Below are 57,671 nucleotides of genomic sequence, written 5' to 3'. Positions count from 1 at the left end.
ATGGTGCCCATCGGTTCCGTCTCGACCTTCAAGGACAAGACCGGCCCCTATCGCGTGGTGCGCTACAACCTGTTGCCGGCGGTGGAGATCGACGGCGATACGGCCCCCGGATACAGTTCGGGCCAGTCGCTGACGACGATGGAGAAGCTGGCCGATTCCACGCTTCCCGACGGTTATGGCCGGGAGTGGACGGGCGTCGCCTATCAGCAGGTGATCGCGGGGAACACGGCGGGCATCGTCTTCGCCATGGCGGTGTTCTTCGTCTTCCTGGTGCTGGCGGCGCAATATGAAAGCCTGACGCTGCCGCTGTCGATCATCCTGATCGTGCCGATGTGCCTGTTCGCGGCCATGCTGGGCGTGAATTTGCGGGGCATGGACAATAATATCCTGACGCAGATCGGGCTGGTCGTGCTGATCGCGCTGGCGGCGAAGAATGCGATCCTGGTGGTCGAATTCGCCAAGCAGGCGGAGGAGGAACAGGGGCTGTCGCCGGTGGAGGCCGCCGTGCAGGCGGCGCAGACCCGGCTGCGGCCGATCCTGATGACCAGCTTCGCCTTCATCCTGGGCGCGGTGCCGCTGGTGATCGCGAGCGGGGCTGGCGCGGAACTGCGGCAGGCTTTGGGCACGGCCGTCTTCTTCGGGATGACCGGCGTGACCGCCTTCGGCCTGCTTTTCACCCCCACTTTCTATGTCGTGTGCCGCGCATTGGGCGACCGCTTTTCCCGCAAGGGCAAGGGTCAGGCGCCCGCCGCGCTGCAACCCGCCGAATAAGGAACGGCATGATGATCAAGACATTGCTTCCCCTATTGCTCGGCGCATCGGCCCTGACCGCTTGCGCCGCAGGGCCGGACTATAAGGCTCCGGCTACCCCGACCGCTGCCGCAGGGGCCTTTATCGGCGCGGCCAGTCCGGCGGTCAGCGTCGCGCAGGCCGACGACCATTGGTGGCGGCTCTACAGCGATCCGGTGCTGGACGGGCTGGTGCAGGACGCGCTGAAGGCGAATACCGACATCCGCGTGGCGGTCGCCCGGCTGGAAAAGGCCCGCGCCCAGTTGCGCGGCGCCCGTTCCGACAGGCTGCCGCAAACGACCTTGAGCGGTTCGCCCAGCTATGGCCGGGCATCGGCCGCGCAGAGCTTGCCGGGCGCCGACAGGGAGAACTGGACCATCGATGCGGGGTTGAACGTCGCCTATGAGGTCGACCTGTTCGGGCGCGTGAAGCGCAGCATCGAGGCGGCGAAGGGCGACGTCAACGCCGCATCGGCCGATGCCGACGCGGTGCGCGTGGCGGTGGTCGCAGACACGGTGCGCGCCTATGTCGACGCCACCAGTTCGGCCGAACGCCTCGCGGTGGCGCGGCAGACGGTGGCGCTGCTCGACAACAGCATCCGCATCACCAACGCCCGGTTTGAGGTCGGCCGGTCCGACCGGCTGGACGTGATCCGGGTGACGGCGCTGCGCGACAGCCAGGCGGCGGTCATCCCCAGCCTGGTGGCGGATCGGGACGGGGCGCTGTTCCGGCTGGCGACGCTGACCGGGCGGACGCCGCGGGATTTGCCGGGCACAGTCCGGGAGCGGACGGTGACGCCCGGCCTCAGCCAGCCCATTCCCGTCGGGGACGGGCGGGCACTGCTGGCCCGGCGTCCGGACGTGCGCGCCGCCGAGCAGCGGCTGGCGGCCGACACGGCGCGGATCGGCGTGGCGACGGCGGACCTTTATCCGCGCATCACCCTTGGAGGTTCCATCGGCACGACGGCGATCGGCGGCGGCGACATCTTCGGCGGCGGGCCGTTCCGTTGGCTGCTGGGGCCGCTGATCAACTGGGCCTTTCCCAATCAGGAGGCCAATCGGGCGCGGATCGCGGCGGCGCGGGCGGATGCGGACGGGTCGCTCGCCAGCTTCGACGGGACGGTGCTGCGGGCGCTGGAGGAGACGGAGACGGCGCTGTCCGTCTATGCCCATGCGCTGGAGCGGCGCGACACGCTGAAGGCGGCGCGGGAAGCGGCGGACCGGGCGGCGCGCATCAGCCTGGCCCGGCAGCGGGAGGGGCAGATCGATTTCCTGACCGTGCTGGACGCGCAGCGGACGCTGGCGGCGGCGGAGAGCGACCTGGCGACGGCGAACCGGGCGGTGGCCTTCGCGCAGGTCGACCTGTTCAGGGCGCTGGGCGGGGGGTGGACGACGGGCTGAAGCCCCCGTCCGGCATGAGGGGCGGGGCATATTTGCGGTCCCGCCTTCCGGTCGAGCGCCGCTCAACGGTTTTGCAGAATCGATAAATGACCGAGCATTACGCGTTGGTCGGCTCGCCAGCGGACTTCTAGATCGGTCCGGTCCCTCATTGAGCGAGAACCGATCATGTCCCAGAATCGTCACATCAAGCTCGGCTTCATCCTGCACGGCGTCGGCCGCACCTGGAACGACTGGCGGCATCCCGACCGCGACGTCAATGCCAGCACCAGCCTGGCCTTCTACCAGAAACAGGCGGCCACCGCGGAGCGGGGCAAGTTCGACCTGCTGTTCATCGCCGACAGCCTGTCCATCACGGAAAAGTCCAGCCCGCATTATCTCAATCGGTTCGAGCCGATCACCATCCTGTCCGCGCTGGCGGTGACCACGTCGCGCATCGGCCTGGTGGGGACGCTGACCGTCAGCTATTCCGAGCCGTTCAACGTCGCGCGCCAGTTCGCCTCGCTCGACCATCTGAGCGGCGGCAGGGCGGGATGGAACATCGTGACGTCCTGGCTGGGCGACACAGCTGCCAATTTCAGCAAGACCGAACATCCGCCGCATTCCGTGCGCTATCGCATCGCCGGGGAATATCTGGACGTGGTCCAGGGCCTGTGGGATAGCTGGGAGGACGGCGCCCATGTCGCGGACAAGGAAAGCGGCCGGTTCGTCGATCCCGAACGGCTCCACAGGCTGGATCACAAGGGCGAGTTCTTCCAGGTGCGCGGGCCGCTCAACATCAAGCGGACGCCCCAGGGCCAGCCGGTCATCTTCCAGGCGGGCGCTTCGGACGACGGGCGCAATTTCGCGGCGAAACGGGCGGAGGTCATCTTCGCCCATGCGCCGGACCTGGAATCGGGCCAGGCCTATTATGCGGACGTCAAGGCGCGGGCCAGCGGCTTCGGCCGCGATCCCGGCCAGTTGTTCGTCATGCCCGGCATCGCCCCGATCGTCGGGGATACGGACGAGGATGCGGAGGCGCGTTATCGCGAACTGGCGGCGCTGGAATCGATCGAAACCGGCCTGGGCTTCCTGTCGCGGACCTTCAACGACCATGATTTCCACCAATATGACCTGGACGCCCCCTTCCCCGACGTCGAGCATATCGGCATCAACAGCCAGCAGAGCGGGACGCTGGGCATCCTTGCCCAGGTGCGCGCCGGAAACCTGACCTTGCGGCAGGTCGTGGAGCGGCTGGCGACGCCGCGCGGCGCCTTCGTCGGATCGCCGGAAACCGTGGCGGATCGCCTGCAGCAATGGTTCGAGGCCGGCGCCGCCGACGGCTTCATGCTGTTCGAGCCGCTTCCCGGCCAGCTCGACCTGTTCGTGGACAGGGTGATCCCGATCCTTCAGGCGCGGGGGCTGTTCCGCACCGAATATGAAGGCGCCACCCTTCGCGAGCATCTGGGCCTTGCGCAGCCGGACAATCGCTTCGCCCGCAAGGCCGCCGAGAAGAACGCCGCCTGATCCTTGCGGGAGAAGTCCGATGGCAGAGAATGAAAGCCTGACAGAACAGTTCCAGGCCCTGCACAGGGAAAGGGTGCGAAGCTGGAAGCCGGAAAACCTGGCGGAGAATGTGGCGCGGCGGGCACGGCTGGTCGCCGATTTCGACCCGTCGCGGACGGTGCGGCCCGGCGATGTCGTCGAGCCCTTCCAACTGGCGGAGGCCGACGGCACGACGCTGACGCTGGAGCGCTTGACGGCCGAGGGGCCTGCGGTGCTCGTCTTCTTCCGCTATGCGGGCTGTCCGGCATGCAACCTTGCCCTGCCCTATTATGAGCGGCAGCTCTGGCCCAGGCTTCGCAAGGCCGGAATCCCGCTCGTCGCGATCAGCCCGCACCTGCCGGAGACGGGATTGGGCGCGATCCGCGAGCGGCATGGCTTGACCTACGGCATCGCCAACGATCGCGGCAACGCCTTGGCGCGCCGCTTCGGCATCACCTTCGATCGCGACCTGGTGCCGGACGGGCAGCCATCGCCCGGCTGGATCGGGGAATTGACCGGCACGGGCACGGCGGAATTGCCGCAGCCCGCCGTCATCGCCATCGACCGCGACCGGGTGGCGCGCTTTGTCGACGTCAGCCCGGACTGGCTCGCGCGCACGGAGGCACCCGCGATACTGGAGGCGGTGGGACGGATCGAAAGCGCGGCCGTCGGCTGACGATCCGTCGCCGCCGGGCGGTCAGGCGGCGATCATGGCATGACGGAAAAGATGGGATTTCTCCTTCTCCATCCAGTCCGGCGCCGGGGATGCGGCCTGCGTCCGGCGATCGAAGGTGAAATCGGGCACATGGATGTCGACGGCGAAGCGCAGCCGGCAGGTCCGGCCGCCCACCGGCCGCGAGAGCAGGATGCTTCCGTCCGGCTGGAGCGCGAACTCTCCCGACGCGATCTGCTGTCCGATCCTGCCGGTCCGGGTGCTGTGGTCGATGGTCCGGCCATTGAGCGCCACCGACACTTCGTAGCTTTCGATCTCTTCGGCGGTGAGGAGCCGGTCCGCCAGCGCCCGGTCCAGATCGGCGGCATTCCGCAGGGCCGCGTCCAGTCGCGGCAATCGCGATTGCGCATAGGCGACATGGCCTCCCGCGACGATCAGCCCGCCGTCCATCGGCAAGTCCCGCCCCGTCTCCTCGTCATGGAGGCTGAGGAGCCGCAAGCCCAGCAGAGGGCCGCGAAAGCATTGTTGCCGCCAATCCTCGACATAGGCGCCCGACGGGGCGAATTCAAGCACGCTGTTGCCGATGAAGCGCAGGATCGCCGGTTCCGGCCACTGGTTCCGCGGCTGGTAGCTTGTGGCGACAGACCAGGACATTTGCTGACTTTCCGCATCCCAGAGCGTGTCGCCGACCCAGCCCTGCCGATCCGTCACGGATGTCGCCGCGCCGTCCGGCAGCCGCAGGTCTATCGTGAAGCTGCGCGACTGGAACCAGTAGACGACCGTCCTTTCATCCGTGACGCCGGTGCAGAAGGTGATGCTCTTGCGCCGGAAGGCGCCCAGCAGGCGGCGCGGAAAGGCCGGCTGCTCCGGAACGACCGGCGGCAGCGCGCCCAGCAGGTCGGCCAGCGTCATGCGCCCGACGGCCCCTGGCGCCGCCCGAAGGAGTCGAGCGGCATGGCGTTGGCCAGCACCAGTTCCCCCTTCGCGATCCGGCGCTTGAGATAGGCGAAGGTCTGCGCCGTCTGGTTGAACAGATGTTCGCCACCCTTGAGCGGCGCATAGCGGGGCGCTTCGTCCCCCACCAGCGGCGCCACGACATAGTCGTAGTCGCAGGCGTGGAAGAAGGGAAAGGCGTAGCGCTGCTGCGCGACCTTCTTCACGCGATGGGTCGTCGCGACATAGCGGCCGTTGGACAGGATTTCCATCATGTCGCCAATGTTCATGATCATCGCGCCGTCCATCAGCGGCACATCCACCCAGTCGCCCTTCCTGTCGAGGATCTGGAGCCCGGCCGCCGTGGCGAAGAGGAGGGTGAAGCATTCATAATCGGTATGGGCGCCGATGCCCGGCCTGTCCTGCGCGCTGGAATCGAAGGGATAGTGGATGAGCCGCAACTGGCTTGGCGGATTGCGGCGATGCGCGTCGAAATGATCCTCCTCCAGCCCCAGCGCGAGCGCGAAGGCGCGGAAAATCTGCCCCCCGATGTCCGTCAGATGCCGGTAATAGGCCGACACATCCTCCCGAAAGCCCGGCATTTGCGGCCAGTTATTGGGGCCGAGCAACGGCCGGCGACCCTCCGGCCACGGATAGTCGCGGTTGACGTCATAGGCTTCCTTGAGGTCGCTGGTGCCCGCGCCGAACTGTTCCTCGCCCACGGGGACATAGCCGCTGTGGTTTTGCGAATGGCCGATATAGTTCGCCATCTTGACCTCCCGGTCGAGCGCGAAATAGGCCTCCGCCCGCGCGACGAGGCGGCGGAACAGCGCCCAGTCCAGTTGCGCCCCGCCGATGTAGAGAAAGCCCGCATCGGTGCAGGCGCGGTCCAGCGCGCGGGCGACGCCCAGCCGGTCTTCGCGGGAATCGCTGGCCAGCATGGATATGTCGACGAAGGGAAGAACAGCCATGTCGCGACGCTAGGCGAAACGGGGCATAGGCATAGATGGGACGATTCGATGATTTCCATTGATTTGATCTATGACCGCGTCATTGTGGGGCCGCGTCATTCTGGCCCGGACGGGAAAGGCGGAACATGAGCGATCGATCGTTCCTTATCGACAAGAGGTTCGCGAGCCGGGTCGACTGGAACCTGATGCGCACCTTCGTCGACATCGTCCGCGCCGGCGGGATCGGCGCGGCGGCGCGGCAGCTCAACAGGCAGCAGCCCAGCATCAGCGCCGCGCTCAAGCGGCTGGAGGATCATGTCGGCGTGACGCTTCTCCACCGCACGGCGACCGGCGTGGAAATGACGGCGGCCGGCAAGGCGATGATGGCGCTTTGCGAGGATATGCTGGAATCCGCGCAGATGATGCCGCACCAGATCGCCCAGGCCACCAGGCGCGTCGAAGGGATCGTCCGCATCCAGATCATATCCGGCCTGGTGTCGCCGGAATTCGACGAGGCGATCGCCAGCCTGCACCGGCGCAACCCGGCCATCCACATCGAAATCCGCGTGTCGCCCTGGCGCCAGGTTCTCGACGCGCTGGAGCAGGGGGAAGTCGAGATCGGCGTGGGTTACGACAGCAGCGTTCGCGGCAGCCTGATGTACGAGCCGCTGCTGGTGGAGCGCCAGCAGCTCTATTGTTCCCGCTACAGCCCCTATTTCGGATACAGGCTGAACCGCCTACACGACCTCAAGGACGAGGGATTCGTCCTGACCGGGGATGATGAGATCGAACTGATCACCCATTTGCGCCGCCGGTATCGGCTGGGGACCAAGGTGAACGGCCTGGCCGAGGACATCAACGAGGCGAAACGGCTGATCGTCCAGGGCGTGGGCATCGGGTTCCTGCCGGTGCTGGCGGCGGAGGACGAGGTGGCGCGGGAAAGGCTGTGGCCGATCCTGGACGCGGATGCCGAGCCGTCCTACGACATCTTCCTGCTGTCCCGGTCCGAACGCGCGCGCGACACGGCCACGCAGCTTTTCTGGGACGAAGTGATCCGCCGGTTGCGGGCCAAGGCGCGGACATAGATTCCATCTATGGCTTTCATCAGAACTTTACCTCTCCCGGATTGACGCAGCGCAGCACAGCCTTCCCGTCCATGGCGCCGCGCCTGACCGATGGAATCGCCCGTCGGCGCAGGCATGGCCGGGGAAGCGGGAAGCGCGATGAAGGACAAGGTCTTCAACTACACGCCGCCGGCGATGATAGCGATGGTCCTCATGTTCTGGGCCTTCGGACCCAAGGCCCTGCTGGATCGTCCGTGGACGTTCGTTGCGACGTCCTCGCTCATCACGATCGTCGTCCTGCTTCTGGAACAGGTCCATGAACGCCATTCCGGCTGGCGGATGAACAGGCAGGAATTCTTCACCGACCTGTTCTACAACGTGCTGAGCGCGACCGTCATATCCTGGGTTTCGACGAAGCTCGCCGAGGAGCCGCTGAAGGCGGCCAAGGCCTCGCTGGGCATCACCACCCAATGGGCCATGCACATGCCATGGCTGCTCCAGGTGGCGCTGGTGGTGTTCCTGATCGAATTCGGCCAATATTGGATGCATCGGTTGATGCACAACAGCACGCCCTTCTGGCTGACCCATGCCCCGCATCACCACCTGACCCAGTTGAACGCGGCGAAGGGCGCGGTGGGCAACCCCATAGAGCTGGTGCTGATCAGCCTGAGCGTGGTGGCGCTGTTCGACCTCGACAACAGCGCCGTGTTCGCGGGCATCAACGTGCTGGGCGTGATCTCCACCTTCGCCCACGCCAATGTCCGCGCCGATCCGCCGATCTGGTACGCCTTCTTCTTCACGACGATCCGCCACCACAGCCTGCACCATTCGACGGATTATGAGAGCACGCGCTGCAATTACGGCAATTCCCTGATCCTGCTCGACCGCATATTCGGCACCTATCGGGAGGGCGAGGCCGCGCTGGTCGGCCAGGATGACCGCCGCCGCCTGTCGATCTGGGAACAGACCATATTTCCCTTCCGGCCGCTGATCGACAGGGTGCGGAACGGCAGCGCGCGGAACGGCAGGGGCGCGGCGCAGGCTGCGGGCGAGGGCGCGGTCGACGGCCGGGCCGAAGCCGATGCCTCCGTCCAGAATGCCGTGGAAGGCGCGGCGCCGGCATGACGGTGACGGGCGCCCCGCAGGCCAGCGCGGCGCGAAACGCGCTGATGCGGGGCGACATGCAGGCGACGCGCCAGCTTGCCGCCACCATGGTGGCGAAAGATCCGCAGGATGCCGAGGGCCATTTCCTGCTGGGCGTCGCGGAGTCCGATGCCGGGCGCATCCAGGCGGGAATCCGGCATCTGGATCATGCGGTGACGATCGATCCCAGGGGCGAATATCGCGCGCAACTCGCCCGGCTGCTCATCATGACCCGCCGCGACGGCGACGCCGCGGCGACCCTGCGGGAGGCCGAGCAGGCCCCGCCCGCCGACGCGTTCAGCCGCGACACCATCGGCTGCGTCTATGCCCGGTTGGGGAACCATGCCGCCGCGCTGGCGCATTTCGACGAAGCCGTCCGGATGGAGCCGCGGAACCGCAATTATCGCTACAACCTGGCCGTGACGCTCAATTTCCTGGGCAGGGTCGAGGAAGCGGACGCCGCGCTGGAGGCGTTGCTTTCCCTCGCGCCCGACGATGCCCGCGCCCACCACCTGCTGGCCGGCATCCGCAGGCAGACGCCGACATGCAATCATGTCGAACGGCTGGAACGGACCCTGGGCGGCATGACGGACGGTCGCGGGCGGCTGCTGATCAGCTATGCGCTGGCGAAGGAACTGGAGGACATCGGCCGGCCGGACGACGCGCTGGCCCGGCTTTGCGTCGCGAACGCCGAACATCGCCGGACATTGCCCTACGCCTTCGCGCGCGACGCGGCGCTGTTCGACGCGATGGAAGCGGCATGGCCGCTGCCGCAGGCGAGCGCGCCGTCCGCGGCGGACCCGATCTTCATCATCGGGATGCCGCGCACCGGCACGACGCTGGTCGACCGCATCCTCTCCTCCCATCCGCAGGTCGAAAGCGCGGGCGAGTTGCAGGCCATGCCCCTTGCCGTCAAGAAGGCGGCGGGCACGCGCACCCCCACGGTGATGGACGCCGAAACGATCGCATCCGCCGCGCGCGCCGACATGGCGGCGATCGGGCGCGATTATCTGGAACGGGCGAGCCACCATCGGCGCGACGCGAACCTTCGGTTCATCGACAAGTTTCCGGGCAATTTCTTCTATGCGGGCTTCATTGCGCGGGCTTTGCCGTCGGCACGGATCATCTGCCTGCGCCGCGATCCGATGGACACGGTGCTCAGCAACTTCCGAAACCTGTTCGCCGTCGGCTCCCCCTATTACGACTATAGCTACGACCTGCTCGACACCGCCGCTTATCATGTCCGCTTCGACCGGCTGATGGCGTTGTGGCGGGAGGCTCTGCCCGGCCGCCTGATCGAGCTGCGCTACGAGGATCTCGTCGCCGACCTGGAGGGCGAGACGCGCCGACTGCTCGCCCATTGCGGGCTGGACTGGTCGGAGGACTGCCTTTCCTTCCACAGCAACAGCGCCCCGGTTTCCACCCCCAGCGCCGCGCAGGTCCGGCAGCCGATCTACACCGGATCGGTCGGGCGCTGGAAACGGCATGCGGCCGTGCTGGAGCCGGTGCGCCGCTATTTCGAACAGGCCGGGATCGACATCCCATGAACCAAGGGAAAGCGAGCGCCATGTCCCCTATCCGCCAACTGATGCTGGGCCGATTGATATTGGGCGGGGCGCTTGCCGCCGCCGCGACGCCTGCCCTCGCGGCCGGCGAGCCGGTCACGCGGCTGGTCGATTGCCGATCCGGCAGTTGCCTGCTGGTGTCGGGCCGTCGCGAGGACGCCGCCGTCCCGGTCGCGATCAACGGCCATGCGGTGCCGGTGGACGGCGCGCGCAAATGGCGGGTGCGCCTGCCCGTCGATACCGTCCGCTCATGGTCCCTGCCCCATGAGCGGACGATCACGGTCGCGGTCGGCGGCAAGGCGAGCGAGGCGAGGCTGCCGTTGGGCCTGCTGGGCCGCAGCGAAAGGCTGACGATGCTGGTGGTGCGCGCCAAGTAATAAGATAACCCGTCACTAGTAATAAAATAACGATTTGCAGTCCTGTATTGAAAGTTTCATCTCCCGGAACTATGTGATCCGAAGTCGCCGGAGAGCGGCATCGGTTCAAGATACAGGAGATGATGATGAAGATTGGCCTCGCCGCCCTTGCCGCTGCCGCATTCGCCGTCCCGGCGGTCGCCGGCGCCGCCGACAATCCCTTTGCGCGGGATCAGGCGATCCTGAACCTCAAGGGCCTGGACCTGTCCACCGCGCAAGGGCAACAGCGCCTCGCCATCCGCATGGAGCAGGCGGCGAGCGCGGTCTGCGGCAACCGCCTGTCGGGCGTCCACCTGGCCCTGGAGGCCAAGGCCCGCGCCTGCCGCGAAGCCGTCGTCGCCGACATCCATGCGCAGGTCGAGGCGCAACTGGCAATGGCTCCGGCGCCGGTGCGCTTGGCGGCGCTCCGCTGAAACGGCGCGTCCCGCGCCCGGCCGGTCCGGGGCGCGGGACGCGATCAGCGCCGCGCCCCGGTCATTTCGCCAGCCTGGCCGGATGGGGCCACCAGGTCAGCGTGTGCACGTCATGCGCCGACGTCCACAGGCCCTTTGCCGTGAAGCGCAGCGCGCCGCTGCCTTCGACCTTGCCGACGCGGGCCTTGATCTTCAGCGTTTTGGGATCGATCGCCACGAAGGTCTGCCCTTCGGTCGTGCGCAGCCATATCATGCCGCCGCCCGTGTCGATGTCGCCATATTGCAGCACATCGCCCACCTTGACGCGGCCGGTCACTTCGCCGCTGACCGGATCGACGCGGGCCACCGTTCCGTCGCCCTGTTCCTGAACCCAGACGGCGCCTTCGCCGGCGGCCAGAAAGCCCGGTTGCCTGCCCAGCGCCGTGGTGCTGGCCACGCTGTTGGTCGCCGGGTCGATGCGCTGGATCGTCGCGCTTTCGCTGCTCACCGCCCAGACGGAGCCGAAGCCGGAGGCGAGATAATAGGTTCCCGCGCTGACCGGGACGGTCGCTATCACCCGGTTGCTGGCGGGATCGACGCGGGAGACGACGCCCTTCTGGTCGCTGGCGACCCAGATCGATCCCGCTTCGGCGACGACGTTGAGTTCGCCCTTCGGATTGGCGATGCCGGTGGCTATGGTCGCCGTCTTTTCCGCCGTGGCGGCGTCGATCCGGACCAGCGCGTTTTTCTCGCAATCGGCCACCCACAGCGATCCGGCCGATAGGGCCATGGCGCCGCAGGGCCGGCCCATCGCGACTTCGGCCCTCTTGCCCTTTCGCGTCCAGCGTTCCACCCGGCCGGCGTTGGTCACCCAGACGCCGTCGCCATCGACCGCCAGGAAATCGGCGAAGCCCGGCACCTGGATCACCTGTTCGGCGGCGGGCGCGGCGGAAGCGATTGCGGCGCAGCTTGCCGCCAGCGCAGCGGCCAGGATGCGGAGCTTCGGCACGGCTAGGCCCGTCCGGCCATATAGGCGCGCCAGCCGCCCAGGGCCGTGATGTCCTCCGCGCCGGTCACCGCGCGCGGTTCCGCGACGAAGCCCTTGACGCTGCTGCCGTCGGCCAGCGTCACCGTGCCGATCGCGAGCGGCGCGGGCACTTCGGCCACGAAACTTCCGAATTCGGCCACGCCCAGCTCATAGACCTCCAGCGCGATCGGCCCGCCATCCTCGCTGTGCACCAGCGCAGGCTTGGGCGGCACGCTGTTCGCCATGGCGTAGAGGCGGTAGGTCGGCGCCGTTTCAAAGGCGCCGATAAACTTCGCCTCGCGCGATGTCAGTTGCCAGTGAAGCGGCATGTCCTTGAGATGGGCGCCCACGACGGCGAGTTTCACGGTCTGCATTTTGCCCTCCAGATCAAGCGGGGGTTGGGAAAGAAGATCGGCTTCGGCAAGATAGGCGTCCGCCGCGTCGAGCAGGGCGCGGTCGCTGTCGGCCGGGCCGATCAGGGTGATGCCGAACCCGGTGCCGTTGGCCCTGGCGCCGGCTGGAACGGCCACGGCGGCCATGTCGAGCAGGTTCACGAAATTGGTGTAATAGCCAAGGGCGCTGTTGAGCGCGACCGGCGCGGCAAGCAGTTCGGCGACGCGGAAGATGGTGCCCGCGGTCGGAAAGGCCATCAGGTCGATGCCGGCCCATTGCAGGTCGGCGTGCCGTTTGAGTTCGGCCAGGCGATAGATGCCGTTGAACAGTTCGACAGCGCTGATCGCCAGTCCGGGTTCCACGACCTCCCGCACGGTCGGGTCGATCGCATCGGGATCGTCGGCGAGGAGCGTCGCCAGGGCGGCGGCCCGCTCCGCAACCCAGGGGCCGCCATAGAGAAGCTGCGCCGCTTCGAGAAGCGGGGCGATGTCGATCTCCACCACGTCGGCCAGCCCCGCCAGCCGCTGCAATGCGCGATCGTACAGATATTCCGATTCCGCGTCGCCGAACCAGGCGCGCTGGTCCCGGCGGGGCACGCCGATGGTCCCGCACCGGCGCGGAAGGTCCGCCAGCGGCTTCGAATAGGGGTCCGCCGGATCGAAGCCGGCGATTACCCCGTCGAGCAGGCGGGCGTCGGCGGTGTCGCCGGTGAAGACGGTGATGCAGTCGAGCGTGCGGCAGGCGGGCACCAGCCCGTTATTGCTCCATCGCCCCTTGCTCGGCTTGAACCCGACCAGATGCTGGAAGGCGGCGGGCACGCGGCCCGAACCGGCGGTGTCCGTGCCCAGCGCGAAGGGGACCAGCCCGGCGGCCACCGCCACCGAGGAACCGGAGCTGGACCCGCCGCTGACATAGGCGAGGTGATAGGCGTTGCGCGGACTGCCATAGGGGCTGCGCGTGCCGTTGAGGCCGGTCGCGAACTGGTCCAGATTGGTCTTGCCGACGCAGATCGCGCCGGCAGCGGTCAGGCGTTCGACGACCGTCGCCGACCGTTCGGGACGATAGGCGAAGGCCGGGCAGGCCGCGGTCGTTTCGAACCCCGCAGCGTCGATATTGTCCTTGACCGCGAAGGGAACGCCGGCCAGCGGCAGATCCTCCCCCGCGGCGAGGCGGGCGTCGACGGACCTTGCGGCGCCGATCAGATCATCCGGCGTCGCGCGGCCGATCCAGATCTGCGGCTGCACGGCATCATAGGCGGCCAGCCGGGCGACCGTCTCCTCCATCACGGCGACCGCGCTGGTCCGGCCTGCCCTGACGGCCTCGGCGATCGTCGCCGCGCTGCGCCGGTCGAGCGCGATCATGCCACGGCCCTCAGCGCCAGCATCGGCGCGCCGGGCTGCAGGGCCTGCCGCTCCTGCACATAGATTGCCGCGACCGTGCCCGTGGCGGGGCTTTGCACCGCGCATTCCATCTTCATCGCCTCTATGACGGCGATCGTGTCGCCCGCCTTCACTTCGTCGCCCACCGCGACCAGCAATTTCCAGATGCTGCCGCCAAAGGGCGTTTCGACCAGATCGGCGCCGTCCGGAACGTCGATGGCGTCCGGCCCGGCGACGTCGGCCTCCGTCAGGCTGGTGACGCGGTCGAACTCCCCGTTCCTTTGCCATTCGGCGCGCTCCTCATCGAAGGCGGCCTGGCGGCGCGCCTCGAACGCGGCGATGGCGTCGGCATTCCCGGCCAGGAAGGCGCGATAGTCGGCCAGCCGGAACTCCGACGGCTCGATCCGGATGGAGCGCCGCCCGCTGGGGAAATCGCGGCGCCATTCGGCCAGTTCTTCCGCGCTGACCGGATAGAAGCGGATCTGGTCGAAGAAGCGCAGCAACCATGGCTTCCCCTCGACGAAGACGTCGGTCTGGCGATGCGTGTTCCACACCTGGATGGTGCGGCCGAACAGTTGATAGCCGCCCGGCCCTTCCATCCCGTAGATGCACATATAGGCGCCGCCGATGCCCACGACATTGGGCGGCGTCCAGGTGCGCGCCGGATTGTACTTGGTGGTGACGAGCCGGTGCCGGGGATCGACCGGGGTGGCGACCGGCGCGCCCAGATAGACGTCGCCCAGCCCCAGGACGAGGTAGTTCGCCTCGAAGATCAGCCGCTCCACCGCCGCCGCGTCGGGAAGGCCGTTGACCCGGCGGATGAATTCGATGTTGTCGGGGCACCATGGCGCGTCTGCGCGCACGCCGCCCATATATTTCTCGATCGTCTCTATCGTCGCGGGATCGCGCCAGCTGAGCGGCATATGGACGATGCGGGAGGGAATGGTGAAATCCTCAAGGTCGCCGAGGCGCTCCTCCGCGGAGATCAGCGCCGCCAGCGCGGCGCGCTGGTCCAGTTGCTCGCCGTCGAAATGCAGTTGCAGCGATCGGATGCCCGGAACGACATCGACGATGCCGGGCAAAGCCAGCCGTTCCAGCTCCGTCATCAGCGCGTGGACCCGTATCCGAAGCTCTATGTCGAGCACGATGGGACCATATTCGACCAGGATGTTGCGATCGCCCTGCTGGCGGTAGACGGTGCGGGGGCGGCCAGGCCCTTCCGGAATCCGGGCGAGGATGGGCGAGAGCATCTCGATCGGCCGCACCGGGGCGGCATCCTCCACCGATCCGGAGGCGACCAGCCGCCGTTGCAGCGCGTCCGCCACGGCGGCATCGTCGATATTGACGGGGGCGAAACGCAGCTTGTCGCCCGGCGCAAGCTGGCCGATTTTCCAACGGTCGGCCGCGATCACCACGAAGGGGCAGACGAAACCGCCGAGCGAAGGGCCGTCCGGGCCAAGGATGATCGGCATGTCGCCGGTGAAGTCGACGGCGCCGATGGCATAGGGATTGTCGTGGATGTTGGACGGGTGCAATCCCGCCTCGCCCCCGTCGGCGCGGGCCCATTGCGGCTTGGGTCCGATCAGGCGGACGCCGGTGCGATTGCTGTTGTAGTGGACCTGCCATTCGGCCGCGACGATGGCCTCTATATCGGCGTCGGTGAAGAAATCCGGCGCGCCATGGGGACCATAGAGGACGCGCAGGGTCCATCGCGTCGAAAGATCCGGCATGTCGGCGGAGGCGAGCGGCGCGTCCGTTCGATCGCCCGCCAGGTGCAGGGTGTCGCCCGCCAGCAGCCGGCGAGCGGCATGCCCGCCGAACTGGCCCAGTTCGAAGGTGCTGCGGCTGCCGAGATAGGGCGCGATGTCGAGGCCGCCGGCGAACAGGATATAGCCGCGCAGGCCGCCGCCCGACGCGCGGCCGAGGGCAAGCGTCTGCCCGGCCTCCACGTCGACCGCCGCGCCCCTTTGAACCGGCTGTCCATCCAGCGTCGCCCCGAAATCGGCGCCCGTGAGGCAGATGCGCGCCGGCGCGGCGAAATCCAGCGTCGGGCCGGTCACCGTGACCTCCAGCCCGGCGGTGCCCTCCGGATTTCCCAGCAGCCGGTTGCCGATGCGGAAGGATTGATCGTCCATCGGACCCGAAGGCGGAACGCCGACCGCCCATAATTTCTGTCGGCCCGGCCAGTCCTGGACGGTGGTGGCCGTGCCGCCGCTGACCACGCGGATGCTGGAGGGGTTGGAAACGACGCCTTCGAGAGCGCGGGTGGACACTTCGCCGCTGACGAAGGCGTCGGACCGGACCACGTCGCGCAGCCAGCGCAGGTTGGTCTCCATGCCGTCGACCCGGCTCCGGTCGAGCGCGGCCTGCATTTTCCCGATCGCCTCGTCGCGGGTCGGGGCGTGGACGATCAGCTTGGCCAGCATGGGATCGTACCAGATGCTGACCTCGCTGCCCGCCATGCACCAGGTTTCGGCGCGGATGTCGGCAGGGAACTGAACCGCCGTCAGCGTCCCCGATGTCGGGCGATAGTCGAGCGCCGGATCTTCGGCATAGAGCCGCACCTCCACCGAATGGCCGCGCTGCTGGGGCGGATCGGCATCGAGGAAGGCGAAATCGCCCGCGCCGCCGCGGATCATCCATTCGACCAGGTCGATGCCCATCACCTCTTCGGTGACGCCATGTTCGACCTGAAGGCGCGTGTTCATCTCCAGGAAGAAGAATTGCTGGCGTTCGGCGTCGTAGAGGAACTCGACCGTCCCGGCGGAACGGTAGCGGGCGGCCTGGCCCAGCCGCGTGGCGGCGGCGATCAGGTCGCGGCGGACGGCGGGCGGCAACAGGGGCGCGGGCGATTCCTCGACCACCTTCTGGTTGCGGCGCTGGAGCGAACAGTCGCGCTCCCCCAGCGGCATGACGCGGCCTTCGCCGTCGCCGAACAGCTGGACTTCGATGTGGCGGGCGCGGCGGATATAGCGTTCCAGGAAGATGCCGGCGTCGCCGAAATTGCTCTGCCCCTGGCGGGCCACCGCGGCAAAGCCTTCCCGGACGTCGCCTTCATCCTCGCAGATGCGCATGCCGATGCCGCCGCCGCCGGCCGTCGCCTTCAGGATCACGGGGAAGCCGATCGCCCGCGCCGCGGCGGCGGCTTCCTCTTCGTCGGTGAGCAGGTCGGTGCCGGGCGCCAGCGGCACGCCGTGGGCCGCCGCCAGGGCGCGCGCGCTGTGTTTCAGGCCGAAGGTGCGGATATTGTCCGGCGTCGGCCCGATGAAGACGATGCCGGCGGCGGCGCAGGCTTCGGCAAACTCCACATTTTCGGCAAGGAAGCCGTAGCCCGGATGGATCGCGCCCGCGCCCGTGGCGCGGGCGGCATCCAATATGGCGTCGATGTTGAGATAGCTGTCCGACGCCCGCGCCGGGCCGATGCAGACCGCCTCGTCCGCCTGCGCGACGTGCAGGGAATTTTCGTCCGCCTCCGAATAGACCGCGACCGAGCGCAGGCCCATGCGCCGCAAGGTGCGGATGATGCGCGTGGCGATGGCGCCGCGATTGGCGATGAGGACCGTATCGAAGCTCATGCGGTCACGATCATGCGGACGGGGGTGGGGTTGAAGCCGTTGCAGGGATTGTTGATCTGCGGGCAGTTCGACACGACGACGATCACGTCCATTTCCGCCCTGAGGTCCACGGTCAGGCCGGGGGCGGAGATGCCGTCGACGATGCCCAGGGAACCGTCTTCCTCCACCGGCACGTTCATGAAGAAGTTGATGTTGGAAACGATGTCGCGCTTGCCCCGGCCCTCCCGCAGATTGGCCTCCAGGAAATTTTCGACGCAGGCATGTTCGGCCTTGGTGTGATGGCCGTAGCGCAGCGTGTTGGACTCGCACGAACAGGCGCCGCCGATGGTGTCGTGATAATCGACCGACGTCGCGACGATCGTCATCATCGCGCGCCCCTCATTGGACCGCAGCACCGTGCCCGCCCGCAGGAACAGGTTGCCCTGCGCGGCGACGGTATCCTGCGCGCTGTAGCGTTCGGCGTCGTCCGCCGCCGAATAGAGGAGGAAGTCGACGGCCTGGTTGCCTTCCAGGTCGACGATGCGCAGCGTCTGCCCGGCATCGACATGGTGCAGCCAGGGCGCCCGGGCGGGCACGACGACATCGTGGACGATGGCCCCCGAAAGGCCCGACAGATGGGGATCAAAGCTCATGCGGCAACCTGTTCATTCCTGTGCATCCTCAACCGGGCCGTTTGCGGTCGTCGACCCGGAAAATGCGGCATCAAGGGACAGAGCCTTTTCGCTCGAAGCGAAATCGCTCTAGCGGCGGTAATAATCTTCGACATTCTGGAAGGCGCGAAGCCCCTCCGGCGTCGCATTGCGGATGGCGTCGTCCTCCGGCGTGACGGGACCGCGCCAGGCGGTGGCGCGCAGCGGCGTCACGGTCCAGCTTTCCCGCGGGTCCAGGACATGCGGGCAGTTGGCGAGGACCAGGATCACGTCCATCTCTGCGCGCAGCACGACGCTGCGGCCCGGCGCGAAGGGCCCGATCAGCGGCGTGATCGCGCCGTCCGCCTCGATCTTCGCGCCCTTGAACAGCGTCACGCAGGGATGGACGTCGCGCCGCTGCAACCCGTGCTTCGCCGCGCCCAGCAGGAATCGGTCGCGCCCGTTGGGACAGGGTCCGCTATTGGCGCCGTCGCCGTATCGGGCGGCGTTGGTCGCGGCGTTGGACGTTCCGCAGAAACTGTCATGCGTGCCCGCATCATCCTCCAGAAAGCTCATGAGCACCCGGCCCATGTCCGACAGCAGCAGCTTGCCCTCGCCCAGATAGGCGTTCCATTGCACCTTCACCGTGTCGGCGACGTTGAGCCGCTCGGTCGGCATCTCCGCGTTGAACAACAGGATGGAGGCGCAGGCGTCGCCCTTAAGGTCGATCAGGCGCAGGCGCGCGCCTCGCGGCAGCCGGCGCGTGGCGTAGCCGCCGGCCGCGACGGTCTCTTCCCACAGCAGATCCCCGGCAGGCACGCCGTCGGGAAGGTCGTCCGCCATCGGCGGCAACAGGGGCATGGCCTCGACCACCGTCCCCGCCATGCTGCGGGCGTGATCGCGGGCCGCCAGGGGATTGGCGAGGGATTCGGTCATGCGGCATTTCCTTTCCGGCCGCCGGCTTCCTGCTCATAGAGCGGCGGCAACAGGGCGGTGGTCGTGACGAGTTGGAGCTGGTGGACGCCCCGGACCCGGCGCAGCGCGTCGCACAGTTCCTTCAGCAGCGACGCAGGCCCCTGCACCAGCAGCACTTCGAGCGACTGGTCCCCTTCCAGGAACACATGCTGGGACGAGATCACCTCTTTCAGATAATCCGCCTGGGTCTGGGCGAGTTGATGCCGCACGCGCCCCCGGTCGCCGCGATAGACGATCGTGATGGTGCCGGCGAGCATCTCGTCCGGACGGGTGAAGGCCTCATGCTCGGCGAGCGCGTGGCGGATCAGCTCGGCAATGAGCTGGGACCGGGACGGCAGCCCGCGTTCCTCCACCATGGCGTCGAGCTGCCGGAACAGGTCGCTCGGCAGGCTCATGCTGAGCCGCGCCAGAGTCCCGGTGTCGCTACTCATGCTCCGTCCTTTCCTCTTCCTTCCGTTCGCTCTCGTCCGGAGCGTCGGCCTGTTCGCTCGCCTCCGCGTCGATGCGGTTGCGCAGCGGCAGGTCGTAGACCGCGGTCGCGCCGAACCGATGGGGCGCGTGCGGGTCATGACGGCGCTTGTCGAGCGCGAGCACCCGCGTGCCCAGCGAGAAGGCCTCCCGGATGTCATGGGTCACCATGATGATGGTCAGCGAATAGTCGCGCCACAGCCGCGTGATCAGCGCGTGCATGTCCGCGCGGATGCCGGGGTCGAGCGCGCCGAACGGCTCGTCGAGCAGCAGGATGCGGGGACGCTTGATCAGGGCCTGGGCGATGGCGAGGCGCTGCTGCATGCCGCCCGACATCTGCGCGGGGTAGAGATGCAAGGAATCGCCCAGGCCGACGGCGGCCAGCATCTGCTCCGCATCGGCCATGGCGGCGCGGCGCGCATGGCCGAACAGGCGCGCCATGAAGGGCGCCTGGGCGCATTCGAGCCCGAAGATCGTGTTCTGCAAGGCGGAAAGGTGCGGGAATACCGAATAGCGCTGGAAAACGACGCCGCGATCGGGTCCGCATTCCGGCGTCAGCGGCATCCCGTCGAGCGATATGGTCCCGCGCGCGGGCGCTTCCTGGCCCAGGACGACGCGCAGAAGGCTGCTCTTGCCCGCGCCCGAAGGCCCTATGATCGATACGAAGGAGCCTGCCTCGATGTCGAGATTCACCCTCTCCAGGACGATCTTGTCGCCATATTCGACCCAGATGTCGCGAAGGGACAGCAGCGCGCTCAATGCCGCGCTCCATGCGCCCAGGGGTAAAGCCGCCGGCTGGCGAGCGTGAGCGCCGCGTCCATCAGGATCGCCAGGATCGCGATCCAGGCGACATAGGGGATGATCACGTCCATGGAAAGATAGCGGCGGACCAGGAATATCCGGTAGCCAAGGCCCACGTCCGACGCGATCGCCTCGGCGGAGATCAGGAACACCCAGGCGGGGCCTAGCGACAGGCGGACCGCGTGCAGCAGGCGCGGCATGGCCTGCGGCAAAGCGACGCGGATCATGATCTGCCAGGAACTCGCGCCCAGCGTCTGCGCCTTGATGACCTGCTCGCGCGGCAGATCCGCCACATGGGCGGCGATGTCGCGCATCATGACCGGCGCGATGCCGATCACGATCAGGGCGACCTTTGCCGTTTCGCCCAGGCCCAGCGCGATGAACAATATCGGCAGCAGGGCGATCGGCGGGATGACCGCGACCGCCGTCACCAAAGGCCCGAAGGTGGCGCGCACCGGCGGCAGGACGCCCAGCACGAGCCCCATCAGCAGCGCCGACAGCGTGGCGATGCCAAGGCCAAGGCCCAGGCGCTGGAGGCTGGCAAGCGTGTCGGCCCAGAAGACGAACTGATTGGTGAGCGGGTCCGCCCGAAAGAGCAGCGCCGCCATCGCTTCGGCCATGCTGCCGGGAAGCGGCAGGATCTTGTCCAGCGGGTTGGCGGCATGGCGCTGCGCCGCGACGATCAGGTAGAGCAGCACCAGCAGCAGGATCGGCAGCGATCCCCAGCCTATCCGCTGCCTCCGGCGCACATGTCGGTTCACCCAACGCATGGTCACATCACTTTCGACAGGATCGAACGAAGGCGATCAGAGCTTCCCGTCCGCCGCCAGCTTCATGAAGCTGTCGTCGAACCGCAGCGTCACCCGCTGGGGATCGCCCAGCGTCTTGCCGCCGGGAAAGGCTATGCCCACCGCATCGGCCGACGAGGCGCCCTTGAACAGGCCCTTGGAGAAGCTGAAGTCGCGAACCTGGGTCATGGTCTTCACCAGCGCCGGGTCCACGGTCGCGGCGACGGCCGCCTTGGGGTCGGCGTAGAGATGCGTGGTCGACAACTGGCCGTCGAAACTTTCGGGCGTGGCGCCCGACAGCTTCGCCATGGCCGCCCGCGCCGCCTTGCCCTCTGCATCCTGGCGCTGCATCAGCGCCACCGTTTCATACCAGATGCCGGTCAGCGCCTTGCCGAGATCGGGATTGGCCCGGAGCGTCGCGGTGTCGACCGCCAGCAGGTCCAGGATTTCGCCGGGAATCTGGGCGGAACTGAACAGTTGCTTCACGCCCGGCTGCGCCTTCATCACCGAAAGCTGCGGATTCCAGGCGACCGCCGCGGTGGCGCCGGGACTGCCGAAGGCGCCCACTATGTCCGCGTCGGACGTGTTCACCGTCCTGACGTCGGTGGGCTTCAGGCCCGCAATCTCCAGTCCCCGGGCCAGCAGATAGTGCGATACGGAAAGTTCGACCAGATAGACCTGTCGTCCCTTGATCGCGGCAAGTCGATCCGCCCCCTTCAGCAAGATGCCGTCATTGCCGTTCGAATAGTCGCCGACGATGATAGCGCTCGTATCCTTTCCGCCGGCGGCCGGAATGGTGAGCGCATCCATGTTCGTGACGGTCACGCCGTCGAACTTGCCGGCCGTATATTGATTGATCGATTCGACATAGTCGTTGACCTGGACGACATTGATCTTGATGCCGTATTTATCGGCCCATTTCTTCACGATCCCGGCCTGCTGCGCATAGGGCCAGGGCATCCATCCGGCGTAGATCGACCAGCCGATGCTGAACTCCTTGCGGTGCGCGGCGGCGGGATCGGGCGCCTTCGAACAGGATGCGAGCATGAGCGCCCCGGCAATCGCCGCGACCCTGCCTGCCTTGCCAATCAGCCTGATCATGATTCGATCCCCTTTCGCGATGCAGCATCGCTGCGCTGCATCGGCTTGTCCATAGAAAAATATTACGAGCTTTAAAATGAGTAATAACGAAGGCCTGCGCGGCGCGGCGGCCGAAGCGGGCCGCAAATCGACCGCGCCGAAAAGGCGGGCTGAGACATGCCCGTGGGCATCCTGCTGTATTTGGCGGGTTTCGGGCCGCGCCCTGCCCCGCCGCGGTCACGCCGTCGTCATGCCTGCCCGATTCGCGAATCGGAGCCTTGCGAAGGCGCGTGCCATCGCCCCTTTGCGACATGCCGCGGGACGGCGGCGCCATGGCGCGCAGCGTTCAATCGACCGAAATCAGCCGCTTAATGCGATGCAGCACGCATCGCCGTTCATACTGAGCAGGTGCGGAATTATTACGCTTGACGCGTTAGGTAATATCCATACCGTATCATATGTCGTTCGCCCGAACGACGGAACGAAAGGGTCGAACTGCCGGCATGCGCCGGTTCAAAGCGAGGGTGCGTGGATCGAACGCGGTTCAGCGATGGGGCAATTCCGGGCCATGTGCAGCCCGTATCCCCCGCGCCGCAGCCATTTTCGATATTCCGCGCCGCCCGCGAAATGTTCGGGAAAGTGATCGGCGCGCTTTCGCCAGGCCATGAACGGTCCGTCGAGAATAGCGGCGGCGCAAGGGAATATGACGACGATCGGTCCTGCGGCCGACGATCCGCGTGACAAGACGCCGGCCCGGCCAGAGCGTCAATGAGGAAGGATGTCACTCAAGGCTCAACGGCAAGGGGGTCGGAGAGACTATGAAATTGCTACGCAATACGTTGCTGGGCGCGACCATGTTGATGGGCGTCGGGACCAATATGGCTTTCGCGCAAGATGCCGCGGAAAATGACGCAAGCGACGACCGCAACGAGATCGTGGTCACGGCCACCCGTCGCGCGGTCAGCATCCAGGACGTGCCGATCAACATCAGCGCCCTGGGAGCGGAGCAAATCGCCAAGCAGCGGATCGACGACGTGCGCGATCTCGCCGATTTCACGCCCGGCATGACCATTTCCGACACCGGGCCGGGTTCGACCGGAACGATCGTGCTGCGCGGCCTCAACGCGTCGGACATGGACAGCACGGGCGACTCCTATGACAGCGCCATCGGCGTATATCTGGGCGAGGTTCCCCTCTATTACGACTTCAAAATGCTCGATATCGCGCGCGTCGAAACGCTGCTGGGTCCGCAGGGCACGCTCTACGGCCTGGGCACGCTGGCCGGCGCCATCCGCAACATTCCCAACCGCCCGGACACGACGAACTTCGCCAGCGAGGCGCATGGCCGCCTCTACGCCAAGGACCATAGCGGCAGGGCCGGCTATCAGTTGGACGGCGTCATCAATATCCCGATATTCCAGGACCATGTCGCCTTCCGGTCGGCCACGGGCTATTTCTACGATCCCGGCTTCATCGATTCCCCCCTGCTGTTGCAGCAGCCCGGCGTATCGCTGCCGCAGCCCAGCGGTCCCGGCGGCGTGTCCGCCGCGGATTATGCCGCGAATCTGAAAAGGCAGGACGACGTCAATTTCGAAAAGACCTTCACCACGCGCAACCAGTTGCTGGTGCGGTTCAGCGAGGATCTGCAGGCCAATTTCACCTACGCCTATCAGCAGACAAAGACCGACGGCGGCCAGTATAACAGCAACGGCGTTCTGGGGACGGGCAAATATGAAAATGGCGCCCGCTACCTGGAACCCGTGAAGCGGCGCGCGCATCTTGGCAGCATGGAAATCAACGCGAACCTGGCCGACATCGCCGATCTGGTCGCGACGACTGCCTATACCGACGTCAAGAACGAGACGCAGAGCGACAATACCGACCTGCTGCTCGACCTGGACTATGGCTATGAGACGTTTCCGGCCTTTTCCAGTTGGAACGAGTCCGTCGACCGCCGCAAGCAGTTCAACCAGGAAGTCCGCTTCGTTTCGCGTCACGGCGGCCCGTTCAGTTGGGTTCTGGGCGGATTCTTCAACCGGCAGAAGCTGCATCGCGACTATATCGAGCATGTGCCGAACCATCCCTGGGTGGAATTCGGAACCCAGCCCAATCCGGACGAGGTCGAATATGCGTCCTATGTGAAGTCGAAAGTGACGGAGAAGGCGATCTTCGGCGAGGGCACCTTCAGGGTGACGCCGAACTGGCAGCTTACGGCGGGCGCCCGTTATTTCGGATATACGTCCAAGGTCGCGGGCGCGCTCGTGGTGCCGTTGATCGGCGATCCGGTCAGCCCCTATGACCTGCCGTCGGCCGGGGGCACGGCGAAGAAAAGCGGCTGGGTGTGGAAGTTCAACAGCTCCTATAATTTCACGACCGACATCATGCTCTACGCCACATACAGCAAGGGCTATCGCATCGGCGGCCCGAACAGCGTCGCCCCCTGCCCCAATCCCCTGCCGAACGATCCGGACGGCGACAATATCAACAATACCCAGTTGCCCTGCGGCCTGCCGAACGAAGTCCAATATGGCCCGGATACCACCAAGAATGCGGAGATCGGCATCCGCACCCAATGGTTCGACCGCAAGCTGACGTTCAATTTCAACGTCTTCCAGATCAAATGGGACGGCATTCAGCTTGCTTCGGCCACGCTGAACGGGATCGTCGGCATCACCGTGAACGGCGGCAAGGGGGAGTCCGAAGGCTTTGAAACGTCATTCCAGGTGAGGCCGGTCGACGGTTTGTCGATCCAGGGCACCTATTCCTACACCGATGCGAAATTGACCCAGGATGTGCTGGAAAACATACCCGTCAACGATCCGGCGGGCAGCTATCCCAGCGTGCCGATCAAGCTGGACGCGCTGTCGGGCGACCGCCTGCCCGGTTCGGCGAAGAACAGCGGCAGCCTGGGCGCGACCTATACCATGCCGTTCAAGGACGGCAGCATCGTTGCCGACTGGACGGCGACCTATCGCGGAAATGTCGTGACGCGGCTCGGCTGGGATCGCGCCTTCGGCGACAAGCTGCCCAGCTATGTGCTGCATCGCGCCTCGCTGACCTATGAGACCGACCGATACAGTGTCGGCCTTTTCGCCAACAATATCTTCGACAAATATGCGGTGTCCTCGGTCGCCAACGACCGATCCCGCGTTGGATTGAATGACGGCGTGCTGCTGCGTTACTATAAGCGGACAGTCATCAATCCGCGAACCTTCGGCATCGAAGCGCGGTTCAAATATTGAACCTGGAGAAAGATCGGGACGCATTCCGGAAAGGATTGCGTCCCGTTTCAGGAATAGGAACCCGATTACCGACCTGGGTCGGACAGCATTGGGGCATGCGCGACCTGGACATGACGAAGATGATCCGGACGACGCAGCGACAGGGAGGCGGGACATGATGGCGCGCGGCACTGCGGTCCTTCGATCGGCCAGCCTGGCCGGAATCCTGCTGGCGATCATGCTTCTTCCCGGCCAGCCGCCCGTTTCGGCCAAGGAGGCAGCGCGGTCGAAGCTGTTTGCGGAAGGATGGATCGACGGAACCCTGCCGCAGGAGCCGGAAGTCCAGGTGCAGGCGCTGGACCGGGACAGTTTCGTCATCCGCCAGTCGGTGAAGACCAATTTCGAGGCGCCGTTCCTCTATCTGCTCCTGGGCCGCGAAAAGGCGCTGCTGGTCGACACCGGCGCGGAGGGCGGGCGCATCAGGCCCGTCGTGGACCGGCTGCTGGCGCAATGGTCCGCCGCGCATGGACGCGCCGCCATTCCGCTCGTCGTGGCGCACAGCCATAGCCATGGCGATCATGTCGCGGGCGACAAGGCCTTTCGCGACCGGCCGGACACGACGGTCATCGGGCTTGAACCGCAGGACGTGGCCCGCTTCTTCGGCATCGCGCGCTGGCCCGACGCCCTGGCCTCCTTCGACCTTGGCGGCCGCGTCCTCACCATCATCCCCGCGCCGGGCCATCAGGCCGCGGCGATCATGATCTACGATCCGAAGCTGAAGCTGAAGATCCTGCTGTCAGGCGACACGCTCTATCCCGGCCGCCTCTATGTGCCGGTGAATTTCCTGGCCGACAATCGCGCCAGCGTCGACCGGGTGGCGGCTTTCGCGGCCCGGCATCCGATCCGGGCCGTCCTGGGCGCGCATATCGAAATGACGCGGGCGCCCGGCCGGGATTATCCGCACGAAGCCCCGGCGCATCCGGACGAGCATCTGCTGGAATTGCCGGCTGCGAGCATCGCCGGGTTGCGGACCGGCCTCAAGGCCGCTCTCGACGTGCCCGATCGGCCGCAGGTGCATGACGACTTCATCATCTATCCCGTCGCCCCGCGTCCCAATTGAGATTGGCGCCCAATTGAGATTGCGATCGCCCGAACCGAAGGCTCTATGCGCCCAGCAATCTCTTCCTGAACAGCGACCGGACCAGCTTGCCTTCCAGCACGCGCCCGATGCCGTAGAGGGCGGCGAAGATCGCGGCGAAGACATAGGCCGCCTTGGGAGAGGGCTTCTTGTCATCCTCCCCGGACTTGCCGGCCTTGTCCTTCTTCGGCTTTTCGGGGGCGGGGGCGCCCAGGAACTTGTCGATCGGATGTTGCGGCAGGCTCGCATCCTTCTTCTCGGGCTTTTTCTCCGCCGCATGGGCCGTCGCCTTTTCGATCTTCCCGACGGCGATCGTCAGTTGCGCGAAGCCCAGGAAAAGCAGCGGCGCCAGAAAGCAGAACAGCAAGGCCCGGCTGCTGAGGCGATAGTGCAGCACGAGCCCGGCCGCGCCTTTCCTGACCTGGAGGACGCCGCTGTCGAAAATCGACATCTTGTCCTGGGCCGCCTGGCCTTTCTTCCGGAAGGTCAGCGTGTCGTCCATCCTGTCATGGCTGGTGCCCGGCTCATGGAACAGGGGGTCGAGCCTGCCGAAGGCGTCGTCGCCCGATTGACCGGGCGCAAGCGGCAGGCTGCCCCGGATGTGCCAGATCCAGTCGATGAAGCGGCGGTTCACGGGGTTTCCCTTCAAAGGCGCCAAGCCCGGATCATTCGGCCGGTTGGGCGATCGGCCCGTCGGCGCGCGCCCTGCCGAAGCGTTCCTTCATGGTCCTCCAACCCTCCGTGAAGGGATAGGTCATCGTTTCGGCGATCGACATCTTGCGCCCGCCCTCCATGCCCAGCAGTTCCGCCTCCCCGTCCACGCAGGTGCCGAAGATGCGGTCGATGACGATCCATGTGCTCGCATAATTGCTGCGGGTGGCTTCATAATCCTGCGAATGGTGCATGCTGTGATGTTCCGTCGTGTTGAACAGGAAGCGCCACCAGCGCGGAGAGTTGAAGCGGACATTGATGTGCTGATAGGTTCCGACCGCCAGGCCCAATGTGCCGGCGAGCAGGGCGGCGCGGGGCAGGAAGTCGAAGAAGCCGCCAATGCCGATGCCGATCAGGAACAGTTCGACGGGATTGCCCACCGCGCCCTTGTTGACGTTCAACTGGGTGATGTAGTGGTGCGGCGCATGGGTCAGCCACAGCGGATACCAGTTGTGCATTCCGCGATGCATCCAATATTGGCCGAAATCGAAGATGAACGAGATCAGGAACGCCTGCAACAGCAGGGGCAGGCCGGTGAACCAGGCCAGCTTGTCCCAGTCGAAACCATGCTGCACGGCTTCGATCACGGCATCGCTGCCGATATATCGTTCCACCAGGTCGAGCAGCGTATAGCCTAGCCCGACATAGAAAAGATCGCTGGCCAGCTCCTTCCAGGTCAGGCGCCAGCTTTCATGGCGCGGGTTGACCCACTCCAGCGCCAGCAGCAGAATCTTGAAGCCGATGCCGATGCCGATGGCGGTCGACGCCTTCGCGATGGAATTGGGGGCATAATACCAGAAGGCGATCAGCGCGAACAACATGGTCGGCTGGAACCAGGTGAAGACGAACCGCTTGACCGGCCCGCCCTGCACCCTGGGTATGTTTTCCCACCCCACGGTGACGGGCGCCTGGGCGCCTATGATCCTTTTGCCGACGCGAACTCCGTCCATACCGCCCTCACATAGCTGCCCGGCCATTGCGGGCCCGTACGGCGCGCCCAAGGACGAGGACGGTGTCCAGACCCATGCGCATGACGTCCATGCACGTTCGCGAAAGCACCCCCATCACGCCAGAGGGCATTCCGCTATATATCCCATAGACCAGGTCTATGCCCCTCGCCCGGCACTGGACGGCCCGCGATACGCGGCCGAGCCTGGTCGACCGCGCCCAGATGGACCATCCGGTCGCTTTTTCCTCGCTTCAGCGATCCCCTGCCGCCTGGGTCGCGGACGGCGGCCGGACCAGCGCATCGATCTGTTCGTTCAGCGCCGCAATGGCGTAATCGATGCGATCGCTCTTGCTGATCGCGCGCTCGATCACGGCCCGCCCTTCGCCGAAGCCCGCCAGGCTGGCGATCATCAGCGCCGCGCGCACGCCGGCTTCGGTGGGGGTCAGGCGCCCGCCCGCCGCGCGCTCCACAAGCACCGCCGCGAATTCGATGCCCGGCCCCCAGAGCCTGTCATAGAGCAGGTCGAAGGCAGGGCCGCGATTGGCCATTTCGCGCTGGATGAACAGGTTGCGGTTCACCGCGTCGCTGGACGCGAGAAGGAAGCCGGCCAGCGCCGCCATCAGCCCCTTCAGCCTTTCTCCGATGACCGCCGGGGGAAGGCCCGCATCCAGCGCCGCCTGCGCCTCCACGGCCGCCGGGTTCAACGCCTGGGAATATTGGCCGGCGATATGTTGGGCGCAGGCCAGGTAAAGCCCCTCCTTGCTGCCGAAATAATAAGTGAGCGCGGGCAGGTTCACTCCGGCCCGCGTGGCGATCTGCCGCGTCGTCACCCTTTCGAAGCCGTCCGGGCCAAAGCAGTCGAGCGCCGCCTCCAGCAGACGCGCGCGCGTCTGCTCGCCCTTGGCATAGCCCCCTTCCGATGGACGAAGCGGCGGCTGGGTGGAAGGCTTCATGATCGCTCCGGCATAATTATTATCGCTTGATATAAATATATCACATGAGACATATCTTCTCCGGTCCGGTCCATGGCGACATTGGCGACGCCGGACATGTTAGCGGACAGCCGGAGATGCAAATGGAAATGATCGTGCCGGAGGCGGCCCTGATAGGAAGCGCGAAGCCGGGCGCGCTGCTGCGCCGCAGTTCGCTGGCGCTGGTCGCCACCGCGTGGGCCAGCGGCATGGTGTTCGGCGCCTATATCCTGCTGTTCTTCGGCGGATCGGCGCTTGGCGGGCTGGCCGATCGGTGGAACGGGGCGCTTCGCGGGCTTCACGACCCGGCCCTTCCCTTGGCGGTGATCGCCATCGGCCTTCATTTCGCGGCCGGAGGCATATTGCTGCTGCTGGGACCGATCCAACTGATCGGTCCGGTGCGGCGCGCGGTTCCCCGCCTCCACCGCTGGCTCGGCCGCCTCTATGTCGGCGCGGCCGCGCTGGCGGGCGTCGGCGGGCTGGGCTTCATCATCGTCAAGGGGACGATCGGCGGGCCGCTGATGGACGTCGGCTTCGGCATTTACGGCGCGCTGATGATCCTGTGCGCCGAACGGGCGTTCACCCTGGCCCGGCAGCGCCGGTTCGACGCCCATCGCGCATGGGCCATCCGCCTTTTCGCGCTGACCGTGGGATCGTGGCTCTACCGCATGGAATATGCGCTCTGGTATCTTGCCATGGGCGATCTGGGGACGAACCATTTTCGCGGCTGGTTCGACGCCATCATGATGTTCTTCTTCTATGTCCCCAATCTGCTGGTCGCGGAATTCTTCATCCGGGCGAGGGACGGGGGCACGCATGGGAAAGGGGAAATTCCCGCCGCGCTCGCGCTGATCGCGGCCTCTCTCTTCATCGCGGTCGCGACCTGGTTCTTCACCGTCTCGATCTGGGGTCCGGGCATGGCGAAGGGGATGGAGGGACTGGCGGCCTGACTTCAGGGCGCGGTTCCGACCACCAGCCTGAAATGAGCGCCCCGGTCGGACGGGAGCAGGCGAAGCTCGCCATGATAGGCGTCCAGCAGCGAGCGGGCTATGGCAAGGCCGAGGCCCGTGCCGCCCTCCTCCCGCTTGCTGGTGAAGAACAGGTCGAAGACGCGGCCGCGGTCCCCCGGCGGGATGCCGGGGCCGTCATCGGCAAAGTCGATCCATGCCGCGCCCTGATGCAGCGCCACGCCGATGTCCAGCCGCGACGCGCCCGCCTGCCGCGCATTTTCCGCGAGAGTGGTCAGCACGGCTTCCAGCGCCCCCGCGTCCACCGTCAAATCAGGCATATGCTGCGGCAGATGGAGGTCGATGGCGAAGCCGTCCGCGCTCAGCGCATCCGCCACCGACACCAGCACCGGCGCGGCGTCGGTCCGCGCATCGCTCTCGCCCACCAGCACGTCGGCGCGGGCCAGCTCCATCAGCCGCCGCACAAGGCGCGACAGTCGCTGGGCATCGGCCGCCATGTTGGCGAGGAAGCGTCGCCGGTCGGCCGGCGCCATGTCGGCCCCATGATCCTGCAACAATTCTATCGCGCCGGAAATCCCGGCCAGCGGCGTCTTGAATTCATGACTGACGGAGGAGGCGAAGTCGCGCAGATAGCGGGACCGCTTCCCGATGCTCTCGGCCATCTGCTCGAAATCGCGGTAGAGCGCCTGGATTTCCACCACCTGCAAGGACGGATGGCGCGGCGCTACCCGGCGGCCCAGCGCCAATTCCCGCGTGGCGCGGCTCAGGCTTTCGATGGGGCGGACGATGGCGCGGGACAATATGGCCGACAGCAGCACCAGCATCAGGAAGATCGCCACCACGCCCAGCGCGATCTTCCCCCGGTCCTCATACAGGCCCAGGAACAGCGCGCGCGGCGAACGCGACACCAGCAGCGCGCCGACCACCCGGCCGTCGACGCTGATCGGCCGCGCATGGTGCAGGCGGATGCCCGCCGCCCGGCTCAGCCATTCCAGCGGATAATGGGCGGTCACGCCCTCATTTTCCCGCAGCACCGTCACCGCCCTGCCCGCCAGCGCCGCCCTGATCTCCGGCAGCGCGGCCAGGCTGCGCCCCCCTTCCCGGCCGTTCAGCACCACCCCGCGCCGGTCGAGCATCAGGATGGAGGACAGGGTCGTGACCTTCGTCTCGGCGAAGGCGGGCATCATCCGCCGGGCGATTTCCACGGCGGCGCCATCCGGCCGCTCCCGCGTCGGGACTGCGCGGGGGCGCGGCGGCAATATGGGGGAGGAACGCAGGTCCACCTCCGTCATCCGGTCATGATAGCGCATCGGCGCGGCGGACGGGGCCGGACGGTCGGCCATGCCCCTGCCCACCACCGCCGCGCCCGCCGCCAGCGCCGCGCCCTGCGCCACCAGTTCCGCCTCGGTCCGCCGCACCAGCGCATTTTCATAGACCCGCAGGAAGATCGCCCCGAAGCCCGGCAGCGCCGCCACGAACAGCAGGGTGCAGAGCAGGATCGTGCGCAACCGCAGCACCGGCCAGTGCCGGGCGATCCGCGCCTTCAGCCCCGCGATCATGCAGGAGGCGCCGTCCCGCTGCATCCGCCCAGCCGATAGCCGATGCCCGGCCGCGTCTCTATGATGTCGAAGCCGCCGACATCCGCGAATTTGCGGCGCAGGTTGCGGATATGGCTGTCCACCGTCCGGTCGGTCAGCGCGAAGCCCGGTCCCCGGAACCTGTCGATGATCTGGTCGCGGGAAAAGATGCGCGACGGCATGGCCAGCAGGGTGCGCAATATGGTGAATTCCGTCACCGTCAGGCTGACCTCCGCCCCGCCCCAATGCGCGGACCAGCTTTCCGTGTCCAGCGACAGGCGGCCGTGCCGGATCGCGCCGATCGCCTCCACCGCCGGGGGCCGCGCGGAGGCGCGGCGCAGGATCGCCATGGACCGCGCCACCACCTCCCGCGGGGAAAAGGGCTTCACCACATAATCGTCGCCGCCCAATTCTATGCCCAGCACCCGGTCGATCTCGTCATCGCGGGACGACAGGAAGAAGATCGGCACGTCGTCATGCGCCCGCAGCCTGCGGCACACCTCCAGCCCGTCCATGCGCGGCATGTTGATGTCCAGGATGACGAGGTCGGGCGCATGCCGCTCCACCGCCGCCAGCGCCGCCTCGCCATCGGCCGCCTCGATCGTCTCCAGCCCCGCCTTGCCGAAGGCGAAGACGAGCAGTTGGCGGATATGGGGGTCGTCGTCGACGATCAGGATCGTGCTGGGCATGGGGCATAGGATCATTTCCCCCGCTCCCCTGTCAACGCGGGAAGCGTGGACCGGGGCCGCACGGGCCTTCCCGCGCAGTCCCTCTGCCCCAATGTCAGGGCCGCGGGCGCGGCGCCGGACAGCATCGCCCGCGCTTGGTCCCGCCGCCTCTGCCCCGTCCAGGTCCAGCGCCGGTCCAGTTCCGCCTCCAGCCCGGCATGAATCCGCAGCCTCACCGCCTGCACCCGCTCCCGGAATTCGGGCTGCAGGCCGGGCCGCCGCTCCAGCGAGAGCAGGGGCAGCAGCGCCGAATCCCCCAGTCCGCCCAGATAGCAGAGGTCCAGCGCGACGCCCCGCCCGCCGACTTCCCGCGCATGACGCACATTCCATTGCGCCGCAACCGCCCCCAGGTCGATGAAGCAGATGACGGCCAGCACCAGCCCCGCCGCCGCCAGATTGACGTTGACCAGCCACGCCGCGCTCCGCTCGCGCAGCAGCCGCCAGCAGATCGCCGCCAGCCCGAATCCGACCAGCGCCATCCAGACCAGCGCCGCGATCCGCAGCCGGGTCATCGAATAGGCGTCGATATAATCCGCCGTGCGCAGCATGGAGGAGGCGACGAGAAAGATATTCTGCCCGATCCACAGCATCACCAGCCTGCGGATCGACCCCGTCCGCGCCGTTTCCGATCCGGGCCGCAGCGTCACCAGCACGAACAGCGCCGCCAGCAATGCGGTCGCGATCAGCGGATAGGCGCCCCGATGGGCATAGTCCGCCATGGTCATGCCCTGCGGCATCGGCGCCCAGCCCCAGAGCCAGGCCGCGTCCATCAGATTCTGGAGCGCGAAGATCAGGTTGAAGACGGTCAGCGACAGCGTCACCGAAGCGACCGACACGCCGGGCAGCGCCCAATCGCCCCGCCCGCTGAAACCGGGCAGAAGCACGCGCGCCAGGCGCGGCCGCAACAGGCCCCAGATCATCGCGAACAGCAGCGCCCAGAAGGCCAGCCGCGCCATCAGTTCAGGCGACAGGTCCGGCAGCAGCAGGGAGGAGAAGAAGCGCTCGATCAACGGATTGGCCGCCGAAAACAGCGTCAATATCACCGCGCTTCCCGCCACCGGCAGGGTCAGCGTGCCCAGCGCCGCATGCAGGCTCCAGCGCCCGGCGCGACCCGCCGCGCGCAGCTTCAACAGGCGCTTCAGGTCGATCAGCGGCCCGAACGGCGCCCGCAGCCCCAGCCAGACCAGCCGCTGGAACCAGCGCCACCCATCGTCGAAGCGCGCCGTCGCCGGGATCAGCGCGGCCACGCCCGCCGCCGTCCAGAACAGCAGCCACGCCAGCAGGCTGGCGTCGTAGATCAGCGCGAGCGCGAACAGCGCCGCCGCCGCCATCGCCGCCCAGGCCCGCCGGTCGCGCCGCAGCACGGGCCGCCCGGCCAGCAGCGCCAGCAGCACGGCCAGCGCGAACAGGCCCAGATAGCCGCCATGAAGATGCCGCTGGTAGAACAGCCAGTCCCCGATCCCGACGATCAGCAAGGCGGGCGCCAGCTTCCAGCGAAAGCGCGCGAGCAAAGGCAAGGACGGCGGCACGGCAGAGGAAACCATCGATCTATCTCCCTGAATTTCAGGGCAGAATGCGGCCTTCCCAAGCAGATCGGCAGGCAGCGGCGATCAATAATCGGCGCAGTTCCAGTGCAGGAAATATGCAGGCCGCAGCGGAAAGGGCGGAATTCCGCCGCAGAGGCGCGGCGCGACATCGCCCGGCCGATCCGTTCCGCGATCCGGTTCCGGGCCTCCAATCTGCGGGAGATCACCGAAAGCGCGCTCATGAAGCATCGCTCGCCCACGATCCGCAACCCGGATGGAGCCTATCCGATTTGCCGATGTTCCGGATCGCGCCGGCCGTCGCTATCGTCCGACCGGGGATTTCCCTTCCGATCCGATGAGGGCGTCGTCGTGCGGCAGCGTCGGGCCTCGTCGGATCACGCAGAAAATTTCGATAATGCGCGAGCCCATGAGAGGATGAAGCCAATGACCGTGAAATCGACCCCCATCTTGCTGGTGGGCAGCGTCCCGCTGAGGGATGAAGCCGAAGTGTTCGCGGAGGTGGCCGGCATATTGGGCGAACGCGTCGCCGCGATCCCCGACGGCGAAACGGGGGCGCGGACGAACTGGATCAACTGGCAGAAATCCGTGATGGACCAGGCGCCGATGATCGAGCGACGGCAGCATGTCGACGGCTATGGAGCGGTCCAGGTCGATCTCTATTCGGAGAAGAAGGACCATGCGGGCGAACGGGCGTTTCCGCCGCTCGGCTATGCAAGGGCCGCGCTGGCTTCCTACGCCACGTTCAGGGCGATGAAGGAGGAGGGCCGGATCGCGCCCGGAACCCGTTTCCAGGTGGCGCTGCCGACGCCGTTCGCCCCCATGATGTCGTTCATCGAACCGGGCAGCTTCCATCGCGTCGAGCCGCTTTACGTCGCGGCCATGCATCGCGAACTGGACGAGATCCTCTCCGCGATCCCGCATGAGGAACTGGCGGTGCAGTGGGACGCGGCCCTGGAATTCGCGGTGCTGGAGGGCGTGTTTCCAGCGCCCGTCACGGATTTCCGGTCCCTGGTCGGCCGCATGGTGGAGCTTGGCTCATGGGTGCCGGACGCCGTCGCCATGGGTTTCCACCTCTGCTATGGCGACGCCAATCACAAGCATTTCAAGGATCCCGACAGCACCAGCCTGATGGTGCAGGTCATGAACGACCTTGCCCGGCGGGTCGTCCGCACCATCGACTGGTTCCACCTGCCGGTGCCGATCGCGCGCGACGACGACGCCTATTTCAAGCCGCTGTCGGTGCTCAAGACATCGCCGGACACGCAAATCTACCTGGGCCTGGCGCATGTCCGCGACGGCAGGGAAGGCGCGCTGCGCCGCGCGACGAGCGCCAGGAAGTTCATCAAGGGCTTCGGCATCGCCACCGAATGCGGCCTGGGCCGTCGCCCGTCGGAGACCATCGTCCCGCTCCTGCGCATGCAGGTCGAGATTGCCGAAGCGATCGACGGTCTCGACGCATAATCCCATCCGCGGCCGAAAGTGAAGGCCCCGGACGCGCAAGCCGCGTCCGGGGCCTTTCCCATATTCAGGCGCCGCCGCAATCCGGATCGCGGATTCGCGGAATCCGGCCTGCGTTCTACACAGCATCCCACAGTCGATTTATCACCGGGCGACAAGTCCTGGAGCTTCAACGCCTGTCGCGGAACATGCGCGACCGGGTCGATATGGACATGAATACTCGTGCGCCATTGCACGGATCGGCGGAACACAAGTCTTCGTGGTTCCGACGCAAGATCATATTGAACAAGATAAGTCGATGGAAAGGATGCCATGAAAAATCCGCTGCTCCAATATCGCAATCTGGAGGAGGCTCTCCAGGCTGTCGGCGGTCCCGTGAAGCTGCTGCGCAGTTCGCTGATCGGTCCCTACCAGTTTCCGGTCGCGGCGCCCGAATATACCAATTGGCGGGATGAACAGCGCGCCTGGAAGCAAGGCGTCGCGCTGCTCAACCAGTCCTTCCACATGACCGACCTCTACCTCAGGGGGCCTGACGCGCTCAAGATATTGCGCAAGGTCGGCCTCACCAAAATGACGACCTTTCCGGTCAATCGCGGCAAGCAGCTCATCGCCGCAAGTCCCGACGGCTATCTGATCGGCGACGGCATCGTATTCCATCTGGAACAGGACTATTTCCGCGTCGTCGGTCCGCCGGTCATTTCCGACTGGACGCAGTTCCATGCCGAAACCGGCGGCTATGACGTCGAAATAGACCGCGACGAAACCGTCAGCATGCGGCCGGGCGATCCGCGCATCTGGATCTACCAGATCCAGGGGCCTTATGCCCTGGAATTGCTGAAGGAAGTGACCGGCAACCGCCTTCCCGAAATATCCTTCTTCGGCATCGGCAGCTTCGAAATCGCCGGAAAGCCGGTTCGCGCGTTGCGGCACGGCATGGCCGGCACTCCCGGTTTCGAGATGTTCGGTCCATGGGCGGACGGGGAAGCCGTCATGGACGCGCTGATGGAAGCGGGCGCGAAATACGACATCAGGAAGGTCGGATCACTCGCCTACCCGACAAGCGCGATCGAATCCGGCTGGATGCCGCACCCCGTCCCCGCCGTCTATCACAGCGAGGAGATGAAGCCGTTTCGCGAGTGGCTTTCGCCCATGTCGCTGGAAACCCTGGGGTCGATGGGCGGCAGCTTCTATTCGGACGACATACGCGATTATTATATGGACCCGATCGATGTCGGCTACGGCCCGCTGATCGATCAGCAGCGCGACGACTTCATCGGCAAGGCCGCGCTGGCGCGACGGGCGGCCGACCAGAAGCGCAGGAAAGTCACCCTCATATGGAATCATGACGACCTGATGAGGGTCATCCACGACTCGCTCTACGCCGATCCGCCGGCCCGCTTCATCAACTTCCCGCTTTCGGCCTATTCCACCTTCCATATCGACGACGTCCGCGCCAGGGACGGCGGCAGGCATGTGGGACTGGCCCAGTTCTCCGGCTTCAGCGCCAATGCCGGCGAATTCCTGAGCGGCGCGGTGGTCGATGTCGACCATGCCGAACCGGGCGCCCAGCTCACCCTGTTGTGGGGCGAGGACAAGATGCGCCGCCCGACGATCGAGCGCAACACATTGCGCGAAGTGCGGGTCACGGTCGCGCCTTCGCCCTATTTCGAAAAGGTCATCAAGAAGGACTGAATCCTCCGGCGGCCCCGCGCGGGGAAGACGCGCCGGGCCGGCCCTTCGCGGAAAGGCCGCCTCACATGAAACTAGCGCTAGAGCGATTTCCAAGCGATCGGAACCGATCGCTGATCAAGAAATCGCGGAAAACAAGGAATCCAGAGCGGCAATCCGATTCAATCGGATCGAAACCCGCCCTGCCGGGCCAGGATGCGCCTATCCTGGACCTCGTCCGATCTTTTTCGCTCGAAATGACGGCGAAGGACGTCGCAAGCCTTGCCGACGCGGCCCCGATGATCCCCGCGGGCACGCCGATTTCGGTGACCTACCTGCCGGGCGAAACCATGCCGGCGCGGGTCGCGGCGGCGCGGACCGTCAAATCGCTGGGCTTCGTGCCGGTGCCGCATATCTCGGCGCGGCGCATCCCCTCCAAAGACGATCTGGTCGAGTTCCTGACCGTCCTGGACGGCGAGGTCGGCATCGACCGGGCCTTCGTGATCGCCGGCGATCCGCCCGCGCCCATGGGGCCTTATGAGGATGCTCTGGCCGTCATCCGCAGCGGGCTGCTCGACAGGGCGGGCATCGGCACGGTCGGCATCTCCGGCTATCCCGAAGGGCATCCGGACATCGGCCGGGAGAAGCTGGACCAGGCGATGAAGGACAAGATCGCCGCGCTCGCCGAACAGGGCAAGCGGGTCGAGATCATGACCCAGTTCGCCTTCGACGCCGACGCGATCCTGGACTGGCTCGCCCGGATCCGCCGGGATGGCGTCGCTGCCCCCGTGCGCATCGGCCTGCCCGGCCCGGCCAGCGTCGGCAAGCTGATCCGCTTCGCCGCCCGATGCGGCGTGGGCGCCTCCGCCAGGGTCATGGTGAAATATGGCGCTTCGATCACCCGGCTGCTCAGCACGGCCGGCCCGGAGCATCTGATCGAGAGCCTGGCCAGGCAACGCGATCCGGCGATCCATGGCGAGGCGATGCTGCACTTCTACCCGTTCGGCGCGCTGGTCGATACGGCAAGGTTCATCCGTTCGCACTATGGCGATGCCTGCGAGTGACGACCGCGGACGCGGCCTTCCCATGTCCGCGCGCCGTGAATCCCGGCCCCGCCAGACGCATGGTGCGCGAAGGGCGGCCTTGCGCTTCGCCTGAAATCCCGCATTTTCATGCCCTTGACGCCTCAAGGAAGCGGGCGGCGCAGTAAATCCGTAAAACGGATGCGAACCATCCGTTTTATGCACTTGCGATATTGCGCGCCGCAATATCCATTCTCCTGAAAAAGCAGAAAAAGCGTGCTTGGCGCACCGGCCATAGGAGAGTGATACCGTGAGCATGCTGCCCACCAGCCGCGACCCGGCGGCGATGCTGTCCTTCTTTCACCTGTCCGTCTTCGAAGCCATGATGCGGCTCAAGAGCGTGACGCTGGCTGCCGACGAGCTGGAATTGCCGCAATCCTCGCTCAGCCGGAATCTCAGCGCGCTGCGCGAACATTTCAACGATCCCCTCTTCGTGCGCACCCGCAACGGCATGGTGCCGACCTCCATCGCCCAGTCCGTCGCCAAGGGGGTGGAGGAGGCGCTGCGCATCTACCGCAACGGCCTGTGCGGCCGCCAGAGCTTCGACCCCGCCCTTTCCGAACGCAATTTCCGGATCGCCGCGTCCGACCTTGGCCATTATTGCATCATGCCGCTGGTGCAGCGGCATTCCGCGCACATCGCATCCAACGTCAAGTTCACGGCCGTGCCGATCGGGCGAAACACGCTGATCTCTCAGCTGGAGGCGGGAATGGCGGACATCGCCGTCGGCAGCTATCCGACGCTCTACGCCAATGTGAAGGAACAGACGCTGTTCCGGGAGGATTATGTCTGCATCCTGCCCAAGGCGCTGGCGCCGAACGGCGTGCTGAGCCTCAGCGATTACAAGGCGCTGGACCATATCGTCGTCGACGGCCAGCATTACGGCCATGGGCACCGGGAGGCCGAAAGCCGGATACTCGACATCATCGATCCGGCGCGCATCCGCATGGTATCCGAAACCTTCATGGTCACCGCCCTGATCGCGGAGATGAGCGACCTGGTGCTCACGGTTCCGCGATCGGTTGCGCGGGTGGTGCAATCGCCGCGGATGACGATCGTCGCGCCGCCGCTGGAATTGCCGGTCATCGACGTGAAGCAATATTGGCATGAACGCTTCGACCATGATCCGGGCAATATCTGGCTGCGATCCCTCATCTCCGAATGCCGGGTCGACCACCAGCTGGGAGCAAGGCGGGTCAATGTCCAGGGCCAACCGATTGCCGCTTCCCTTGAGGAGGCCGGCCATGAAGCCGGCGCGCCCGCGGTGGACGTTTCCGCCTGCTAGGCAGCGTGGACAAATTCGGAAATGTCGTGAAATGGCCTTAGCTGACATTGCCCCACCGTCACCCCGGACTTGATCCGGGGTCCCGCTTTCTTTCTGAGTGCTCGCCTGAAAAGGCAGCGGGACCCCGGGTCAAGCCCGGGGTGACGAATAGGGGAACGTCCGCTCCCCCCCAAAAAATCACTCAGTCCGGCAAGTCTTGAATTTGTCCACGCTGCCTAGAAGGCGCATCATGACCGGGCAGGAACAGATATGGCCCGATCGCGGGCAAATCCTGGTACCGGATGTCATGCTTTGCTTGCTGTTTATGAAATGATTTTCAAATATTCGGTTGTGGTCTGGCGGTATCGTGACCTTTCCAATCCCGATCATGGAACGGCGGAATCCGGATCGCAGCTAGGCCGATAGGGCGCATTTAGCTATGATGTCTCGGCAATCGACCGGATTATTGGGCATTTCATGCATGATCGAGACGAATTTTCCCGGACTGGCCGCCAATGAACCATCCTGCCGGCATTGCCGGCATCGAACGGGATCAGCGATCGGGCCGGAGCAGAAGCTGTGGGTGCGGGCGCAGAATATCTCGATCATGGCCAGCGTCGGCATCCATCGCGGCGAAAAGGACCATCACCAGGAAATCCTGCTCAACATCGCGGCGGAAGTGCGCGAGCCGGAGAGCGACCGGATCGACCGCGCCGTGGATTATCGCACCCTGGTCGACGCGGCCCGGCGCCTGGCCGCCGAGGGCCATTTCGAGCTTATCGAGACCCTGGCCTGCGAACTCGGCCGGCGGCTGATGGGCCTTGATCGGGTAAGCGCGGTCGACATCGAACTGTTCAAGCCGGCCGCCATCGCGCCGGCAATGGCATCGGTCCGTTATCATGCCGCGAAGCCGGATCAGCCGAGCTGAAGCATCGTGCGGAAAAGCCTGTCGAAGGGCAGAAACCGATTTTCCGCCACGAACGATGCGACGGCAAAATCCGGAGAGCGCGGCCTGCGTGAGGGGCTCAGAAGGCGTATCGCGCCGAGAGATACCATTCCCTTGGCCGGGCATAGACGCCATCGGCGAAGGAGGAGTTTCGCAGGTCCGCGAAACCCGAACCGAGATAGGCCTTGTCCGTCAGGTTCGTGACCCCCAGGGTGAGCCGCCAATGTTCGTCCCTGGTCAGGAAGGCCGCGGACATGTTCACCACATGATAGCCCGGCTGGGAGATGATCGGATCGTTCGCCGCGTTGAAGAAGGTGCGGCTGCGATAATTCCAGTCGCCGCGCAGGGTGAGCGTTCCCGCATCGGCCAGTTCGTACGCATAGCTCAGGCCGCCGCTGATCGACCATTTCGGGGTATAGGGCAGGACCGCATCGGGCGGGATCGCCGCGTTGGGGGCGATCCTGGTATATTCGGTGTCCAGATAGCTGCCGCCCAGCGTCGCGGTGAGCCCTTCGAACGGCTTGATCGTCGATTCCACTTCGATGCCGCGAATGCGGGCCGTGCCGCCGTTCACCTGCAACGGCTCTATGCTGAAATTGGGATCGAACACGGTGATCTGGAGATTTTTGTAATCCGCCCAGAAAGCCGCGATGTTGAAGCGGACATGATGATCGAAAAGGTCCGTCTTCGCGCCGATCTCGTAAGAGGTCAGCTTTTCCGGACCGAAGGTCGGCTGCTGAAGGCGCGGCAGGATGACGCGTTGCTGGAAGCCGCCGCCCTTGATGCCCTGGGAGAAGGAGGCGTAGGTCATGATCGACGGCGACCAGCGATGGTCCAGCGACACCATCGGCGACACGTTCTTCAGCTTCACCTTCGCGGGATTGTCGATGATCGTGGCCGGGTCCGGATTGGGATTGTTGACAGCGAAGGGCGGCAGCCCGAACCCGTTGTCGATGTAGAAATTGTCCGGATCGTTGCGCTTCGTCTCATTGGTGTAGCGCAGCCCGGCGGTCAGGTTGGTGCGGGGATCGATGGCGAAGGTCGCCTGGGAAAAGGCGGCGTAGCTGTGGGTGTCCAGCTTCGTCTTGACGGCGGTGCAGACGAAGGAGAAGCAGGCCGGATTGTCGAACCGCACCTTTTCGCTGAAATAATAGAGGCCGATCAGCCAGGTCAGGCGGCTGTCCATCGTCTTGCCCGAAAATTGCAGTTCCTGGCTGAATTGCCGGGCGGTCTGGTCGGTCTGCAATTCCAGCAGCCTGAACGGGGTATCGTCGTCCCGCATGAAATGCGATTCCGTGCGCCGGTAGCCGGTGATCGACTTGACGCTCACATCGGGCGAGACGTTCCATTCCGCGACGCCCGTCAGGCCCCAGAGGTCGAGGTCCGACCGCGAACGCGCCGGATCGTAGAAGGTCGTGTAGGGATTGCCGGTGACATATTGATCGTTGAAGCAGGAGGGATTGGACTGGTCGAACGCGTCCCCCCCGGCCAGCGGATTGCAGCCCTGCGCGCCGGCGACGACCAGATTGTAGAAGCCCCCGATGGTCGCGGCGTTCGCATTGATGAAATTGGGATCGCCGACCGGAATGCCGGGAACCAGGGGTTGGGTCGCGAGCAGGGTCGTGCCCGACGATTGCTCGCGCTTGCGCGTATAGGGTGGATTCTATCTCGAAGTGCGAAATCCTTGGTTTTATAGGGGTTTGATCCCCTTTCCAGGAAGGCACGATATGGAAGGCTATCAGCATCTGGGTCTGGATGAGCGACGCGATATTTATCGACTGATCGGAACCGGACGCACAGTGAAGCAAGTTGCAGATGCGCTGCGACGACATCCTTCGACGATTTATCGAGAGATCAAGCGCAACCGGCATTTTGATGAAGAACCGCTGTTCCGAGGATATTTCCCGACTGCAGCGCAGACCATGGCCAGCAATCGTCGCGTGCGCGGAGGCAAGATTGCTCGCCAGCCGGAACTCGCCGCCTACATTGCTGATCGCTTGTTGGCGGCCTGGTCGCCAGAACAGATTGCAGGTTATCTTCGGCGTCATCGCGGTCAGCGGGAGGCGGTGTGCCACGAAACCATTTACCAGTATGTCTACGGCGCTGAGGGACGGCACCATAAGCTTTGGCGCCATCTGCCAGTTGCCCGCCGTTCGCGCCGGCAACGTTATGGCCGAAAGCCGCGCGGTCTCCATATACCCGTGGCAAATACGATCGGCGCGCGGCCGCAGGAAATCGCGGATCGCAGCAGTTTCGGCCACTGGGAAGGCGATCTCCTGATCTTCAGGAGAGAATATGGCAAAGCGAACCTCACCTCGCTGGTTGAGCGCTGTAGCCGCTTCACCTTCCTGACGCGTAATCCGAGCCGGCATTCTGCCGGTGTCATGGCCGGCATCGATCGGCATTTACGCGACATGCCGCCTCCCCTCCGGCGCAGCATCACCTTCGATCGAGGCACGGAATTTGCTGCCTTTGCGACCCTGCGGAACAGGCTCGGCATCACCAGCTATTTCTGTCTTCCCTCAGCGCCCTGGCAAAAAGGCGGCGTGGAAAATTGCAACGGGCGGATACGGCGCTTCCTACCCTCCGACACCGACCTGGCACTGCTCTCAGACAGGGAAATCCAGGCCGTTGCCGATCGCCTCAACAGCACACCGCGCAAGTGCCTGGGCTATCGCACCCCGCATGAGGTTCTGGGGGAGCAAATCGCCCTCCTCAAAGCCGGATAAATTTGGCCATCCGGGGTGGGGCTCGCCCCACCCCGGATGAAATGCTACGCATCACAACGGGTGTCGCACTTCAAATCGAAACCGCCATAGTCGAAGCTGAGGTCCAGCTTGAATTCTGGCGTCGCCTCCCAACGGAGCGCGCCCCGGCCCGCAATGGTGGAAATGTCGCCCAGCTTCGGCGCGTCGGCCTCCGTCACCGCCCCGGTGCCGGGATCCTTCCGCAGGATCGTGACATAGCCGTCGCGGTTGAGCGTCGCGAGCGAGAAACGGCCGAACAGGCTGGACGTGAAGGGAATGTTGATGCTGCCCTTGACGTCGATGCGGTCGAAACGCCCCGTCGTGGCCTCAAGCGACCCCTCGAACTTGTCGGAGGGCTTCCTGGTGGTGATCTGGACCGCGCCGCCGATCGTGTTCTTCCCGAAGAGCGTGCCTTGGGGACCGCGCAGCACCTCCACCTGTTCGAGGTCCACCGTATCGAGGACCGAACCCAGGGTGCGCGAGACGTAGATGCCGTCCAGATAGATGCCGACGCCCGGATCGATCGTGGGGAAGAAGTCGTCCTGGCCGATGCCGCGGATGAAGACGACTGCGGCGTTGGAGGCGCCGGAATTCCCCGCCGTGGTGTTGAACGTCAGGCTGGGCACGGCCTGCGCCACGGCCGAAATGTCCGTGGCGCCCCGGTCCGCCAGCGTCGCCCCCGTGATCGCGGAAACGGCGACCGGCGTGTTCTGGAGCGATTCCGACCGGCGCCGCGCAGTGACGACGATGTCGGCAATCCCCCCCGATGCGGTTCGGGCGGCCTGCGACGCCTGTTCCGGACCAGCGGCGGCACTGCCCTGCCAGGCGTGGGCCGGCGCGGTCGAGGCGAAGGCGCCAAGGAAGGCCCCGCGCATCAGCAAGGCGCTGAAATGCGGACGACAGGCGCGTTTTGAGGCTCCAGACATTCAGCTCTCCCCTTCATGCGCGCATCTTTTGCGTGCGCGATGCCATTCGCGGTTCGTGCCGTGATGCCGGTTCTGTCGACCGCGTTCGGCGAATAGATCGCAGCTTTGCGAAATTCTGAAAATCACAGGAAGCGGATAGGAAATATTCGCTATCCGGATTCCATGATCCGTGCCGGGCGGCCCCGAATATCCGATATGCGGAATGGGCCAAGCCGCGCGGCGGACGGCCCGGCATCTTGCAATCGGACGGGACGCGGATCGATTAAGGCTGCCAAGACGCGGCCGCACCGTGGCGGCCATGCATGACCTTGGAGGGGAATGTCGCGTGCCTGAAGACCATATCCTCAAATTGTCGTGTCCCGACCGGCCCGGAATAGTGGCCGCCGTCAGCGCCGCGCTCTTTTCCGCCGGCGCCAACATCACCGACGCGCAGCAGTTCAACGATCCGGAAACCAACAAGTTCTTCATGCGCGTTGTCGCTCGATTTCCCGACGACAGGACCGTGGCGTTCGAAAACATGTTTATCGATGTCGCCGCTGGATTCGGCATGCAATGGTCGTTGCGTCCTGCCGCGCAACGGCGAAGGGTCGTGGCGCTCGTGTCGAAATTCGATCATTGCCTGGGCCATCTGCTGTACGGCAGCCGCATCGGCGAAATCGACATGGACGTGGTCGCCATCATATCCAACCACCCCAAGGAGGCCCTGACGATCAGGTCATGGCTTGAGGACATCCCCTATCATCATTTTCCCGTCGCCAGGGACAACAGGGCGGCGCAGGAGGCGAGGATCAAGGAGACGATCGTGGCGTCGGGCGCGGAACTCGTCGTGCTCGCCCGGTATATGCAGATCCTGTCGGACGACCTGGCCGCGTTCCTGGCGGGCCGCTGCATCAACATCCATCACAGCTTCCTGCCCGGCTTCAAGGGCGCCAAACCCTATCACCAGGCGCATTCCCGCGGCGTCAAGATGATCGGCGCGACGGCGCACTACGTCACCGCCGACCTCGATGAAGGGCCGATCATCCACCAGGACGTGGAGATGGTCTCGCACGCCGACACGCCCGAGGCGCTGGTCGGCAAGGGTCGGAACATAGAGCAGCGGGTGCTTTCCAGGGCCGTGCAATATCATGTGCAGGACCGGGTGTTCATCAACGCGAACAAGACGGTCGTCTTCCGCGATTAGGCGATCGCCAGGATTCTTCCTGTCCGGAACCGCGATGGCGGACGGGCTGATGGCCGATCTGGCCGTGGAAGTTGCCCTGTTACTTCGAGTGCATGTCGATCAGGGCCGCCAGCCGGTCCGGACAGGAGAAGAAGGGCGAATGGGACGAAGCGAGCGTGCTGACCCTGGTCGGCGCGTCGGGATAGGCCCGGTCCATGTCCGCTATGCAGCGCCGTTGCGCCGGTTCGCGCAGGGCATTGTCCTGCGTGCAGACGATATAGGCGCGCGGTATGGCGGCGAAGCGTCCCGTCGTGATCACCGGATCGCGCAGGAATCCCAGGGGAACGTCCGGCGTCATGAAATGGGTCGCCGCCCGCGCCGCATCCTCGTCGATGTCATGGAAGAATATCTGCCTGATGTCCTGGAGGCGCGCTTCGTCGGCCGCATCGATGCGCGCCGCGCCGATCTCCGGGGGATGGCCCGTCTGGAGCGAGGCGGTGCGCGAGCCTTCATTCTCCGGCGCCATCCTGTATTCCAGCGCCGCATGGCCGTCCACGGGCGTGATCGCGCACAGATGGACGAGGTGCGACAGATGCTCGGCGGCGATCTCCGCGGCGGCATTCGCTATCGCGCCGCCCAGGCTATGGGCGACGAGCGCCACCCTGCTGCCGGTGGCGATGCTCAGCGCCTCGATCTGCCCCGCCAGGAAGGAGGCAGCCTCGCCAAGGGAGATGGCGCCGGCGCGGCTTGGCTCGGCGGCCATCGCCTCGGCCGAGAAGGGACGCGCCCTCTGCGCCCTGGGGAAAAGCGCCCGCAGCCCGTGGTTCGGCAGGTCGACCGCAACGGCCATGCGGTTGAGAAGCGCCAGGTGGAACTGGGTCCGGTTCCAGCACCAGGCGCCATGCCAGGCGCCGTGGACCAGGACGAGCGGCGGATAATGGTGCATCATGCCCTCCCGAATGCGCCCCGCCCCTCTACCATGGCGGGGGCGCATCGCGAAATGGCGGCCCGCTGGGGGGCCGCCGTTCCGTCAGAATTTATAGCCGATCCTCAAGCCATATTGGCGCGGCGGCTTGTAGGTGACGACTTCGGCGCCGCCGCCGCCCGGCACGTCGTTGAACCCGATGCCGCGGAACACATTGCCGGTCTGCACCGTGTCGAAGAGGTTGGTGACGAACACCTCGCCCGTCCAGCGATCGTCCGCCGTCGTGAGGAACAGGCGCATGTCGACATTTTCGTAACCGGGCGCCAGGTCCGATCCGGGATTGACCGGAAAGGGCGCGGCCCGGTTGAAGGCGGTATAGAAAATCCGGCTGGTGTAGGAATAATCGACGCGCAGGCGCCCTTCGCCGAACCCGCGGATGGGGAAGCTGACGGAACCGCCCACATTCGCCGTCCATTTGGGCGTGCGCTGCACGCGATTGCCGCCCAGTTGCACATTCTGGACGAGCTGGGGATCGAATGTGGCGTCGGTATAGGCGCCCGATCCGTCCAGCCGGAACCAGGATGTCGGGGCGGCCTGGAATTCGAGTTCCACGCCCTGCACGGTCGCCCCGCTGGCATTATAGGCCTGGGCGCCGAACGGCCCCAATATCTGGAACTGGAGATCGTCATATTTGTTGCGATAGGCCGCAAGGTTGACCTGCAGCCGCCGGTCGAAGAGTTGGCTCTTGAGCCCCGCCTCCATCGCCTTGACGGTTTCCGGCTGGAAGACGGCGTTGGAAAGCAGCGGATTGATCGCCTGGTTGATCCCGCCCGATTTATACCCGGTGGAATAGCTGACATAGCCCAGGATCGCGTCGGTGAGCTGATAGTCGGTGGCGATGCGGTAGGTGACCTTTTCCCACTGTCCGCCGACCGGGCCGCTATAGCTGGGCGGCGTGAACTGGAAGCCCGAATTGACGCCGTCCTTTTCGTCATGGGTATAGCGCAGGCCACCGGTTATGCTCCAGCGGTCGAGCGGACGAACGGTCGCCTGGCCGAAAAAGGCATAGGATTTCGACGTGACGTCTCCGGCGAGCCGGAAGCCGTCCGGAACATTGTTGTTCGCCGCAACGATGGCATAGCGGCCGCCCCGGAAGGCCGATTGGCGAAACCCCTTTTCGCGGAAATAATAGGCGCCCAATATCCAGTTGAACGGAGCGTTGGCGCCCGCGTTGGAGAGGATCTGCAATTCCTGGGAAAATTGATGCGCCCTTTCTTCCAGGTCCAGGACGCCCAGATCCTTGGGCGAATAATCGGTATCGGCCTGGGAACTGAATTTCGACTCGGCATAGGCGGTGATCGACTTGATCGTCGCCGCGCCAAGATCATATTCAAGGTTCGCGCTCAATATCGACAGCGAGTTGCGTTGATATTCCGGACTGTTCTTCCCTTCGTGGAAGGGCCGCAGGTCGTTGACCAGCGGGACGCCGTTGACCAGATAGTTGTTGAGGCCCGCTATCTGCGGGCCGCCCAGGTTCCGGCCGGTCGTGGAGCCGGGAAACGGCGTGCGGATCTCCGGCTGGCTGCCGACGCCGCCGCTGTGGATATGGACGCCCGAAAGAAGGACGGAAAAATCGCTGGCTGGTTCGATGCGGACATGGCCGCGCACGCCCCAGTTGTTCGCGTCATTGGCGTCCGTCCCGCCCGGCACGCTGTTGCGGGTGAAGCCGTCCCGCTTCTCGCGGAAGGCGACGATCCTGGTGCTGACCGCGTCGGACAGGGGAAGGTTGACGGCCCCCCGCACCCGCCACATGTCGTATTTGCCGGCGGTCATGTCGACATGGCCCTCCAGCTCGTCGCCGGGCTTCCGGGTGATGTAGTTGATCGAGCCGCCCGTGGCGTTCCGCCCATAGAGCGTGCCCTGCGGACCGCGGAGGATTTCCACCCGTTCGGTATCGAAGGCCGAAAACAGGGTGCCGATCGGCCGGCCGATATAGACGCCGTCATAGTGGAAGGCGACGCCGGGGTCTCCGCCGGCGGTGGTGTTCTCATTGCCGATGCCGCGCATCGTCACGAATGCGATCGGACCGTAATTGCTGAGCTGAAGGGAGGGAGCGAGTTTCGTGAGCGTCGCCAGGCTGTCGAATCCCTTATTGGCCAACGCCTCTCCGCCCAGGGCCGAAATGGCGATGGGAACCCGCTGGATGTTTTCGGCGCGCTTCTGGGCCGTGACGACGATCTCCTCGATCTGTCCGCCCGCCCCCTGGGCGGCTGCGGCCGCGTCCGCCTGCGCATCCTCCGAAAAGGGGGCGGTCTGCGCCATCGCCGACGATGTCGACAGCATCAGGATGATAAAAGCGCTGCGATTGCAAATGTTCATTGCCTCTCCCCACATTGCTGGACGTGCATCCAGTGCGTCATTATTGCTTTAAGGTGGCGTGGGGCCGCGAAAATGCCCGGTCGATGTCCCGGACATGCATGTCGCCGCGGTCGATGACCCCGAACCACCTCTTCTTCGTCTGTCGGCATCTTCGCGCCGATTTGCTTTCAAGCCTTGCCATGGCTAAGCAGCTTCGGGGCGCATCGCCATAACCATAACTGCATCGGCGAAATACGAAAATCGTATAGGCAGGCGGCGCCTTGTCGGCCGGCGGCGCCTTTCCCGCCCGGACGCGGCCCGGCGCGGAGGATCAGCGCACAAATGAATTGCCGATATGCGATTACAATATTTGCCAAGCCCGACCTGCCGACCGATCCTGGACGACAGCGGTCAACCGCGACCGCCCGACGCAACGACCGGCGGCGACATAGAGAGAGAGGGGAGGCCGGCAAAGATCATGAACGTCGTTTCCACCGGAAATCCGGACATGGCGGACGCGCCCGCGACGATCGGCGGCGTCATCGACAATCGTCCCATATCCCCCTTCCAATATCGGATCGTCGCGATGGGCTGCCTGGTCATGCTCCTCGACGGATTCGACATTCAGGCCATGGCGCTCAGCGTGCCCCCCATCGCCGAGCAATGGGCGCTGGCGCCATCGACTTTCGGCCCAGCCCTTGCCTCCGCGCTTCTCGCCATGCTGTTCTCCGCGGCTTTCCTGGCGCCGCTGGGCGATCGGATCGGGCGTCAGCCGATGCTCGTGACCGCGCTGGCGATCGCGGGGTTCGGCTCGCTCGCGACCAGCCAGGCCGCAACGGTCGCCGGCCTGGTCGCCTCGCGCGCGTTGACGGGCATCGGCCTGGGCATGAGCATCCCCAATGCGGTCGCGCTCGTTTCGGAATTCGTGCCCGCCCGGCGCAAGGCGCTCTGCGTCGCGCTGGTCTACAGTTCGGTCGCCCTGGGGGCGTTGACGGCGGGCTTCGCCGGTCCGCCGATCGTCCATTGGCTGGGGTGGCAGGGGCTTTTCCAGGTCGGCGGCTGGCTTCCCCTGGGCGTCAGCCTGCTGCTGCTGTTCGCCCTGCCGGAAAGTCCCGACTATCTCCTGCGGACCGGCCGCCGCCCCGGCCAGTTGAGGAAAGTCCTGCGCCGGCTGGCGCTGGAGGGGCACGCGCTCCGGCCCGGCCCGACGGTCGCGCATGGAGGCGCGCTGCGATCGCTGCTCACGCCCCGGTTGCGGGTGCAGACCGCGATCCTGTGGATATTGTCGTGGCTGACGATGTTCATCCTCTACCTGATGATCAGTTGGCTTCCGGCGCTGCTCGAACTTGCCGGCTTTTCGCGTGCGGACGCGCTGCGATCGAGCGTGGTCGTCCAAGCCGGGGGAATTCTGGGCGGCCTGGCCCTGTCCGTCCCCTCCGACCGCGGCGGCATCGTCCCCGCGCTGCTGTGCGCCTATGGCATCGCCATCGCGGCGCTGCTGGGCTTTGAGATATTCGCGCCGGACCCGCTGCTGTGGAGCGCCCTCTTCTTCTTCACGGGCATCGGCACGGCCGGGTCGCAGGTTGCGCTGACCGCCCTGGCCGTCATGATCTACCCGCCCGACATCCGCGCAACCGGACTGGGATGGGCGGTGATGGCGGGCCGCTTCGGCGCCGTCATCAGCGCGCTGGCCGGCAGCCTGCTCATCGGCAGCGCGCTGTCGCCGGGCCGCGTCCTGGCCCTTCTTTCCCTGCCCCTCGTCCTTTGCGCCGCGAATGTGCTGATGCTGAGGGCGCAGAGACGCCCGTCCCCCTAGCGCCGATCGGTCCTAGGAAGGGGGCCTTCCCGCCATCAGTTCCGCGATCCCTTGGCGCAGCCATTGGTGGCCGGGATCGTGCCTCGACCGCTCATGCCAATATTGCTTGACCTTGAACTGGGGCAGATCGAAGGGCGGGGACATTATCTCCAGATCCACCTGCGCCTTGAAGATCAGCGCCACGCGCCTCGGCACGGTCAGGATCATGTCGGTCTGGCCCAGCAGCAGCGGCGCCACCAGGAAGCTGTTGGAGGTCAGGCGCACATTTTCCGGCGAGACCATCGCCGTGATGCGCGCCTCCACCTCATGGTGGATGTGCCCCGCCGTGCGGGCGCTCACCAGCACATGGGTGGCGTCGCGGAACGCCTCGACCGTGAAATCGCGGTCGAGCAGCGGATGCCCCCGCCGCATGACGCAAACATAGACGTCTTCATAGAGCGTCTGTTCGATGACCCCGGAATAGAGCGCCGGAAATCCGCCGAAGGCGATGTCGATCTCCCCGGATTCGAGACCGGCCGCCAGCGAGTGCCTGTCGACCGCCACGGAGGAGAAGCGCGCCCTGGGCGCCTGGTCCGCCGACCAGCGGTCCAGCATGGGAAGCACGGTGAGCTGGCCGAAATCCGAAGCCGCTATGCGGAAGTTCCGGTTGGTCGATCGCGGATCGAAGGAACGGTCCTGCATGAGCCGGTCCCGGTAGATGCGGAGCATGTCCCGCACCGGACCGATGATCGCGTCGGCCGTTCCCGTCGGCTCCATGCCGCGCGGCGTCCTGACGAACAGCGCGTCGCCGAAATGGTCGCGCAGCTTGGCCAGCCAGCGGCTGACCGTGGGCTGGGGCAGGTCGAGCACGCGGCTGGCCTCTATGACGCTGCGGCAGCGATAGACGGCTTCGAACGCCTGCAATTCGGACAGCCCGACATCGGCCAGTTTCAACATCGCCCTTCCCCCCTTGTTCGCCGCCTTGTGCATCGGACGCCAGGACCGATCGACATTCAGCCCATGACGGCCTGCCAACGGCCAATTTGAAAATGCTCTAGGCGATCATATGCAAAAAGTGAATGGCTGCGATGTGATCTGCGGTCTGGAGAAGGGCGACCGGCTGGGAAAATGTGGCCGACGGACGGGCCGCGCAAGGCAGCCCTGAAAAACAGTTGCGGGAGAAAGAGGATGGCCCTGGCCATGGAAGATCGCGTCATCATTGTCGGAGGCGGCCCCGTCGGCCTGGTCGCCGCGCTCGACCTGGCCCAGCGCGGCGTCCCGCTCCTGATCCTCGAAGCGGCATCGACGCCGATCCAGGATCCGCGCGGCGCGGCCTTTCATCCGCCGACGCTCGACATATTGGGGCGGCTGGGGGTTCTGCCAGCCCTGATGGAAATCGGCCTCAGGATTCCCCTGTGGCAGGTGCGCAATCGCGACGGATCGGTCGTGGCGGAATTCGACCTGAACATCCTGAAGGACGTGACGGACCATCCCTATCGTTTCCATTTGGGCCAGCAGAAGGTCGTGCCGGTGCTGCTCGCCGCGCTGGCCCGGCATGCGAATGTGGAGGTCCGCGCCGGAGCCCGCATGACCGGGTTCACCGAAGATGCGAGCGGCGTCGTGGTGGAATATGTCGATGGCGAGGGCGGGGAGCATCTGGCGACCGGACGGTGGCTGATCGGCGCCGACGGCGCGCGCAGCCAGGTGCGCAAATCGGCCGGCATTGATTTCGAGGGCTTCACCTGGCCGGAACGCTTCGTCGTCACCAATCTTGCCGATGATCTCACGCAGTTCGGTTTCGCCTATACCAATTATGTGACCGATCCGGATCGGTGGGCGGTCGTCCTGCGGCTGGAGGATGAGGATGGAAAACCCAATTGGCGCGTCACCTATCCCACCGATCCTTCCCTGAGCGATGAGGAAGTCCTGGACCCGGCGAACGTGCAGGCCCGGCTTCTGGACGTCATTTCCGGCGCCGATGAACTGCACCTGCGCTATTGCGGCATCTACCGCGTTCACCAGCGCGTGGCGCGCCATTTCCGCAAGGGGCGCGTCCTGCTGGCCGGCGACGCCGCGCACATCAACAATCCGCTGGGCGGGTTCGGCCTGAACAGCGGCATCCAGGATGCCGCCAGTCTCGCCGAAAAGCTGGCCGACGTGTGGCACAGGCGCGCCGACGACACGCTGCTGGACAGATATGACCGCCAGCGCCGCGCGAGCAATATCGAATTCGTCCAGAAGGCCAGCATCCGCAACAAGGCGATGATCGAAGAACGCGATCCGGATGTGAAGCGGCAGGCGCAGGAACAGCTCAGGGCGATTGCCGGCGACCCTGCGCGTTCGCTGAACTATCTGCTCGAATCCTCGATGATAAATTCGGTCCGGGCCGCCGAGAAGGTGGATTAGGGCGTGTGGGGATTTAGCCCAGGCCGTCAGTATGGCGCGGGCTGAAATATATACGCCTTCTTGCAGCCGACCGATCGCACAATCTCGCCGAAACCCGGCGATCATTGCCTTCGCCATTGCCTGGACGCGATCTTTTGTTCAGTCTGGCCTCGGATGAAGAAGAAGACGATCGGCGCCGCCGCCTCATGAGCCATGATTTCGCGTTTCACCGCAGGCATCCCATCGCCGCCATGCTGATCATGCTGGCGCTGTCGGGGATCGGCCTGGGCGGCGCGCTCTGGGCCTGCGCCGACTCCTCCTGCTCGCCCGGCTGGCAACTGGCTTCGCCCGATTATGACTGCGGCGGGCGGGCCGCGATCAGCCCCGGCAACGATACGCGCATCAACATCCTGCTGCTGATGCGCAGCCTGAGGCCGGTGGACATGGATCGTGCGGGCGCGGCGGCCGATGTAAACAATCCGCAATTCGGCCGCACCTTCATGACATGGCCGGGCTTGCGCGCCGCCTTCTGGCCGCAAGCGGCGGAGGAGAGCGAGGGCAATGCCGATGCGACGGGCTGCGCCGTTTCCAGGGAGGCGGTGGCGGCCTTCGACGCGGCGCTTGCCGCCGAAGCCGCCTTGCCGGGGGCGGAGCGCGCCGAATTGGGCCGGCTTCGCGCCCAGACCGGCTGCGGCACGACCGATTGGGGGAATGCGGCGGTATCCAGCAAGCCGGGCCGCGAATATCTGTCCTATCTGAAAGCGGCCGACGCCTTTCACAAGGGCGACTGGCAGGCAGCGCGGGAGGGTTTCGCTTCATTGACGCGCAGCCGCAGCAAATGGGTCGCGGAAACCGCCCAATATATGCCGATCCGCATCGGCCTGCGCGCCGCGGTCGCCACGGCGGTGGATGAATATGGCGACTTCGCCGGGCCGGAAAAGGTGGATCGCGCCGCGGTCAAGGAGGCGGGCAATGCCATCGGCGCCTATCTGAAGGCTTATCCCAGCGGCCGCTATGCGGCGTCGGCGCAAGGGCTGACGCGCCGCGTGGCGTGGCTGAGCGGGGACATGGCGACCCTGGTCCGCAGCTATGAGAAGTTGCTCTCCACCGTGCCCGGCGACGATGAAGCGGCCGCCAACCTTGCCGAGGAGATCGACATCAAGCTGCTGGAACGGGAGGATGCGGACAGGATCATCGGCAACCAGAGCGACGCGCCGCTTCTGCTGGCCGTGGCCGATCTCAAGCGGATGCGACGGCAGGATGCCGATCCGGCCTTTCTGACCGCCGGCGAACTCGCCGCGCAAAAGGGGCAGTTTGCCCGTCATGCCGATCTGTACGGGCTGCTTCAGGCCAGCCGGGCCTATTATGGCGGAGACGATCCGAAGACGATCCTGGCGCTGCTGCCCGATGCGGCGCGCGACAACCGCTTCACGCCGCTCGCTTTCAGCCGGCAGGTGCTGCGCGGCATGGCCCTGGGCGGAGCGCGAGACCCCCATGAAACGGGGTTCTGGCGCGACCTTCTGCGGGGGGCGAACCCCCTCTATGAACGGCCGCTCGTCGAAATGGGGCTGGCCATCCGCTGGCAGCGGGACGGGCGGGTGGAGCAGGTCTTCGCGCCGGGATCGCCGATCACGGACAGCATGACGCGGACGATCCTGCTGCAAACGCTGGCAACGCCGGCGATCCTGCGCGCCGCCGCGCAGGACGGCGCCCGTCCGGCGCGCGAGCGGGACGTGGCTCGCTTCACCCTGCTCTACAAGGATCTGACGAGAGGCGCCTTTGGCGATTTCACCGGCGATCTTGCGCTGGTGCCCGCCAATGCCGGGAACGACGGCGGGCTGTGGGACTTCTCCCAGCAGGACGGGATCCCGGTGGGACTGTTCCGCAAGGGCAGATGGTCGGACGGCTTTCCCTGCCCCAGCATAGCGCAGACCGCCGGAACCCTGGCGCGATCCCCCGCCAATGCGAAGGCGCGGCTTTGCCTGGGCGATTTCTACCGGCTGAACGGCTTTGACGGATTCAGCCTGTTCAAGGCGGGCGAGGACGGCTTCGCTCTCGGCAATGGGCGGGACGGCTTTTCCGGCCGCTTCCTCTCCCGCTCGGACATTTACGCCGCGATCATCGCGGACAGGGGAGCCGCGCCAGAAGATCGGGCCTATGCCCTGTACCGCGCCGTGATGTGCTATGCGCCATCCGGCTATAATGGTTGCGGCGGCCCCTATCGCACCTATGAGGAGATGGACGCGGCGCAGGCGCCTCAAGCCGACCGAAAGGCGTGGTTCACCGAATTGAAGCAGCGCTATCCCGACAGCCGGTGGGCGAAGTCCCTGCGCTATTATTGGTGATTATGCGCGCAGGCGGATGGGCGACTGCATTGCTGGCGCTCCTGGCGCTGTCCGGCTGTCAGCGTCAGGCGGAGACGGGAATGGGAACCGTCGATCCGGCTGCCCATGATGCCTTTTACCTCTGGCCAGGGGTGCGTCCGGCAGGGAATGTCCGGCCGAAGATCCTCTATCTCCTTGACGGAGAGGTCCGGCGCGGCGGGCCGCCCAGGCTGGAGAGGCTGCGCATGGGAACGCCCCGGTTGCCGGGCAAGAAGGTCTGGCTCGTCGTCAGGGCCGATCGGCTGGACTGGAATGACGCCCTTTATGCGATGATCTTCGACGATCTGAACCGCTGGCGCGAGGCGGGAAATGAGGTGGTCGGGCTCCAGGTCGATTTCGATGCCGCCACGCGAGGGATCGACGGCTATGCCTGCTTCCTGCACGATCTGCGCCGACGCCTGCCGCAGGACTGGAGGCTGTCGATCACCGGGTTGATGGACTGGAGCGCGCATGGCGACCCGCATGCCCTGACCAGATTGGCCGGGCTGGTCGACGAGGTGGTCGTTCAGACCTATCAGGGACGCACCACCATCCTGGGCTATGAGGATTATTTTCGCCGGATGGAGGGCTTTCCCATTCCCTTCCGGGTGGCGCTGGTGGAGGGAGGCGCCTGGCAAGCACCGCCTATGCTGTCGCACCATCCGCAATTCAAGGGCTATGTGGTGTTCTTGCTAACCCGCACCCCGTCCGATGAACGTTGATCTTCTCGATCTTGAGAGGACCGGGCGTGTTGATATTGCGGATTGTGGTGGTTGTTCTTTGGATTGCGCGTTGTGGCGTGCATTGCGCTGTTGAGCGCATGGACATGCGAATGGGTTTAATGGAGCGCGAGCTATAATGCCTGGCGACGACCTACTCTTCCGGGGCTTGAGCCACAGTACCATTGGCGCAGACTGGTTTCACGTCCGAGTTCGGGAAGGGATCGGGTGGGTCACAGACGCTATGGTCACCAAGCAATAGAGCTTGCGCTTCGGGTTTTAATCGGTGCCGTGCACTTGAGGCAATGATGTCTGGCATGAGGGTGATCACCACATCTTTGACGCTGGTTTATTCCAGTGTTGTCATTGATGGTGGGACTCGCTTCTTTGGAGAAGCATTCAAGCGCGAACAGAGCAATTAGGACCGGTTAGCTCCATGCGTTACCGCACTTCCACATCCGGCCTATCAAGGTCGTGGTCTACGACCGCTCGAAGAAATCTTATCTTGAGGGAGGCTTCCCGCTTAGATGCTTTCAGCGGTTATCCCGTCCATGCATAGCTACCCTGCTGCGCCCTTGGCAGGACGACAGGTACACCAGAGGCATGTTCAACCCGGTCCTCTCGTACTAGGGTCAACTCCTCTCAAATTTCGACGCCCACGGCAGATAGGGACCAAACTGTCTCGCGACGTTCTGAACCCAGCTCACGTACCACTTTAATTGGCGAACAGCCAAACCCTTGGGACCTGCTCCAGCCCCAGGATGTGATGAGCCGACATCGAGGTGCCAAACGATTCCGTCGATATGAGCTCTTGGGAATCATCAGCCTGTTATCCCCGGCGTACCTTTTATCCGTTGAGCGATGGCCCTTCCACGAGGGACCACCGGATCACTATGACCGACTTTCGTCTCTGCTCGACTTGTCAGTCTCGCAGTCAGGCGGGCTTATGCCATTGCACTCTAACAGACGGTTTCCAACCGTCCTGAGCCCACCATCGCGCGCCTCCGTTACTCTTTAGGAGGCGACCGCCCCAGTCAAACTACCCGCCACAGAGGGTCCCTGCACCGGATGACGGTGCGAGGTTAGACATCAGAAAACAACAGGGTGGTATTTCACCTATGGCTCCACCGGAACTGGCGTCCCGGCTTCAAAGCCTCCCACCTATGCTACACAGTTCTTTCCTAATGCCACTCTGAAGCTGCAGTAAAGGTGCACGGGGTCTTTCCGTCTAACCGCGGGTACTCCGCATCTTCACGGAGAATTCAATTTCGCTGAGCATATCCTGGAGACAGTGGGGAAGTCGTTACGCCATTCGTGCAGGTCGGAACTTACCCGACAAGGAATTTCGCTACCTTAGGACCGTTATAGTTACGGCCGCCGTTTACCTGGGCTTCAATTCAGAGCTTGCACTCCTCCTCTTAACCTTCAGGCACCGGGCAGGCGTCAGGCCCTATACGTCGTCTTGAAGCCGACTTAGCAGAGCCCTGTGTTTTTGCTAAACAGTCGCTACCCCCTGGCCTGTGCCCCCCATCAGAGCTTGCGCTTAGATGGGGCCTCCTTCTTCCGAAGGTACGGAGGCAATTTGCCGAGTTCCTTCAGGATACTTCTCTCAAACGCCTTGGTATACTCTACCATTCCACCTGTGTCGGTTTAGGGTACGGTCTATACGGAGGGGCTATTTCCTGGGACAGTTTCCCTGCCTGGACCAATCCAATAAGGCCAGACAAGTTGCACCATCCGTCACACACCTCCAGGCCCACGAATATTAACGTGGTTCCCATCGACTACCCCCTTCGGGCTCGTCTTAGGGGCCGGCTTACCCTGCTCAGATTAGCTTTAAGCAGGAACCCTTGGAATTTCGGCGAGAGGGCATCTCACCCTCTTAATCGCTACTCATGTCTGCATTCGCACTTCCGATACCTCCACGGTCGGTTACCCTCCCGCTTCAACGGCCTACGGAACGCTCCGCTACCGCTCAGCACAAAGTGCTGAACCCTAAGCTTCGGTGCACGTCTTGAGCCCCGTTACATCTTCGCCGCAGGATCTCTTGTTTAGACCAGTGAGCTGTTACGCTTTCTTTAAAGGATGGCTGCTTCTAAGCC

45 protein-coding genes and 2 rRNA genes (2 of these 47 running past the window's edge) are annotated in these 57,671 nt (G+C 65.3%); 23 read left to right on the top strand and 24 right to left on the bottom strand.

All coding sequences use genetic code 11. From position 1 onward, the window contains the following. The 4 genes from Sj15T_RS18115 to Sj15T_RS18100 all read left to right on the top strand — a co-directional run. Positions 1-771 carry the final stretch of a multidrug efflux RND transporter permease subunit gene (locus Sj15T_RS18115; protein ID WP_013053739.1) on the top strand. Its footprint begins 2,415 nt before the window's first position, so 771 of the gene's 3,186 nt are visible here — the last part of the coding sequence; its start codon lies off the left edge, out of view; its stop codon occupies positions 769-771. 11 nt (positions 772-782) lie between these two features. Continuing rightward, the gene (locus Sj15T_RS18110; protein ID WP_041386895.1) at positions 783-2,189 is read left to right on the top strand and encodes a TolC family protein; all 1,407 of its coding nucleotides are present in this window, start codon (positions 783-785) and stop codon (positions 2,187-2,189) included. Positions 2,190-2,354: 165 nt separating this feature from the next. Further along, entirely contained in the window at positions 2,355-3,692 is a 1,338-nt protein-coding gene (locus tag Sj15T_RS18105; protein ID WP_013053737.1) for an LLM class flavin-dependent oxidoreductase, read from the top strand. A gap of 19 nt (positions 3,693-3,711) precedes the next feature. Further along, positions 3,712-4,386: a peroxiredoxin-like family protein gene (locus Sj15T_RS18100; RefSeq protein ID WP_013053736.1), complete on the top strand. Its 675-nt coding sequence runs from the start codon at positions 3,712-3,714 to the stop codon at positions 4,384-4,386. A 21-nt stretch (positions 4,387-4,407) separates the two neighbouring features. Here Sj15T_RS18100 and Sj15T_RS18095 read toward each other — a convergent pair whose 3' ends face one another. Further along, on the bottom strand, positions 4,408-5,295 hold the full coding sequence (locus tag Sj15T_RS18095; RefSeq protein WP_013053735.1) for a hypothetical protein: 888 nt from the start codon (positions 5,293-5,295) through the stop codon (positions 4,408-4,410). Further along, positions 5,292-6,287, bottom strand: coding sequence for a 2OG-Fe(II) oxygenase family protein (locus Sj15T_RS18090; protein WP_013053734.1), 996 nt, complete (start codon positions 6,285-6,287; stop codon positions 5,292-5,294). The genes Sj15T_RS18095 and Sj15T_RS18090 overlap by 4 nt, the downstream gene beginning before the upstream one ends. Positions 6,288-6,412: 125 nt before the next feature. Between Sj15T_RS18090 and Sj15T_RS18085 the strand changes: the two genes are divergently transcribed. From Sj15T_RS18085 to Sj15T_RS18065, 5 genes are all read left to right on the top strand, one after another. Next, a complete protein-coding gene (locus tag Sj15T_RS18085) occupies positions 6,413-7,351 on the top strand; it encodes a LysR family transcriptional regulator (protein WP_013053733.1) in 939 nt (312 codons plus the stop codon). A 90-nt stretch (positions 7,352-7,441) separates the two neighbouring features. Next, the gene (locus Sj15T_RS18080) at positions 7,442-8,455 is read left to right on the top strand and encodes a sterol desaturase family protein (RefSeq protein ID WP_013053732.1); all 1,014 of its coding nucleotides are present in this window, start codon (positions 7,442-7,444) and stop codon (positions 8,453-8,455) included. Continuing rightward, positions 8,452-10,020: a sulfotransferase gene (locus Sj15T_RS18075; RefSeq protein ID WP_013053731.1), complete on the top strand. Its 1,569-nt coding sequence runs from the start codon at positions 8,452-8,454 to the stop codon at positions 10,018-10,020. Before Sj15T_RS18080 ends, Sj15T_RS18075 begins: the two co-directional genes overlap by 4 nt. A 20-nt stretch (positions 10,021-10,040) precedes the next feature. After that, on the top strand, positions 10,041-10,415 hold the full coding sequence (locus Sj15T_RS18070) for a DUF4873 domain-containing protein (RefSeq protein ID WP_041386893.1): 375 nt from the start codon (positions 10,041-10,043) through the stop codon (positions 10,413-10,415). A 119-nt stretch (positions 10,416-10,534) separates the two neighbouring features. After that, positions 10,535-10,867: a UrcA family protein gene (locus Sj15T_RS18065; protein ID WP_013053729.1), complete on the top strand. Its 333-nt coding sequence runs from the start codon at positions 10,535-10,537 to the stop codon at positions 10,865-10,867. 61 nt (positions 10,868-10,928) lie between these two features. On the opposite strand, the gene Sj15T_RS18060 is transcribed toward Sj15T_RS18065, so the two are convergent. The 9 genes from Sj15T_RS18060 to Sj15T_RS18020 form a co-directional block, all read right to left on the bottom strand. After that, a complete protein-coding gene (locus Sj15T_RS18060; RefSeq protein WP_013053728.1) occupies positions 10,929-11,855 on the bottom strand; it encodes a hypothetical protein in 927 nt (308 codons plus the stop codon). Between the two features lie 2 nt (positions 11,856-11,857). Further along, positions 11,858-13,627 (bottom strand): allophanate hydrolase, encoded by a 1,770-nt coding sequence (gene atzF, locus Sj15T_RS18055; RefSeq protein ID WP_013053727.1) that lies wholly within the window; start codon positions 13,625-13,627, stop codon positions 11,858-11,860. Beyond that, the gene (uca, locus tag Sj15T_RS18050; protein WP_013053726.1) at positions 13,624-17,220 is read right to left on the bottom strand and encodes an urea carboxylase; all 3,597 of its coding nucleotides are present in this window, start codon (positions 17,218-17,220) and stop codon (positions 13,624-13,626) included. The genes atzF and uca overlap by 4 nt, the downstream gene beginning before the upstream one ends. After that, complete coding sequence (locus tag Sj15T_RS18045) at positions 17,217-17,852, bottom strand: urea amidolyase associated protein UAAP2 (RefSeq protein ID WP_013053725.1); 636 nt, start codon at positions 17,850-17,852, stop codon at positions 17,217-17,219. The genes uca and Sj15T_RS18045 overlap by 4 nt, the downstream gene beginning before the upstream one ends. A 108-nt stretch (positions 17,853-17,960) precedes the next feature. Then, positions 17,961-18,785 carry an urea amidolyase associated protein UAAP1 gene (locus tag Sj15T_RS18040; RefSeq protein WP_013053724.1) on the bottom strand — a complete coding sequence of 275 codons (825 nt, stop codon included), beginning with the start codon at positions 18,783-18,785 and terminating at the stop codon, positions 17,961-17,963. Next, the gene (locus tag Sj15T_RS18035) at positions 18,782-19,255 is read right to left on the bottom strand and encodes a CopG family ribbon-helix-helix protein (RefSeq protein WP_013053723.1); all 474 of its coding nucleotides are present in this window, start codon (positions 19,253-19,255) and stop codon (positions 18,782-18,784) included. The genes Sj15T_RS18040 and Sj15T_RS18035 overlap by 4 nt, the downstream gene beginning before the upstream one ends. Beyond that, the gene (locus tag Sj15T_RS18030; protein WP_013053722.1) at positions 19,248-20,051 is read right to left on the bottom strand and encodes an ABC transporter ATP-binding protein; all 804 of its coding nucleotides are present in this window, start codon (positions 20,049-20,051) and stop codon (positions 19,248-19,250) included. Before Sj15T_RS18030 ends, Sj15T_RS18035 begins: the two co-directional genes overlap by 8 nt. Next, positions 20,048-20,863, bottom strand: a complete 816-nt coding sequence (locus Sj15T_RS18025) for an ABC transporter permease (protein ID WP_013053721.1) — start codon at positions 20,861-20,863, stop codon at positions 20,048-20,050. The genes Sj15T_RS18030 and Sj15T_RS18025 overlap by 4 nt, the downstream gene beginning before the upstream one ends. A 36-nt stretch (positions 20,864-20,899) precedes the next feature. Next, positions 20,900-21,982, bottom strand: a complete 1,083-nt coding sequence (locus Sj15T_RS18020) for a putative urea ABC transporter substrate-binding protein (protein WP_013053720.1) — start codon at positions 21,980-21,982, stop codon at positions 20,900-20,902. 797 nt (positions 21,983-22,779) lie between these two features. Between Sj15T_RS18020 and Sj15T_RS18015 the strand changes: the two genes are divergently transcribed. Together Sj15T_RS18015 and Sj15T_RS18010 are read left to right on the top strand one after the other, a co-directional pair. Next, the gene (locus tag Sj15T_RS18015; RefSeq protein WP_013053718.1) at positions 22,780-25,203 is read left to right on the top strand and encodes a TonB-dependent receptor; all 2,424 of its coding nucleotides are present in this window, start codon (positions 22,780-22,782) and stop codon (positions 25,201-25,203) included. 154 nt (positions 25,204-25,357) lie between these two features. Then, positions 25,358-26,302, top strand: a complete 945-nt coding sequence (locus Sj15T_RS18010; RefSeq protein ID WP_013053717.1) for an MBL fold metallo-hydrolase — start codon at positions 25,358-25,360, stop codon at positions 26,300-26,302. Between the two features lie 43 nt (positions 26,303-26,345). Here the strand turns inward: Sj15T_RS18010 and Sj15T_RS18005 are convergent, their stop codons facing one another. From Sj15T_RS18005 to Sj15T_RS17995, 3 genes are all read right to left on the bottom strand, one after another. Beyond that, positions 26,346-26,954: a hypothetical protein gene (locus tag Sj15T_RS18005; protein ID WP_013053716.1), complete on the bottom strand. Its 609-nt coding sequence runs from the start codon at positions 26,952-26,954 to the stop codon at positions 26,346-26,348. Between the two features lie 31 nt (positions 26,955-26,985). Then, the gene (locus tag Sj15T_RS18000) at positions 26,986-27,981 is read right to left on the bottom strand and encodes a sterol desaturase family protein (RefSeq protein WP_013053715.1); all 996 of its coding nucleotides are present in this window, start codon (positions 27,979-27,981) and stop codon (positions 26,986-26,988) included. Positions 27,982-28,231: 250 nt separating this feature from the next. Continuing rightward, positions 28,232-28,933, bottom strand: a complete 702-nt coding sequence (locus Sj15T_RS17995) for a CerR family C-terminal domain-containing protein (protein ID WP_013053714.1) — start codon at positions 28,931-28,933, stop codon at positions 28,232-28,234. Positions 28,934-29,055: 122 nt separating this feature from the next. Between Sj15T_RS17995 and Sj15T_RS17990 the strand changes: the two genes are divergently transcribed. Beyond that, positions 29,056-29,901, top strand: coding sequence for a DUF2306 domain-containing protein (locus Sj15T_RS17990; RefSeq protein ID WP_041386889.1), 846 nt, complete (start codon positions 29,056-29,058; stop codon positions 29,899-29,901). Positions 29,902-29,903: 2 nt separating this feature from the next. Here Sj15T_RS17990 and Sj15T_RS17985 read toward each other — a convergent pair whose 3' ends face one another. The 3 genes from Sj15T_RS17985 to Sj15T_RS17975 are packed head-to-tail and all read right to left on the bottom strand — an operon-like array spanning position 29,904 to position 33,768. Then, the gene (locus tag Sj15T_RS17985) at positions 29,904-31,478 is read right to left on the bottom strand and encodes a HAMP domain-containing sensor histidine kinase (protein ID WP_253720756.1); all 1,575 of its coding nucleotides are present in this window, start codon (positions 31,476-31,478) and stop codon (positions 29,904-29,906) included. Beyond that, positions 31,475-32,185, bottom strand: a complete 711-nt coding sequence (locus Sj15T_RS17980; protein ID WP_013053711.1) for a response regulator transcription factor — start codon at positions 32,183-32,185, stop codon at positions 31,475-31,477. The genes Sj15T_RS17985 and Sj15T_RS17980 overlap by 4 nt, the downstream gene beginning before the upstream one ends. An 11-nt stretch (positions 32,186-32,196) precedes the next feature. Further along, complete coding sequence (locus Sj15T_RS17975; protein WP_013053710.1) at positions 32,197-33,768, bottom strand: DUF4173 domain-containing protein; 1,572 nt, start codon at positions 33,766-33,768, stop codon at positions 32,197-32,199. A 426-nt stretch (positions 33,769-34,194) separates the two neighbouring features. On the opposite strand from Sj15T_RS17975, the gene Sj15T_RS17970 reads away from it, so the two are divergent. From Sj15T_RS17970 to Sj15T_RS17950, 5 genes are all read left to right on the top strand, one after another. After that, positions 34,195-35,232, top strand: a complete 1,038-nt coding sequence (locus Sj15T_RS17970) for a hypothetical protein (protein ID WP_253720754.1) — start codon at positions 34,195-34,197, stop codon at positions 35,230-35,232. 309 nt (positions 35,233-35,541) lie between these two features. Then, positions 35,542-36,921 (top strand): aminomethyltransferase family protein, encoded by a 1,380-nt coding sequence (locus Sj15T_RS17965; RefSeq protein WP_013053708.1) that lies wholly within the window; start codon positions 35,542-35,544, stop codon positions 36,919-36,921. Between the two features lie 233 nt (positions 36,922-37,154). Further along, positions 37,155-37,961 carry a methylenetetrahydrofolate reductase gene (locus tag Sj15T_RS17960; RefSeq protein ID WP_253720752.1) on the top strand — a complete coding sequence of 269 codons (807 nt, stop codon included), beginning with the start codon at positions 37,155-37,157 and terminating at the stop codon, positions 37,959-37,961. Between the two features lie 274 nt (positions 37,962-38,235). After that, positions 38,236-39,264: a LysR family transcriptional regulator gene (locus Sj15T_RS17955; RefSeq protein WP_013053706.1), complete on the top strand. Its 1,029-nt coding sequence runs from the start codon at positions 38,236-38,238 to the stop codon at positions 39,262-39,264. 460 nt (positions 39,265-39,724) lie between these two features. After that, positions 39,725-40,171 (top strand): dihydroneopterin aldolase, encoded by a 447-nt coding sequence (locus Sj15T_RS17950; protein WP_161601890.1) that lies wholly within the window; start codon positions 39,725-39,727, stop codon positions 40,169-40,171. 97 nt (positions 40,172-40,268) lie between these two features. On the opposite strand, the gene Sj15T_RS17945 is transcribed toward Sj15T_RS17950, so the two are convergent. Continuing rightward, positions 40,269-41,681: a TonB-dependent receptor gene (locus tag Sj15T_RS17945; protein WP_338756245.1), complete on the bottom strand. Its 1,413-nt coding sequence runs from the start codon at positions 41,679-41,681 to the stop codon at positions 40,269-40,271. A 235-nt stretch (positions 41,682-41,916) separates the two neighbouring features. Here Sj15T_RS17945 and Sj15T_RS17940 point away from each other — a divergent pair, with 235 nt between their 5' ends. Then, the gene (locus tag Sj15T_RS17940; RefSeq protein ID WP_013039050.1) at positions 41,917-42,918 is read left to right on the top strand and encodes an IS30 family transposase; all 1,002 of its coding nucleotides are present in this window, start codon (positions 41,917-41,919) and stop codon (positions 42,916-42,918) included. Between the two features lie 44 nt (positions 42,919-42,962). On the opposite strand, the gene Sj15T_RS17935 is transcribed toward Sj15T_RS17940, so the two are convergent. Continuing rightward, entirely contained in the window at positions 42,963-43,862 is a 900-nt protein-coding gene (locus Sj15T_RS17935) for a TonB-dependent receptor plug domain-containing protein (protein WP_338756242.1), read from the bottom strand. A 298-nt stretch (positions 43,863-44,160) separates the two neighbouring features. Here Sj15T_RS17935 and purU point away from each other — a divergent pair, with 298 nt between their 5' ends. Continuing rightward, entirely contained in the window at positions 44,161-45,045 is an 885-nt protein-coding gene (gene purU, locus Sj15T_RS17930) for a formyltetrahydrofolate deformylase (protein WP_049775203.1), read from the top strand. 79 nt (positions 45,046-45,124) lie between these two features. Here the strand turns inward: purU and Sj15T_RS17925 are convergent, their stop codons facing one another. Both Sj15T_RS17925 and Sj15T_RS17920 read right to left on the bottom strand, forming a co-directional pair. After that, on the bottom strand, positions 45,125-45,973 hold the full coding sequence (locus tag Sj15T_RS17925) for an alpha/beta fold hydrolase (protein ID WP_049775201.1): 849 nt from the start codon (positions 45,971-45,973) through the stop codon (positions 45,125-45,127). A gap of 81 nt (positions 45,974-46,054) precedes the next feature. After that, positions 46,055-48,328, bottom strand: a complete 2,274-nt coding sequence (locus Sj15T_RS17920) for a TonB-dependent receptor (RefSeq protein ID WP_148225609.1) — start codon at positions 48,326-48,328, stop codon at positions 46,055-46,057. Positions 48,329-48,785: 457 nt separating this feature from the next. Here Sj15T_RS17920 and Sj15T_RS17915 point away from each other — a divergent pair, with 457 nt between their 5' ends. Further along, positions 48,786-50,123: an MFS transporter gene (locus tag Sj15T_RS17915; RefSeq protein WP_041386796.1), complete on the top strand. Its 1,338-nt coding sequence runs from the start codon at positions 48,786-48,788 to the stop codon at positions 50,121-50,123. Positions 50,124-50,135: 12 nt separating this feature from the next. On the opposite strand, the gene Sj15T_RS17910 is transcribed toward Sj15T_RS17915, so the two are convergent. Further along, complete coding sequence (locus tag Sj15T_RS17910; RefSeq protein WP_233448249.1) at positions 50,136-51,059, bottom strand: LysR family transcriptional regulator; 924 nt, start codon at positions 51,057-51,059, stop codon at positions 50,136-50,138. A 231-nt stretch (positions 51,060-51,290) separates the two neighbouring features. Between Sj15T_RS17910 and Sj15T_RS17905 the strand changes: the two genes are divergently transcribed. The 3 genes from Sj15T_RS17905 to Sj15T_RS17895 all read left to right on the top strand — a co-directional run bounded on the left by Sj15T_RS17905 (position 51,291) and on the right by Sj15T_RS17895 (position 55,572). Then, positions 51,291-52,508: an FAD-dependent monooxygenase gene (locus Sj15T_RS17905; RefSeq protein WP_013053698.1), complete on the top strand. Its 1,218-nt coding sequence runs from the start codon at positions 51,291-51,293 to the stop codon at positions 52,506-52,508. 185 nt (positions 52,509-52,693) lie between these two features. Next, positions 52,694-54,832 (top strand): hypothetical protein, encoded by a 2,139-nt coding sequence (locus tag Sj15T_RS17900; RefSeq protein ID WP_013053697.1) that lies wholly within the window; start codon positions 52,694-52,696, stop codon positions 54,830-54,832. A 29-nt stretch (positions 54,833-54,861) separates the two neighbouring features. Continuing rightward, complete coding sequence (locus tag Sj15T_RS17895; RefSeq protein WP_148225608.1) at positions 54,862-55,572, top strand: DUF3142 domain-containing protein; 711 nt, start codon at positions 54,862-54,864, stop codon at positions 55,570-55,572. A gap of 138 nt (positions 55,573-55,710) precedes the next feature. Here the strand turns inward: Sj15T_RS17895 and rrf are convergent. Together rrf and Sj15T_RS17885 are read right to left on the bottom strand one after the other, a co-directional pair. Beyond that, positions 55,711-55,825: ribosomal RNA gene (gene rrf, locus Sj15T_RS17890) — 5S ribosomal RNA — on the bottom strand. Positions 55,826-55,967: 142 nt separating this feature from the next. Beyond that, positions 55,968-57,671 (bottom strand): 23S ribosomal RNA (locus Sj15T_RS17885) (it continues 1,092 nt past the right edge of the window).

The organism is Sphingobium sp. TA15 (assembly GCF_037101235.1).
GTDB lineage: Bacteria > Pseudomonadota > Alphaproteobacteria > Sphingomonadales > Sphingomonadaceae > Sphingobium > Sphingobium indicum.
This window is presented reverse-complemented; position numbering and strand designations above follow the sequence as displayed.

Excerpts from the sequence above, each read along its gene's own strand:
- Sj15T_RS18080 (WP_013053732.1), top strand. The coding sequence starts at position 7,442 with ATGGAATCGCCCGTCGGCGCAGGCATGGCCGGGGAAGCGGGAAGCGCG.
- Sj15T_RS18040 (WP_013053724.1), bottom strand. The coding sequence starts at position 18,785 with ATGACCGAATCCCTCGCCAATCCCCTGGCGGCCCGCGATCACGCCCGC.
- Sj15T_RS17900 (WP_013053697.1), top strand. The coding sequence starts at position 52,694 with ATGAGCCATGATTTCGCGTTTCACCGCAGGCATCCCATCGCCGCCATG.
- Sj15T_RS18010 (WP_013053717.1), top strand. The coding sequence starts at position 25,358 with ATGATGGCGCGCGGCACTGCGGTCCTTCGATCGGCCAGCCTGGCCGGA.
- Sj15T_RS18085 (WP_013053733.1), top strand. The coding sequence starts at position 6,413 with ATGAGCGATCGATCGTTCCTTATCGACAAGAGGTTCGCGAGCCGGGTC.
- Sj15T_RS17995 (WP_013053714.1), bottom strand. The coding sequence starts at position 28,933 with ATGAAGCCTTCCACCCAGCCGCCGCTTCGTCCATCGGAAGGGGGCTAT.
- Sj15T_RS17955 (WP_013053706.1), top strand. The coding sequence starts at position 38,236 with ATGCTGCCCACCAGCCGCGACCCGGCGGCGATGCTGTCCTTCTTTCAC.
- Sj15T_RS18020 (WP_013053720.1), bottom strand. The coding sequence starts at position 21,982 with ATGATCAGGCTGATTGGCAAGGCAGGCAGGGTCGCGGCGATTGCCGGG.
- Sj15T_RS17990 (WP_041386889.1), top strand. The coding sequence starts at position 29,056 with ATGGAAATGATCGTGCCGGAGGCGGCCCTGATAGGAAGCGCGAAGCCG.
- Sj15T_RS17935 (WP_338756242.1), bottom strand. The coding sequence starts at position 43,862 with ATGTCTGGAGCCTCAAAACGCGCCTGTCGTCCGCATTTCAGCGCCTTG.
- Sj15T_RS18070 (WP_041386893.1), top strand. The coding sequence starts at position 10,041 with ATGTCCCCTATCCGCCAACTGATGCTGGGCCGATTGATATTGGGCGGG.
- Sj15T_RS18035 (WP_013053723.1), bottom strand. The coding sequence starts at position 19,255 with ATGAGTAGCGACACCGGGACTCTGGCGCGGCTCAGCATGAGCCTGCCG.
- Sj15T_RS17960 (WP_253720752.1), top strand. The coding sequence starts at position 37,155 with ATGACGGCGAAGGACGTCGCAAGCCTTGCCGACGCGGCCCCGATGATC.
- Sj15T_RS17915 (WP_041386796.1), top strand. The coding sequence starts at position 48,786 with ATGAACGTCGTTTCCACCGGAAATCCGGACATGGCGGACGCGCCCGCG.
- purU (WP_049775203.1), top strand. The coding sequence starts at position 44,161 with ATGCATGACCTTGGAGGGGAATGTCGCGTGCCTGAAGACCATATCCTC.
- Sj15T_RS17980 (WP_013053711.1), bottom strand. The coding sequence starts at position 32,185 with ATGCCCAGCACGATCCTGATCGTCGACGACGACCCCCATATCCGCCAA.
- Sj15T_RS17965 (WP_013053708.1), top strand. The coding sequence starts at position 35,542 with ATGAAAAATCCGCTGCTCCAATATCGCAATCTGGAGGAGGCTCTCCAG.
- Sj15T_RS18075 (WP_013053731.1), top strand. The coding sequence starts at position 8,452 with ATGACGGTGACGGGCGCCCCGCAGGCCAGCGCGGCGCGAAACGCGCTG.
- Sj15T_RS17910 (WP_233448249.1), bottom strand. The coding sequence starts at position 51,059 with ATGTTGAAACTGGCCGATGTCGGGCTGTCCGAATTGCAGGCGTTCGAA.
- Sj15T_RS17950 (WP_161601890.1), top strand. The coding sequence starts at position 39,725 with ATGATCGAGACGAATTTTCCCGGACTGGCCGCCAATGAACCATCCTGC.
- Sj15T_RS18045 (WP_013053725.1), bottom strand. The coding sequence starts at position 17,852 with ATGAGCTTTGATCCCCATCTGTCGGGCCTTTCGGGGGCCATCGTCCAC.
- atzF (WP_013053727.1), bottom strand. The coding sequence starts at position 13,627 with ATGATCGCGCTCGACCGGCGCAGCGCGGCGACGATCGCCGAGGCCGTC.
- Sj15T_RS17905 (WP_013053698.1), top strand. The coding sequence starts at position 51,291 with ATGGCCCTGGCCATGGAAGATCGCGTCATCATTGTCGGAGGCGGCCCC.
- Sj15T_RS17985 (WP_253720756.1), bottom strand. The coding sequence starts at position 31,478 with ATGATCGCGGGGCTGAAGGCGCGGATCGCCCGGCACTGGCCGGTGCTG.
- Sj15T_RS17925 (WP_049775201.1), bottom strand. The coding sequence starts at position 45,973 with ATGATGCACCATTATCCGCCGCTCGTCCTGGTCCACGGCGCCTGGCAT.
- Sj15T_RS18110 (WP_041386895.1), top strand. The coding sequence starts at position 783 with ATGATCAAGACATTGCTTCCCCTATTGCTCGGCGCATCGGCCCTGACC.
- Sj15T_RS18015 (WP_013053718.1), top strand. The coding sequence starts at position 22,780 with ATGAAATTGCTACGCAATACGTTGCTGGGCGCGACCATGTTGATGGGC.
- Sj15T_RS17975 (WP_013053710.1), bottom strand. The coding sequence starts at position 33,768 with ATGGTTTCCTCTGCCGTGCCGCCGTCCTTGCCTTTGCTCGCGCGCTTT.
- Sj15T_RS17970 (WP_253720754.1), top strand. The coding sequence starts at position 34,195 with ATGACCGTGAAATCGACCCCCATCTTGCTGGTGGGCAGCGTCCCGCTG.
- Sj15T_RS18100 (WP_013053736.1), top strand. The coding sequence starts at position 3,712 with ATGGCAGAGAATGAAAGCCTGACAGAACAGTTCCAGGCCCTGCACAGG.
- Sj15T_RS17940 (WP_013039050.1), top strand. The coding sequence starts at position 41,917 with ATGGAAGGCTATCAGCATCTGGGTCTGGATGAGCGACGCGATATTTAT.
- Sj15T_RS18025 (WP_013053721.1), bottom strand. The coding sequence starts at position 20,863 with ATGCGTTGGGTGAACCGACATGTGCGCCGGAGGCAGCGGATAGGCTGG.
- uca (WP_013053726.1), bottom strand. The coding sequence starts at position 17,220 with ATGAGCTTCGATACGGTCCTCATCGCCAATCGCGGCGCCATCGCCACG.
- Sj15T_RS17920 (WP_148225609.1), bottom strand. The coding sequence starts at position 48,328 with ATGAACATTTGCAATCGCAGCGCTTTTATCATCCTGATGCTGTCGACA.
- Sj15T_RS18065 (WP_013053729.1), top strand. The coding sequence starts at position 10,535 with ATGATGATGAAGATTGGCCTCGCCGCCCTTGCCGCTGCCGCATTCGCC.
- Sj15T_RS18090 (WP_013053734.1), bottom strand. The coding sequence starts at position 6,287 with ATGGCTGTTCTTCCCTTCGTCGACATATCCATGCTGGCCAGCGATTCC.
- Sj15T_RS18000 (WP_013053715.1), bottom strand. The coding sequence starts at position 27,981 with ATGGACGGAGTTCGCGTCGGCAAAAGGATCATAGGCGCCCAGGCGCCC.
- Sj15T_RS18095 (WP_013053735.1), bottom strand. The coding sequence starts at position 5,295 with ATGACGCTGGCCGACCTGCTGGGCGCGCTGCCGCCGGTCGTTCCGGAG.
- Sj15T_RS18105 (WP_013053737.1), top strand. The coding sequence starts at position 2,355 with ATGTCCCAGAATCGTCACATCAAGCTCGGCTTCATCCTGCACGGCGTC.